The organism is Actinosynnema sp. NPDC091369 (assembly GCF_044757065.1).
Lineage (GTDB): Bacteria > Actinomycetota > Actinomycetes > Mycobacteriales > Pseudonocardiaceae > Actinosynnema.
In genome coordinates this window covers 56,493-114,163 of record NZ_JBIVUG010000005.1, presented here as the reverse complement: position 1 = coordinate 114,163, position 57,671 = coordinate 56,493, and the positions used below count along the sequence as shown (strand labels likewise).

Genomic DNA, 57,671 nt, shown 5'->3' with positions numbered 1-57,671 from the left:
GCGCGCGGCTGGCGTCGATCTGCTCGGGCGCGTTCGTCCTGGCGGCGACGGGGTTGCTGGACGGGTCGCGGGCGACGACGCACTGGGCGGCCGCCGCGGCGCTGGCCGCCCGGCACCCGGCGGTCGAGGTGGACCCGGGTGTGCTGTACGTGGACAACGGGCAGCTGCTGACCTCGGCGGGCGCGGCAGCCGGGTTGGACCTGTGCCTGCACCTGATCCGCCGCGACCACGGGTCGGCGGTGGCCGCCGACGCGGCGCGGCTGTCGGTGATGCCGCTGGAGCGGGAGGGCGGCCAAGCGCAGTTCGTCGTGCACGAGCAGCCGCCCGTGCCGCGCGGGTCGGTGCTGGAGCCCGTGCTGCGGTGGGTGGACGAGAACTGCGCGCGGGACCTCGGCCTGGAGGACATCGCGGCGCGCGCGGGCATGAGCACCCGCACGCTCAACCGCCGGTTCCGGGAGCAGACCGGCACCACGCCCCTGCGGTGGCTGCACCTCGCGCGGGTGCGGCGGGCGCAGCACCTGCTGGAGGCGACCGACCACCCGGTGGACCGGATCGCCGCGCAGGTGGGCTTCGGCTCGCCCACGGCGTTCCGGGACCGGTTCAAGCGGGTGGTCGGCACCACCCCGCACGCCTACCGCTCGGCGTTCCGCGCGCCGGCTCAGTCCACCCCGGCGTAGGAGTGCAGGCCGACCGCGACCAGGTTGACGAAGAAGAGGTTGAACAGCACCACGACCATGCCGACGACGTTGAGCCACGCCGAGCGGCGCCCGCGCCAGCCCGCGGTGGCGCGGGCGTGCAGGTAGGCGGCGTAGCAGACCCAGGACACGAAGGCGACGGTCTCCTTCGGGTCCCAGCCCCAGAACCGGCCCCACGCCTGCTCGGCCCACACCGCGCCGGTGACTATCGCGAACGTCAGGGTCAGGAACCCGACCGTGCCGGTGCGGTAGGCGATCCGGTCCAGGTGCTCGACCGGCGGCAGGCGGCGGCTCGGCGGACCCGCGCCCTTGCGGCGGAACTCGCCCGTGCTCGCCAGGTGCAGGGCGCTGACCACGCCGGAGAGCAGGAACACGCCGCTGGCCATGATCGCCGCGGCGACGTGGACGATGATCCAGTACGAGCGCAGCGACGGCACCAGGGGCGCGGCCTCGGCGTAGAGCCGGTTGCCCGCCAGGAACAGCAGCGACGCGATGGGCAGCAGCACGAACACCGACATGCGGCGCAGGTCGTGGCGGGACACCAGGTACACCCACGCCACGACGGCGACGAGCCCGACCGCCGACAGGTACTCGTACATGTTGCCCCACGGAACGCGACCGGTCGCGACACCGCGCAGCACCACCGATCCGAGGTGCAGCAGTCCGCCCAGGACGGTCAGCGCGACGCCGGAGCGCCCCAGCCGCACGGCGAACGCGGGCGGGCTCGCCGCGTGGCGGGTCAGGGCGTACTCGGCCGAGCACAGCAGGGCCGCGAGCATGTAGACGCCGAACGCGCTGGTGAACAGCCAGTCGCTGAGCAGCGCGGGCGTGGCGAGGCGGTCACCCATGGCCGGCCCACAGCTGGTCGAGCCGCAGGTTCATCACCGGCACGCTCAGGCAGGCGACGGTGAGAACGCCCGCGCCCCAGCGGGTCCGCTCGGCCACCGACCACACCGCGCCCAGCGGCAGCACGACCGCGACGCCGACCAGGTAGCCCACGAACGTGGCGCGGTCGAGGTCGCGGTCGGTGCCGAGCAGCGCGAAGACCCCGATCACGGCCTGCGCCAGCAGCCCCGCCTCCAGCAGCAGGACCGCGCCCGCCAGCCCGAGGGTCGGCTTGGTGCGCAAGGTGATCGGGTGGTCGAGCACCGCCAGCGCGAGCGCCCAGACCGCGGCGGCCACCGCGACGACCGTCAGCGCGGTCGTCAGGACTTGGATCATCGACACACCCCTCCGAGATGACTACTACGAAACGTAGCACTACACGTTGTAGTAGTAGCCGGAGAGGGTCACCGGACCAGGAAGCTCACCGGGATGCAGACCAGCACCAGGCCGCCGACCAGGGCGGACCAGCGCGCGAGGGCGGGCAGGGGCGGCAGGCCGGCCAGGCGGTCCAGCCGGGCCGCGACCGCGACGTCCGCCGCGCCCAGGGCTCCTTCAGGGGCGGGGGTCGAGCCGAACCGGCGCAGGGCCGCCGCGAGCGGCTGCGCGCCGTGGCGCAGGCTCGCGCTCTCGTCGGCCCGCATCTCCACCAGCAGCGCCACCGCCCGTGCCACCGACCGCGCCAGGCGCGCCTTCGGCAGCACCGCGCACAACGCGCTGAACGGCAGCAGCACCAGGTCGTGCCGCTCCCGGCCGTGCGCGTGCTCGTGCCCCAGCACGGCGTCCACCTGGTCGCGGGTCAACGCGGTCAGCGCGCCGGAGCTGAGCACGACCGCTGACCGCGCGCCGGGCACGCAGTAGGCGACCACGTGCGGGTGGTCGAGCACGAACGCGCCGGGCGCGGCGTCGTCGCGGCGGGCCACCAGCGCCAGCACGTCGCGGTGCCGCCGCCGCACCCGCAGCACCGAGCACCACGTCCACAGCAGACCGATCAGCAGGTCCGACGCGGACAGCAGCCCCAGCACGACCAGCACCGACGCGGGCGTCACCTCGCCGCGCACCGCGTCGTGCGCCCACCGCCCCAGCGCGACCGGGATCGGCGCGTCGTAGGGCGCGAGGCCGAGCGCGAGCAGCAGCCCCACCGCGGACAGCGCCCACGACAGGCCCAGCATCTGCCACAGCAGGATGCCGGTGCGCGGCGCGCGCCACACCCACCGGGCGCGGGCGAGCGGACCCGCCGCGGCCACGCACAGCACCAGCGTCGCCGCCAGGTGCAGCGCGGCGTTCACCGCTCGTCCAACGCCTGGCTCAACGCCTCCGCCTCGGGCGCGGTCATCGACTGCGCGAAGTGCGCCAGCGCGGTCTCCCGGTCGCCGGTCAAGGACAGCGCGTCGAGCATCAGCCGGGCCACGTACTGCTCGCGGCTGGCCACCGGCGCGTAGTACCAGGCCCGACCCTCGCCCGCCTCGCGGCGCACGAAACCCTTCTTGGTCAACCGGTTCAGCACCGTCATCACGGTGGTGTACGCGAGGTCGCGGTCGGCCAGCGCCCGGACCACGTCGCGCACCGCGACCGGCTCGCCGCGGTCCCACAGCACGTCCATCGCGGCCCGTTCCAACTCGCCCAGCCCGGTCACCGCCACCCTCCGCCCGTCACGCGCCGATCGTACGAGGCGCGACGGCGGCCGTGCTCACGTGCCGCTGATGTTGACCATCCAGGAGATGCCGAACCGGTCCTGGCACAGGCCGAACTCGTCGCCCCACATCTGCTTCTCCAGCGGCATGGCGACCGTGCCGCCGTCGGACAGCTTCGCGAAGTAGCCGCGCAGCTCGTCGGCGTCGTCGCCGCTGAGGCTGATGGTGACGTTGTCGCCGGGGTTGTGCGGCATGCCGGGCGGGGTGTCGGACGCCATCAGCGTGTAGCCGCTGTCCGTCTCGAGCTGGCCGTGCATGATCTTCTCGGCCTCGGGCGCGTCCGCCGCGCCGTACTCGCCGAAGGTGTTGAGCCGCAGGGTGCCGCCGAAGACGGACTCGTAGAACTCCATGGCCTCGCGCGCGTTTCCGGCGAAGCTGATGTAGGGGTTGAGCCGAGAGGTCACCACGTCCTCCTCGAGGTCGTACGGACGGGCCCATCCTGGCAGCCCGACCGCCCACCCGCAGCGGGAGCGACCGCGGCTAGGTGCCGGCTAGGTGACGTCCTGGACGTCGCCGGTGGTGGCCGAGCGGACCGGGCCGGTGGACAGGTCACCGGGCGGGATGCCCGGGTGGTGGCCGGTCCGCGCGCCGGGCGCGGGGGCGGAGGGGGCGAGGGAGAGGCGGGAGACGATCCGGTAGCGGTCGCCGCGGTACAGCGAGTGCACGTACTCGACCGGGCGGCCGGTGGTGTCGTTGGTGAGCCGTTCGAACAGCAGCGCGGGGGCGAAGACCGGCACGCCCAGCAGTGCGGACTCGGCGTCGTTGGTGACGGTGGGCTCGATGGACTGCACCGCGTCGCTGACGTGGACGCCGTGGTCGGCCAGCCGGTCGTAGAAGTTGCCCGACTCCATGTCCTCGACCGTGAGGTCGGGAGCCACGGCCACCGGCACGTGCAGGTACTCGATCGCCATCGGCGCGCCGTCGACCAGGCGCAGCCGGGCGATGTAGGTGATCTCGGCGGCGGGCGACACGCGCAGCCTGCGGCCGACCCGCGCGCCGGCCGGGACGCGGGCGTGCTCCAGCACCCGGCTGGTCCACGCGCCGCCCGCCTGCGGCAGGGTCATCGCCCGGTCGGCCGACACCAGCTCCTGGGTGATCTTGGCGGGCGCGACGAACGTGCCGCGGCCGTGCTGGCGCACCAGCAGCCCGGTGTTCACCAGTTCGTCCACCGCCGAGCGCAGCGTGGGCCGGGACACCTCCAACTGGCGGCACAGCACGCGCTCGGCCGGGATGGGCGCGCCCGGCGGTTGGGTCTCGATGAGTTCGAGCAGGTAGTCGCGCACCCGTTCGCGTTTGAGGATCGGTTCGGCCATGCCGCCTCGCTTCGTCTTGCCGGTCGCCGCCCAGTATGTCAGACCAGTGGTCAGGTCCGGTTGCTACAAGATCGAGAGCGCTCTCACCGCTGTGAACTGGGTGTTGACTGCCACATTGGTCTATGCCATCTTCGGACAGGCTCCACCGAGGTTTACCAATTGGTCAGCTGAGAGGTGAGACGTGCCGCACCGCCCCGTCGCCCTGGTCCTCGCGTCGTTGCTCGTCCTGTCCGCCTGCGGCTCCGACCCGGGCGCGTCCGGCGGCAAGCAGGACATCACCGTCTGGCTGATGAAGGACTCGGCCACCGACGACTTCGTCAGCCGCTTCGAGACCGAGTTCGAGCGCGACCACCCCGACCTCGACCTCGACATCCAGGTCCAGGAGTGGAACGGCATCACCCAGAAGGTCACCAGCGCGCTGGCCAGCACCGACCCGCCCGACGTCATCGAGGTCGGCAACACCCAGGTCGCCCAGTACGCCGCCAGCGACGGCGTCACCGACCTCACCGCCAAGGTCGCCGAACTCGGCGGCGACGACTGGATCCCCGGCCTGGCCGAACCCGGCGCCGTGGACGGCAAGCAGTTCGGCGTCCCGTTCTACGCCGCCAACCGGGTCGTCATCTACCGCAAGGACCTCTTCGCCGCCGCCGGCGTCACGCCACCCAAGACCCGCGACGAGTGGCTCACCGCCACCGCCGCCCTCGACCAGGGCGACACCCAGGGCATCTACCTGCCCGGCCAGAACTGGTACGTGCTGTCCGGGTTCATCTGGGACGAGGGCGGCGACCTCGCCCGCCCCGACGGCGACAGGTGGACCGGCTCCCTCAACACCCCCGAGGCGCTGGCCGGCGCGGACTTCTACGCACGCCTGCAAGCCCTCGGCGACGGCCCCAAGGACTCCGACGAGGCCAAGCCCCAGCAGACCGACGTCGTCGCCGCCGGGAAGGTCGCCCAGTTCATCGCCGTGCCCGGCGCCGCCAAGCTCGTCGCCAAGGCCAACCCCGACCTGGCCGACGAGCTCGGCTTCTTCCCCATCCCCGGCAAGACCGCCACCACCCCCGGCGCGGTGTTCACCGGCGGCTCCGACCTGATCATCCCGCTCGCCTCCACCCGCCAGGACGGCGCCTACGCCGTGGTCAAGGCCCTGGCCGGGGAGAAGTGGCAGGTCGAACTCGCCAAGGCGATGAACTACGTGCCCAACCGCACCTCCCTGGCCGGCGCCGTCGGCGACGACCCCGGCGCCGCCGCGATGGCCGCCGGAGCCGTCAACGGCCACGCAACCCCCAACTCGCCCAACTGGGCCGCGGTCGAGGCCCGCAACCCCATCAAAGAGTTCCTCACCGCCGTGCTGACCGGCGCCGACCCCGCCACGGCCGCCGCCGAAGCGGACCGGGTGATCACCCAGGCGCTCAACTCGGGCGCCTGACATGACCACGACGCTGACGCGGGCGGTCCCGCACCGCCCGCCGGCACCCCCTCCCCCACCACGCCGCCGCCGCACCTCCTGGTGGCCCTACCTGCTCATCGCGCCCACCGTGCTGGCCACCGCGTTCCTGCTGCTCTACCCGGTGGCGCGCAACCTGGTCATCTCGTTGCAGGAGTTCGGCCTGCCGCAACTCGTGCGCGGCGACGCGCGGTTCGTCGGCCTGGCCAACTACACGCGCGTGCTCACCGACCCCGAGTTCTGGTCGGTCCTGCGCCGCACGCTGCTGTTCACCGCGATCAACGTCGTGCTCATCATGGTGCTGTCCACGCTCGTCGCCCTGCTGCTGGTGCGCCTGGGCAGGTGGACCCGCCTGCTGGTGATGTCCGGCCTCGTGCTCGTCTGGGCCACCCCCGTCATCGCCGCCACCACCGTGTTCCAGTGGCTCTTCCAGTCCCGCCTCGGCGTGGTCAACTGGGCACTGGTCGCACTCGGCTTCGAGGGCTACCGCGACTACACCTGGTTCGCCGACGGACCCGCCACCTTCGCCATCCTCGTCACGCTCATCGTGTGGCAATCCGTGCCCTTCGCCGCGCTGTCCCTCTACGCGGCCATGGTCACCATCCCCTCCGAGCTCTACGAAGCCGCCCGCATCGACGGCGCCGGCGCCTGGCGCGTGTTCACCTCCATCACCTTCCCCGTCCTGCGCGCCATGTTCGGCCTCATCACCTGCCTCGAAGTCATCTGGGTCGCCAAAGCCTTCGTCCAGATCTGGGTCATCTCCCAAGGCGGACCCGGACGAGCCACCACCACCCTGCCCGTCTACGCCTTCCAGGTCGCCCAGTCCTTGCAGCGCTACGACCTCGGCGCGGCCGTCTCCACCCTCATGGTGCTGCTCCTCGTGCTCGCCCTGCTCGCCTACTTCCGGCAGCTCTACCGCCAGGAGGACGCCACGTGACCGGCCGCCTCCTGCGCGGCCTCGCCGCCGTCGTCGTGTTCGCGGTGTCGGTGTTCCCCGTCTACTGGATGGTGCTCACCGCCTTCAAACCCACCCGCGACATCCAAGCCGAAACCCCCACGTTCCTGCCCCTGTCGCTCACCTTCGACCACTTCACCACCGCCGTCTCCGCCGCCGGCTTCTGGTCGTTCTGGCGCAACAGCCTCCTCGTCGCCGGCGGCGCCGTCCTGCTCGCCCTCGTCGTCGCGCTCCTCGCCGCGTTCGCCGTCGCCCGGCTCCAGTGGACAGGCCGACGCGGCTTCATCCTCATGGTCTTCATCGCCCAGATGACACCGTGGGAAGCACTCCTCATCCCCGTCTACGTCATCGCCCGCGACACCGGCATGCTCGACACCCTCTGGATGCTCACCCTCGTCTACTTCATGATCACCCTGCCCTTCACCGTCGTCACCCTGCGCGGCTTCCTCGCCGCCATCCCCGTCGACCTCGAAGAAGCCGCCCTCGTCGACGGCTGCTCCCGCACCCAGGCGTTCCGCCGCGTCGTGCTCCCCCTGCTCGCACCCGGCCTCCTCGCGACCTCCCTGTTCGGCTTCATCACCGCCTGGAACGAGTTCGCCTTCGCCAACGTGCTCATCATCAAGAACCAGGACGACCGCACCCTGCCCGTGTGGCTCTCCTCCTTCAGCAACACCTTCGGCACCGACTGGGGCGCCACCATGGCCGCCTCCACCCTGTTCATGCTCCCCGTCCTGCTGGTGTTCCTCGTCCTCCAAGGCCGGGTCACCACCGGGATCGTCGGCGGCGCGGTCAAAGGCTGAGGAACGGAGTACACGTGATCGTGCCCCGACCCACCAGGCTCATCCGACGACACGGCCGCTTCACCCTCGACCACGACACCGCCATCCGCGCCACCCCCGGCGCGCACGGCGCCGCCCGACTCCTGCGCACCCTCCTGCGCCCCGCCACCGGACTGCCCCTGCCCCTGCACGAAGACGGCCGCATCGTCTTCGCCCTCGACGACCGCCTCGTCGGACTCGGCGACGAGGGCTACGCCCTCACCGTCAACGAACACGCCGTCGTCCTGCGCGCCGCCACCCGCCACGGACTCGCCCACGGCGTCCAGACCATCCGCCAACTCGTCACCCCGACCGCACTCGGCACCCGCCCCCCGTCCGCAGTGGACTGGGCACTGCCCGGCATCGACGTCCGCGACGCACCCCGACTCCCCTGGCGCGGCGTCCTCCTCGACGTCGCACGCCACTTCCACCCCACCACCGTCCTGCGCCGCTTCATCGACCTCATGGCCCTGCACAAGCTCAACGTCCTGCACCTGCACCTCACCGACGACCAGGGCTGGCGCATGCCCGTGCCCCGCCACCCCCGCCTCACCTCCATCGGCGCCTGGCGCACCGAAACCACCGGCGACGGCACCCCCCACGGCGGCTCCTACACCCCCGCCGAACTCACCGCCCTCGCCACCTACGCCGACGAACGCGGCATCCGCGTCGTCCCCGAGATCGAGATGCCCGGCCACGCCCGCGCCGCCCTCGCCGCCTACCCCCACCTCGGCAACTTCCCCCGACGACACCTGCCCGTCTGGACCCGCTGGGGCATCAGCCACGAGACCTTCGGCGTCCACGACTCCACCCTCGACTTCTGCCGCGACGTCGTCGACGCCGTGGTCGACACCTTCCCCGGCCGTCACATCCACCTCGGCGGCGACGAGTGCCCCACCACCGAATGGGAATCCAGCCCCAGCGCCCTCCGCCGCGTCCGCCGCGAACACCTCGCCGGACCACACGAACTGCACCGCTGGTTCCTGCGCACCATCGCCGACCACGTCACCCAACGCGGACGCGTGCCCGTGACCTGGGAACCCACCGGCGACCCCCGAACCATCGTCATGCCCTGGCGCGACGCCACCGACGCCCGCACCGCCCTCGACCTCGGCCACGACGTCGTCATGGCGCCACACCGCTCCACCTACCTCGACTACCCACAGACCCACGACCCCGACGAACCCCCCGGACAACCCGGCCTCGTCGTCACCGCCCACGACGTCTACCACCTCCCCCTCCCCGACGGCGTCCTCGGCGCCCAATGCGCCCTGTGGACCGAGTACGTCCCCACCGCGCACCACCTCGAACGCCTCGCCTACCCACGACTCGCCGCCCTCGCCGACACCCTCTGGACCCGACACCCCGACTGGACCGACTTCACCGAACGGATGCACGCGCACACCGGCCGCCTGAGCGCGCTCTCCGTACCCCTGAACGGAAAGGAGGACCACACCCGCTCCCCTGTCCCACCCTGCTGACTTGAGGAGAGAACGCAGTGCACGCACGCATGATCGCCGCGATCGGCGCCGCCGCGGTGTCCGTCGCCGCCCTGGTGGCCGCACCGATCGCCCTGGCCGCCGACGCGGTCACCGCCCAGTACCGCACCAGCGCCTCCGGCGCCACCACCGACCAGGTCGAACCCTGGCTCAAGCTCGTCAACACCGGCGGCACCACCGTGCCGCTCAGCGAACTCAAGGTCCGCTACTACTTCAAGAGCGAAACACCCGACGTCGGCTACCGCTACGCCTGCTCCTGGGCCGTGCGCGGCTGCGGCAACGTCACCGGCACCTTCGGCACCCTCACCGGCGGACCCGCCGACCGCTACCTCGAAGTCGGCTTCACCACCGGCGCGGGCTCCCTCGGCCCCGGCGCCGACACCGGCGACCTCCAACTCCGCTTCTACCGCGCCAACTGGGGCCAGATCACCCAGACCGACGACTACTCCTTCCGCGCCGCGAGCACCTACTCCGCCTGGTCACGCGTCACCGTCCACCGCGGCGCCACCCTCCTGTGGGGCACCCCGCCCGGCGGCACCGGCCCCACGACCACCACCACGACCACCACCACGACCACCACACCGCCCAACCCCAACGGCCCCGCTCTGTTCGACGACTTCAACTACACCAACTCCGCCGACACCCGCATCACCCAGCGCGGCTGGACCGTCCGCTCCGGCGGCGGCGGCCCCGGCGTCCCCGGCGCCGTCTGGGACCCCGCCCTCGTCACCTTCCCCACCGTGGACGGCCAGAAGTCCCTGCGCCTGGAATCGACCAACAACGGCTCCAGCGCACGCCAGACCGAGCTGTACCACCAGCGGAAGTTCTTCGAGGGCACCTACGCCGCCCGCGTGAAGTTCTCCGACGCCCCGACCTCCGGCCCCGACGGCGACCACGTGGTGCAGACGTTCTTCACCATCACGCCCCTCAACAGCAACATGGACCCGAACTACGGCGAACTCGACTTCGAGTACCTGCCCAACGGCGGCTGGGGCGAACCCGCCAACATCCTCTACGAGACCACCTGGGAGACCTACCAGAACGAACCCTGGATCGCCGACAACATCCACACCGAGCAGCGCCAGAGCTACGCCGGCTGGCACGACCTCGTCATCCAGGTCTCCGGCGGCCGGGTCAAGTACTTCGTGGACGGCACGCAGGTCGCCGACCACGGCGACAAGTACTACCCCGAGACCCCGATGTCGATCAACTTCAACCTCTGGTTCATCTCCGGCGGCCTCGTCGGCACCCCCGGTGACCGCGCCTACCAGCAGCACGTGGACTACGTCTACTTCGCCAAGGACCAGGTGCTCAGCCCCGCGCAGGTGCAGTCCCGCGTGACCGGCTACCGCTCCTCCGGCGTCGACCACGTCGACACCGTGCCCGCGAGCTAGTCCACCGCGGGGGTGCCGGGCGACGACCCGCCCGGCACCCCCGCGGGTCACACCGGCCCGAAACGCCCCCGATGACGGCCGAGGAACTCCCGCAGCGGAACACCCGGCCGACCCGTCAGCCGCTCCACCGTGTCGAACGTCGCCGCCACCTCCGGCAACGAACCCTCCCCCGTCCGCACGAACACGTTGCGCACGCAGTCCATGTACAGCGGATCCGCGCCCGCCGCCGTCACCGCCGCGAAGAACTCCGCCGGCTCACCCGACTCGTACCGCCACCCCCGCCCGGTCACCTCCGACAGCAACCCGGCGATCGCACCCACCGTCGCGACCTCCGTGCCCAACCCGTAGGCACGACCGCGGTGCTCCTCCGGCGACCGCAGCACCACCGCCGCCACCGCCCCGACGTCCGCCACGTCCACCCAACTCGTCGCCGCGTCCCCGATGTAGTGCCTGAGCACCCCCGCCCCCGCGTCACTCATCGCCGGCAGCAACAAGTTCTGCATGAACGACGTCGGGCGCAGGTGCGTGTACCCGACCCCGGAGCGCTCCAGGTACGCCTCCACCACCTGGTGCCAGCCGAAGTGCACGACCGTGCTGTCCGGCTCGGCGTGCGCACCGAGCCGCACGACGTGCTCGACGCCCGCCCGCCGGGCCGCGTCGACCACCGCCTTCCCCCGGCTCACCATCCGCACGTCGTACCCCGACGCCAGGAACACCCGCCGCACACCCTCCAGCGCCTCGACCACCGGCCCCAACCCGTGCCGCTCGGCCGAGTCCAGGTCGACGTGGCGCACCTCGATCCCCCGCTCCTCGAACGCCGCCGCGGCCTCGGGCCGGCGCACCGCCGCGATCAGGCGCAGCGCACCGTCGCGATGGTCGTCGAGCAACCGGTCGACCACCGCCCCTCCGGTGCTGCCGGTGGCTCCGAACACGAGCACCGTAGGTGCCGACATCGTGTGACCCCCTCTTGATAGACGGACCGATCGGTCCCGGACCGACCGGTCCGTCACTCTTCCGCCGATTCGGAGCGGCGTCAAGAGGACTGGACCGAACGGTCCGCTAAGGTGGCGACCGGAGGCAACGATGGCGCGTCAGCCCGCACCGGGCACCCGGGACCGCATCCTCGACACCGCGGCGCGACTGTTCACCGCGCACGGGGTGCGGGCGATCGGGATGCAGCGGATCATCGACGAGTGCGGCTGCGGCAAGAGCCTGCTGTACCGCGAGTTCCCCAGCAAGGACGACCTGGTCATCGCCCACCTCGCCCGGCTGCGCACCTCCTGGCGGGATCAGGTCGAGGCGGTGACCGCACCGCTCGCGGGCGACCCGGCGGCCCAGCTCGCCGCCGTCGCGGGACTGGCGGCCGACCAGGTCGCGGCGGCGGACTACCGCGGCTGCGCGTTCCGCAACTGCGTCACCGAGTTCCCCGACCACCCGGTGGGCCGGTTCGCCGGCGACCACCTGGCCGACGTGCGGGCCCACATCGGCGACCTGGTCCGGCAGCTCGGCGTCCCGCGGCCGGACGAGCTGACCGACCGGATCTGGCTCGTCGTCGAAGGGATGTACGCCAGTGCGGCCCATCCCGGTGGCGAACGGGCTCGTGACGTCGGGGTCGCCCTGGTCGTCGAGCTCGTCGGGAAGTCGTGAATCTTTTTCGATTTGCACTGAAGTCATCGAGGTGACTACGAGAGTTGTCGGCGCGGGCCGCGGTCGGATCGTGCCGAAGTCGCTGTCGCGCAGCCGGCGCGGAAAATGCGAAACTCTTCCGCCTATGCGGAAGATCACGGGCGGGGTCCGGGTCGGGTACGCGACCGGGTCGTTCGTCACCGGCGCGTTCGGCACCGTGCCCGGACTGCTGCTCCTGCCCTACCTGACCGACACCCTGGCCGTGCCCGCCGCCGTCGCCGGACTGCTGGTGCTCGTGCCGAAGGCGTGGGACGTGCTGTTCAACCCCGTGGCCGGCCGGATCAGCGACCGCGCCGGGGTGCGGCGGCCGTTCCTGCTGCGCGGCGGCCTGGTGACCGCCGCGCTGTTCGCGCTGCTGTTCGCCGGGCCGTTCACCGGTCCGGGCGCGGCCGTCTACGTGGCGCTGGTGTTCCTGGCGTGCGCCACGGCGTACGCGTTCTTCCAGGTCCCCTACGTGGCGATGGCCGCCGAGATCACCGAGGACTACGACGAGCGCACCCGCCTCATGGCGTGGCGGATGGCGTTCCTGGCGCTGGCGATCCTGGTCAGCGGCGCGGGCGCGCCGGCGGTGCGGGACGCGGTCGGCTACCCCGGGATGGGCGTCGCGGTCGCGGCGCTGATGGCGGTCGGCGCGGTGGCCACGGTCCTGGGCACCCGCGGCGCGCCGACGTCCCGGCGGGTCCCGGCGGCGGCCGGTGTGGGCGAGCTGGTCGCGGCGGTGCGCGGGTCACGGCCGTTCCGGCTGCTGCTGGCCGTGTTCGTGGTGCAGGCCGTGGGGCTGGGCACGATGCTGGCCGGCGTCGACTACTTCGCCCGGCTCGTGCTGGGCGAGCAGGGGTTGCAGACCGCGTTGTTCGCCGGGTTCGTCGGGCCCGCCCTGCTGGTGATGCCGCTGTGGCAACGCGTCGGGCGGCGGCACGGCAAGCGCGTCGGGCTCGTCGCGGCGTCGGTGCTGTTCGCGGTCGCGGTGGCCGGGCTGACCGCGGCCCAGGTGCTGCCGGTGGCGGTGGTGCTCGTGCTGATGGCCGTGGTCGGCGTCGGTTACGCCGGGATGCAGGTGTTCCCGCTGGCCATGCTGCCCGACGTGATCACCGCGGAGGAACGGCGGACCGGCGCGACCCGGGCGGGCCTGTTCTCCGGGGTGTGGACGGCCGGCGAGACGCTCGGGCTGGCGCTCGGCCCCGGCCTCTACGGCCTCGTGCTGGCCGCGGGCGGGTACGTCGCGAGCACCGACGGCTCGGCCGTGCAGTCCCCCGGCGCGGTGACGGCCGCGCTGCTCGGTTTCACCGCCATCCCGGCCGTGCTGGCGCTGGCGGCCCTGCCCCTGCTGCGTGAGGAGACCGCGTGACCGACGACGTCTTGGCCGAGCTGCGCGCGTTGCGTGCCGGTGACCTGCCCACCCACGGCGGGCGGACGCTGGCGTACGTGTACGACAGCGCGCTGCCGGGGCTGGACGAGCTGGCCGCGTCCGCCCACGCGCTGGCCTCTTCGGTGAACGGCCTCGACCCGACCGCGTTCCCGAGCCTGCTGCGGCTGGAGAACGACGTGGTGCGCACCGCCGCGCGGCTGCTGGGCGGCGGTGACGCGGCGGTCGGCACGGTGACGTCCGGCGGCACCGAGTCGTGCCTGCTGGCGGTGGTGGCCGCGCGGGACTCGCGGCCGGACGTGGCGCGACCCTCGATCGTGCTGCCGGAGACCGCGCACGCGGCGTTCCACAAGGCCGCGCACTACTTCGGCGTGCGGGTGGTCGCGGTGCCGGTCGACCCGGACACGTTCCGGGCCGACCCGGCGGCGATGGCGGCGGCGATCGACGACTCCACCGTGCTGGTGGTCGCGAGCGCGCCGTCCTACGCGCACGGCGTGGTCGACCCGGTCGCCGGGATCGCGGCCGCCGCCCTCGCCCGCGGCGTGCGCTGCCACGTGGACGCGTGCATCGGCGGGTGGGTGCTGCCGCACGCCCCGGACGTGCCGCCGTTCGACTTCTCCGTGCCGGGCGTCACCAGCATCTCGGTCGACCTGCACAAGTACGCGTACTGCCCGAAGGGGACGTCCGTGCTGTTGCACGCGTCGGCCGACCTGCGCCGGGCCCAGTACTTCGCGTCGGCCGCCTGGCCGGGCTACACGATGCTGAACTCCACCACCCAGTCCACCCGGTCGGGTGGGCCGCTGGCCGCCGCGTGGGCCGTGCTGCGGCACGTCGGGGACGACGGCTACCGCGCGCTCGCGTTGCAGGCGTTGGAGAGCACGCGGGTGCTGCGCGAGGGCATCGGCGAGATCGACGGGCTGCGGGTGCTGGGCACGCCGACCTCGACGCTGCTGGCGGTCACGGCGGCGCGGGACGACTTCGACGTGTTCACCGTGGCCGACGAGATGAAGGCGCGGAACTGGTACGTCCAGCCGCAGTTCGCCTACCGCTCCTCCCCCGCGAACCTGCACCTCACCGTCACGGCCGCGAACGCGGGGCACGAGTCGGAGCTGCTGACCGACCTGCGGGCGTCCGTCGAAGCCGCCGTCGAGGCCGGGCCGGTGCAGGTCGCACCGGAGGTGTCGGCGTTCATCGGCGGGCTGGAGCCCGACTCGCTCACGCCGGAGGAGTTCGCCGGGCTGCTCGCCGCGGCCGGCATGGGCGGCGGTGACGGCGGCGTGCTGCCCGAGCGGATGGCGACGGTGAACGCGCTGCTCGCCGCCGCCTCGCCCGCGTTGCGGGAACGGCTGCTGATCGAGTTCCTGGGCGCGCTGTACTCGTGACCGGCGGCGTTGGGCCGTGTGCGCGATCATCGTCGGCATGCACCTGGATCTGAGCGGGAAGACGGCGCTGGTCACCGGTTCCACGCAGGGCATCGGCGAGGCGATCGCGGCGGCGCTGGCGCGGGCGGGCGCGCGGACCGCGGTGAACGGGCGGCGGGCCGACGTGGTGGACGAGGCGGTGGCGCGGCTGCGGACCGTCGTGCCGGGCGCGGACGTGGTCGGCGCGACGGCGGACGTGTCGACGGCGGAGGGCGCGGCGGCGCTGGTCGCGGCCCTGCCCCGGGTGGACGTGCTGGTGAACAACGTCGGCGTGTTCGGCGCGCGACCCGCGCTGGAGATCAGCGACGACGAGTGGCGGCGGTACTTCGAGGTGAACGTGCTCGCGGCCGTCCGGCTGACCCGCGCCTACCTGCCGGGGATGCGGGAGCGCGGGTGGGGCCGGGTGCAGTACATCGCCAGCGACTCGGCCGTGGTGATCCCGGCGGAGATGATCCACTACGGCGTGTCCAAGACGGCGCTGCTGGGCGTGTCGCGGGGGTTCGCCAAGGAGGCGGCGGGCAGCGGCGTCACGGTGAGCTGCGTCATCGCGGGCCCCACCCACACCGGCGGCGTGGAGGACTTCGTCTACCAACTCGTGGACCGCTCGCTGCCGTGGGAGGAGGCGCAGCGGGAGTTCATGCGCGTGCACCGGCCGCAGTCCCTGCTGGGGCGGCTGATCGAGCCCGAGGAGATCGGCAACCTGGTGGTCTACCTGGCCTCGCCGCAAGCGTCGGCGACGACGGGCGCGGCGGTGCGGGTGGACGGCGGCTACGTCGACTCGATCCTCCCGTGACCCGGCCCGGTCGGAGCGGCCGAATTCGGAAGACGGGCCGCTCCGACGTGGGTGATCATCGTCGGCATGGTGGCGGACGAGAACGCGAGGCGCGGGCACCTCGGGGTCGACGACCTGCGCGGTGTGGCGCGGGAGGTGTTCGGGGCGCGGGAACCGGTGGCGGTCGAGCGGTTGCGGGGTGGGACGAAGAAGGGGGTCTACCGGCTGCGGTCGGCCGGCGGTGGCAGTGCGGTCGTCTACGTCTGGCACCCGGACGAGAACTTCTGGCCCGAGGCGCCCGGCACGGAGGACGAGTTGTTCCCGCACGCCTCAGGGTTCGGGTTGTTCGAGCGTGCGCACGACCGGCTCACGGCCGTCGGCGTTCGGGTTCCCCGGTTGCTGCTGCGCGCGCCCGGCGGCCCGCTGGGTGACGTGGCGGTGGTCGAGGACGTGCGCGGCGGGACGTTGGAGGAGTTGACGGCCCGCGACCCGCACCGCGCCGAACGGGTGCTCGCCCGGCTCGGGTCGGCGGTGCGCGCGCTGCACGCCCAGCCGGCCGACCCGGCGCTGCACGGCGTGGAGCACGTCGTGCTGCGCCGGGCGCTCGCCCACCTCGCCGAGTCCGCCGCCCGCGTCGACCGGATCGCCGACGTGCGCGAACGTCTGGCCGACCTGCTGCGGACGCGGCACGCCGCCGTCGTGCCGCGGTCGCGGTTCGGCCTGGTGCACGGCGAGCTGGGCCCCGACCACGTCCTGGTCGACGCCGACCGGGACGAGCCGGTGCTGATCGACATCGAGGGCGTGGTGCCGTTCGACGTCGAGTGGGAGCACGCCTTCCTCGAACTGCGCTTCGGCCCGCACTACCACCACTTCGCCGACCCGGACCTCGACCCGGCCCGGTTGGCGCTGTACCGCCTCGCCACCTACCTCTCGCTGGTGGCCGGTCCGCTGCGCCTGCTGGACGGCGACTTCCCCCACCGCGCCGGGATGCTGGAGATCGTCGAGCACAACGTGGCCCGCGCCCTGGCGCAGCTGCCGGGGCGGGGCTGAGGTGGGCGCGGCACGCCGCCGAGGTGCCGCGCCCACCTCCCGGGCCGGTCCGACCTGTGGGGTCAGTGGCCGACCTGGAACGTGGCGTCCGCGCGATCCGACGCCGTGCTGACCGGGTCGATGCGCAGGACGTAGTTGGCGTGCCTGATGTACCGGTCGGGGAAGTTGTGCGACCGGAACGACGTCCACGAGCTGTCGGCCAGGCCCGCGACGCGGTGGAACGTGGCGTCCGCGGCGAAGGTGGAGCTGCCGTCGTTCGCGGCCAGCGTGAGCGCGTAGTCCGCGTGCCGCAGGTAGCGGTCGGGGAAGTTGACCGAGCGGAACGACACCCCGGCCGACGACGCGAGGCCGGGCACGAGCTGCCACAGCGAGTCCTGGTAGGGGTCGAACGGGTACGGGTCGATGCGGCCCGCGTTGCTCGCGTGCCGGATCAGGTGGTCGGGGAAGTTGTAGGACTTGATCCGGTTCCAAGTGGGCGCGCCCCAGCGGGACAGCAGGTTGGCGTGCTCGGTCGCGGTGATGCCGCAGATCGTGGGGTGCTTGGCGTTGAGCGGCTGGGTGTACTGCGCCTTGGTCAGCGGCGTCCACGAGTTGCTGTTGATGTCACCGCTGCGCCACGCGTACAGCTCGCCGTTCACGGGGGAGAACGAGTCGCCCCACAGCCACCACTCGTTGCGGTTGTGCGCCTTCACCACGATGGGTGCTTCGATGCCACCGTTGACCACGCCGCTGGTGTACGTGCCGCGATCGAAGCTGCGCGGATTCAGCGTGGTGGACCGGGCACCGTAGAGACGACCGTCGGCGAAGCTCTTGTAGTACAGGTAGTTCATGCCGCTGCCGACGTGCATGGTCGCGTCGAGCACGTCGAAGCCGGGGTCGAAGAACAGCTGCGGAGCGCTGACGGTGACGAAGTCGGTGGTGTAGTTGACGTAGAAGGCGTCACGACCGCCGCTGTTGGCCGAGTAGAGGATGCCGTACTGGCCGCGTGAGGCGTCCCAGAACGCCTCCGGCGCCCACGTGTGCGTCGCCATCGAGTGCATCTTGAGCCGCCGGTACCCGGTGAACGAGCGCAGGTCGGCCGAGTCCCAGGCGTGGATGTACTGGTTCTGGCGGGTGAAGTCGGTGCCGGTGAGGTCCGTGGCCAGCACGACGAACCCGCCGTTCTGCTTGCGCATGATGAACGGGTCGCGCAGGCCGCCGGTGCCCGCGGTCGGGGTGGCGACCGGGTTGCCCTGGTTGAGCGGGGTCCAGGTGAGGCCGTCCGTGCTCACCGCCAGGTGCAGGGCGTACCGGTCTGCGACCTTGTTCGGCGACTCGGCGAAGTAGCCCATCACGTAGGCCGAGTCACCCGGCGCGGCGGCGGCCACCCCGGTCCGGGCCAGTGCGAGCGAAGCCAGTCCTCCGGCCAGCAATGTGCGTCGTTGCAACATGGTGCGACCTCTGTTCACGGGGAGGGGGTGGCCGGCGGCGGGAGACGGGCCGCCGGCCACCGGGTGGGGAGGACGGTCAGGAGGTGGGTTCGCCGCTGGGCGCGGGCAGGGTGGTGCCGAGGCGGACCGGGGTGCCGAAGTTCGGCGTGCCGTCGGAGTTCCAGGTGAACTTCTGCGCGCGGGTGGAGCGGTTCATGTCGCAGCCGCCGGAGGCCGAGTCGTTGGCGTGGTAGACGATCCAGTCCTCGGTGCCGTCGGGCGACTTGAAGAACCCGTTGTGGCCGGGGGCGTAGACGCCGTTGCCGTCGTTGCGCTGGAACACCGGGTTGGGCGACTTGGTCCAGTGGGCCCGGTTGAGCGGGTCGGTGCCGGTCAGCGTGAGCAGGCCGAGCTTGTAGTCCGGGCCCCAGCAGGCGCTGGCCGAGTACACGATCATCGTCTTCCCGTTGTGGTACAGCGGCTCGGCGCCCTCGTTGACCGGCGCGGTCTGCCGCTCCCACGACAGCGTCGGCTGGGAGATCGTGCGCCGCGAGCCGCTGAGCGTGTACGGGTTGGACATCGGCGTGATGGTCAGCGACTGGGTGCCGTCCATCGCGCTGCCCATCAGGTAGAGCTTGCCGTTGTGCTGGAGGATGCTCGGGTCCAGCTCCCAGGTGCTGCCCAGGTCGGCCTTGAAGCTGTAGGGGCCCATCGGATCGGTGCCCGAGGACTCCAGCACGTGCAGGCGCTGGGTCGGGTTGTAGTCGGACACGTTCTGCCCGGCCACGTAGTACAGGTACCAGCGGCCGTTGAGCAGGAAGAACTCGGGGGCCCACATGTTGCAGCAGCCGTTGGGCCTGCTCAGGTTGAACACGACCTGGTCGGCCGCGGTCGACAGCCCGGCCAGGGTCCGGGACCGGCGCATCGTGATGGTGGAGTTCCACGTCGTCGTGGCCAGGTAGTAGTACCCGTTGTAGTACTGCATCCACGGGTCCGGGCCGTTGCGCTTGATCGGGTTGGTGAACGTGCCCGGCGCGGACGCGCCCAGCTTCACCAGCTGCCACTGCTGGTTCGTGCCGCCGGTGTCGGGCCACTGGATCAGCTGCGCGCCGTCGGCGGTGGAGAAGTCCAGCACGTCCACGGCCTTGTTGCTGGCGCGGTTGACCAGCCGCACGTACCCGCCGGACGAGTCGGCCAGCCGGAACTGCTGGTTGGTGCCGTTGCGGTCGGTCCACTGCGTCAGCCCGGTGCGGTCGGCGGTGTCGGCGAAGTCGAGCACCTTGCCGCTGTGCCGCGACTTCAGCCGGTAGTAGCCGCCGCCGGAGTCCACGAACTGCCACTGCTGCCACGCGCCGTCGTTGCGCGTGTACTGGGAGATCCGCGCGCCGTCGTTGGTCGCCAGGTCGTACACGTCCAACGCCTTGCCGCTGTTGCGGTTCACCAGCACGTACGACGCGGCGGTGTCCACCACCGCGGCCGACGCCGTCGGCGGCAGGGCCGCGGTCACCGCGCCGAGAAGCGTGGTGACGGTGGCGAGGACGACGCCGCCGCGGCGCGCGCCCCGATAAGTCGATCTCATGGTTGCTCTCCCTGCGACGCTGCATGGACGAACACGGTCGGCCCGGGGCGTGGAAGCCGGGGCGGGCCGGTGGGACGACGTGGCGGCGGATCGCGGGTGCGGACGGACGGGATCACCGACCACCGCATCGCGGCTGTTAACGCTAACAGGACGATCGTCGACGGTTCAATAGCCGCATCGCTCCGACCTGCCCGCAACGCTCTGTGGTCGAACGCGATTCGACACGTTGCGCCGTTCGGCGGTGTCACACCCTTCTGTTAGCGATAACAAGTGTCGCGATTCCACCCGTGCCGAGAATTGGCTGACACCGACCTCGAGAATGCCTCCGGTAACCAGTCGGACACGGCGCGCGACGTTCCATAGGAAGGCCGAATCGTGCGCGCAACGCATAACTTATGACCGGTTCGACCGTTCAGTGGATTCCACATTCCGAGACGCGCCGCGTAACGTTGCGCGAACCGAACACCCGCCCACATCCGCCTAGGGCAGGAGATCACTGCATGACTGACAAGAACACCGATCACCCCCAATTCCTGGTCGTGGTGAACGACGAGGAGCAGTACTCGGTCTGGTTCGCCGACCGGGACCTCCCGCCGGGGTGGCGGGCCGAGGGAACGCGTGGCACCAGGGAAGACTGCCTGGCCCACATCGACCGGACGTGGACGGACATGCGACCCCGCAGCGTCCGCGAGCACCTCGCCGCGCACCGCGGCTGACGCTCCGCCCGAACTCGCCTCGCGCTTTACCGCACGTCCGCGCCAAATGCGGTCAACCCTGCCCTGAAATGGTCGCCGGGAATTCTTCCCGGTGGCCGGTTCGGTCGTGCGCGCCGGAAACACGTTCGTCGGGGAGGTTGTGTGCACACGGATTCTGCGCCGCGGCTCGCGCCGGCTCTGCCGTTGCAGAGCGGAATGATCGCGGCCGGGTTGCGCGACCCGTCGGCCGGGACGGACGTCATCCAGTGCGTGCAGCACTGGCCGCACGGGCTGGACACCGCCGCGTACCTGGCGGCGTGGCGGGCCGCGGTCGTGCGGCACCCGGTGCTGCGGACCCGCTTCGCCTGGCGCGCCGACGGCGGCATGGAGCAGTGGCCGGGGCCGGCCGACGACGTCCCGGTGCTGGTGGACGACTCGGTGGCGGACCTCGACGCGTTCCTGGCGGCCGACCGGCGGGCCGGGGTGGACCCGGTGGCAGCGCCGCCGCTGCGCGTCGTGGCCCTGCCCGGCGACGTGGTGGTGGCGACGTTCCACCACGCGATCCTCGACGGCCGGTCGCTGGCGATGCTGCTGGCCGAGATCGACGACGACTACGCGGCCCGGCGCACGGGCGGCGCGCTGGAGTTCGCGCCGCGGCCGGACTTCGCCGACTACGCCCGGTGGCACGACGCGCGGGTCGCGCCCGACCACCCGGGACGGCGGGCCGACGAGCGGTTCTGGGCCGCGGAGCTGGCGGGGTCGACCGAACCCGGTCCCCTGCCGCTGGAGCACGCCGGCCCGGACACGCCCGTCATGGCCACGGCCGCGCTCGACCTGTCGGACGCCGAGACCGAGGCGGTGCGGGAGCTGGCCGCACGGGCCGGCGTCACGGTGAACACGGTGGTGCTGGCCGCTTGGGGCCTGGTGACGACCGCGCACGCGCACGCCGACGAAGCCCTGTTCGGGGTGACCAGGGCGGCGCGGCACGGCACCGTCGAGGGCGCGCAGGAGATGCTGGGCCTGCTGCTGGCGACCGTGCCGCTGCGGCTGCCGGTGGACCGGGACGCGTCGGTGGCCGACTGGCTGCGGTCGGTGCGGGAGCGGTCCGTGCGGGCGCGCGACCATCAGTTGTGCCCGTTGCCGGCGATCCAGCGGGCGTCCGGGCACGACGTGCCGCTGATGCGCAGCCTCGTGCTGTTCGAGCACCGCGAGCTGGGCACGGTGCTGGCCGCCCGGCCGTCCGCGCCGCCGGGCAGGCGGGTCCGCATCCTGCGCACCCCGGGCTACCCGCTGACGCTGTACGCGTTCGCCGAGCCGCACCTGAGCTTCCAGCTCATCCACGACACCGGCCGGTTCCCGGCGTGGGCACCGGAGGCGGTGCTGGCGCAGGTCCGCGACCTGCTGGCGGGCATGGCCGAGGCGCCGGATCGGCCGGTGCGGGAGCTGGGCGGGCCGCGTGACCGCGCGCGGGTGCTGCGGGAGTGGAACGACACCGCGGTCGACTTCCCGGCGGACGCGACCGTGCCGGACCTGTTCGCCGAGCAGGTGCGGCTGCGGCCGGACGCGGACGCGGTGTTCGACGGCGAGCGGTGGCTGTCCTACGCCGAGCTGGACGAGCGGTCGAACCGGTTGGCGCACGTGCTGCTGGCGCGCGGCGCGCGGCCCGACCGGCCGGTGGCCCTCGCGCTGCCGCGCGGCGCGGACTTCGTGACCGCGGTGCTCGCCGTGCTGAAGACCGGTGCGGCCTACCTGCCGCTGGACCCGGGCAACCCCCCGGCGCGGGACGCGGTGGTACTGCGCGAGTCCGGCACCTCCCTGGTGGTGTCCGAACGGCCACGCGCGCTGCCGGACGGTGTGGTCCCGGTGGCGCTGGCCGAGTTGGACCTTTCAGAGCAGTCGCCGGTATCTCCCGCGGTCCGGGCGCATCCATTAAGCGTGGCCTACGTCAATTACACGTCCGGGTCGACCGGCACGCCCAAAGGCGTGGCCGTGCCGCACCGGGGTGTGGTCCGGCTGGTCACGCGTCCGACGTTCGCGCGGTTCGGACCGGGTGAGACGGTCCTGCACCTGTCCGCGACCGCGTTCGACCTGACCACGCTGGAGGTCTGGGGCGCGCTGCTGACCGGAGGCCGCGTGGTGGCCGCGCCGTCCGGCCCGCTCGACCCGGCCGTGCTGGCCGAGCTGCTCCGCGCGCACCGGGTGAGCGTGCTGTGGCTGACCGCCGGGCTGTTCCACCAGCTCGACCCGGCGCTGCTCGCCGACGTCGGGCAGCTGCTGGCGGGCGGTGACGTGCTGGCGCCGGACGCGGTGCGCGCGGCGTTGGCGGCACGCGGCGGCAAACCCGTGGTCAACGGGTACGGGCCGACGGAGAACACGACGTTCACCACGTGCCACGTCGTGCGGTCGGCCGCCGACGTGGGCGCGACCGTGCCGATCGGCACGCCGATCCAGCGGACCTCGGTGTACGTGCTGGACGAGGCGATGCGGCCGGTGCCGGTGGGCGTGCCCGGCGAGCTCTACACCGGTGGTGACGGGTTGGCGCGCGGGTACCTGGGCGCGCCGGGGTTGACGGCGTCGAAGTTCGTGCCGGACCCGTTCGCGCCGGATTCACCGGGAACTGTGCCGGGCGGGCGGCTGTACCGGACCGGCGACCTGGCCCGGTGGCGGCCGGACGGCGTGCTGGAGTTCCTGGGCCGCGCGGACCGGCAGGTGAAGGTGCGCGGGTTCCTGGTGGAGCCCGCCGAGGTCGAGGCGGTGCTGCGGGCGCACCCGGCGGTCGCCGCGGCGGCCGTGCTGCCGTCCGGCGACGACGACGCCCGGCACCTGGTGGCCTACGTCGTGCCGACCGGCTCGTTCGAGGTCGACGACGTGCGCGCGCACGTCGCGGAACGGCTGCCCGCCTACCTCTGCCCGGCGCGGTACGTGCCGCTGCCGGAGCTGCCGCTGAACCGCAGCGGCAAGGTGGACCGGGCGGCACTGCGGTCGGTCCGTGCCCCGGGCGCGCGGGGCACGGACCGGACCCGACCGTCGACCGCCGCCCAACGGCGGCTGGCGGCGTTGTGGCAGCACCTGCTGGGCGTGCCCGAGGTGTTCGCGGAGGACGACTTCTTCGCGGTGGGCGGCAACTCGCTCCTCGCGGTGCGGCTGGCGTTCCGGGTGCGCGAGGAGTTCGGGGTCGAGGTGCCGGTCGCCGACCTGCACCGGGCGCGGACGCTGGCGGCGTGCGCGGCGGTGCTGGACGCGGCGGTGTCGGACGCGGTGGCCGGCACGTCGCCGAGCCGCGCCCCGATCACCCGCCGGGACCGGTCGGCGTACGCGGTGCCCGCGCAGCGCACGTCGGCCCGACCGGTCGCGGACCACCTGGTGCTGCCGCGTGACGGCCACTGGGCGGCGTGGCGGTGGGTCGAGCTGCGCGCGCCGGGCTTCGGCGTCGAGCCGCTGCTGGCCGTGGCGAGCCCGGAGGCCGCGCGGGCCGCGGAGGCCGTGCTGGCGACCGAGGACGCGGTGGCCGAGGCGCGGTGGGCGGCCTTCCGCGTGCTGCGGGAGGTGGAGGACGAGGCGCGCGGTGAGCGGCGGTCCGCGTTGCGGCGGATCGGCCGACTGGTGCGCAAGGGGCGCTTCGCCGAGGCCCGGTCGGCGGTGGCCGCCCTGCCGGCGGCGGACCCGGTGACGGTCGCGCTGCCCATCCAGGACCCCGATCCGACCCCGCCCGTGCCCCTGGGTGCGACGGGGACCGACCCGGCGCCGCCCGTGGCCGAGTCGACGGCCTCGACAACCCTCGTGGCCGAGCCCGCGGTGGACTCCGTGCCGCAGGCGACACCCGACACCGGACCGGCCGCGGTGCTGGTCGTCGCGGCGGGAGCGGCGTCCGACCGGGAGGTCGACGCGGCGCTGGCGGCGGCGGCCGAGGCCGCGGCACGGCACGAGGCGGCGACCGCCGAGTACGAAACCCGGTTCGAAGCCGGACAGCGGGCCGCCGCCGAGGTGCTGCGGGTCGTCAGCGGCGACGCCAGGTTCCGCGAAGCCGTGGCCTGGCAGAACCCGCGCGCCCTCCAGACCGCCGTGGACGCGTTGCACCAGGCCCTGTCCGGCGAGCGCCCCACCACCCGCAACGTCGACTACCGCCGGTGGGAGCACACGGTCGTCAGCTACCTCCAGCGGTACTGCGCGAAGAACGACACCATCGGCTTCTTCGGGCCGGTCGGCTGGGCCCGGGTGGTGGACGACGCCCCCGCCGCGATCACCGCGCGGCCGGGGCCGGGCCTGGTCGACAAGCGCACCACCTACCTGGAGAACTGGGCCGTCCACCAGCTGGCCGAGGCGCTGACGACCGACGCCGTGCGGCCGTGGGCGGTGCCCCGGCGGATGCCGTTCCTCGACGTCGTGGGCGACACGCTGCACGTGCCGATGACCGACCCGGTCCGGCTGCCCGCGCCGGACGCGGCCGTGCTCGCCGCCTGCGACGGCCTGCGCCGCGCGCCCGAGATCGCGCGGGACCTCGACCGGCCCGTGGACGACGTGCTGGCCACCCTCGAACGGCTGCGGCAGGCCAAGCGGATCGCGTGGACGTTGGAGGTGCCGCCGGAGGCGTTGGTGCCGGAAACGGCGCTGCACGAGCAGATCGCGGCCATCGGCGACCCCGAAGCCCGCGCCGGCGCCGAACGGGCGCTGCGCGAGATCGAGCGGGGACGGGACGCGGTCGCCGCCGCCGTCGGCGACCCGGACCGGTTGGTCGGCGCGATCGGCGAGCTGCACGAGAAGTTCACCGCCATCACCGGCACGGCGGCCGTGCGTCGGCCCGGCCTGTTCTACGCCGGCCGGACCGTGGTGCACGAGGAGTGCCGGCGCGACCTCGACGTCACCCTCTCCCCCGCGCTGGTGGAAACGCTGTGGACGCCGTTGTCCCTGGTGCTGGAGGCCGCGCGGTGGTTCACCTCCGCCGGTTCCGCCCTGTACGGGCGGGCGTTGCGCGAGGTGTACCGGGAACGGGTGGCGGCCACCGGCTCGGACCGCGTGCGCCTGGCCGACTTCTGGCTGTGGGCCAACGACACGATCTTCCGCCTCGACGAACGGCTCATCGGCCGGCTGGTCCGGACCCTGCAGGACCGCTGGGCCAAGGCCCTCGGGCACGCGCCGGACGGCCGCGAGGCCCACTACCGGGTGGACGACGTGCGTGACGCCGTGCTCAAGGCGTTCGCCGCGCCCCGGCCCGGCTGGCGCGGCGCGGTCCAGCACAGCCCGGACGTCCTCATCGCGGCGCGGGACGAGGACGCGATCCGGGCGGGCGACTACCGGTGGGTGCTGGGCGAGGTGCACCCCGGCGTGAACACCATGCGGTCGGCGCTGTTCGTGTCCCAGCACCCGGACCCGGCCCAGCTGCGGGCGGCGATGCGGCACGACATGGCCGGGCCGCGGATCGTGCTGGCCACCACGCGCGAGGAGGGCGGCACGCCGCAGCGCCTCGCCGACGCGCTCGTCTCGCCGGACGACCTGAAGATCGTGTTCGGGCACGACGCGTGCGGGCCGGGGTTGCGCGACGCGGTGCCGGTCGGCGCGTGCGAGGTGACCGAGAGCGGCGGGCGGCTGGTGGCCCGCAGCCGGGACGGCCGGGTGGACGTCGACCTGGTCGACCTGCTCAACGAGCAGGTCATGGCGCAGTTGGTGCAGCACTTCCGGCTGCTGCCCGCGGGTGAGCACACGCCGCGGGTCAGCCTGGACCGGCTGGTGGTCGCCCGGGAGGGCTGGCGATTACCCGCCGCGAGGTCGGCGTTCGCGTTCGCCCCGGACGAGGCGACCCGCTTCCTGCGGGCGCAGGCGTGGCGACGCGAGCACGGCATGCCGAGGTTCCTGTTCGTGAAGAGCCCGGTGGAGCACAAGCCGTTCTACGTGGACCTGGCGAGCCAGCCGTCGGTCGAGCTGTTCGCGCACGCGGTGCGGGCGCTGGACCGCGAGAAGCCGGACGCGCCGCTGGGCGTGGGCGAGATGCTGCCCGGTCCCGACCAGCTGTGGTTGACCGACGCCGCGGGCGCTCGGCACACGGCGGAGTTCCGGGTGGTGGCGGTCGACCGGAGGGGTTGGCCGGAGGGTGTCGGTCCGAGGGGGGAGGGACCGCGGTGAACGCGGTGACGAGTCAGGACGAGGTGTTCCGGTTCCCGGCCTCGTCGGGGCAGCGCAGGTTGTGGTTGGTCGACCAGCTGCTGCCCGCGAGCCCGGTCTACAACATCGGCTGGCGGGTCGGGATCGACGGCCCGCTGGACGCCGAGGCGTTGCGGGTGGCGCTCAACGCGCTGGTCGCGCGGCACGAGGCGCTGCGGACGCGGTTCGCGGCCGAGGACGGCGTGCCGGTGCAGGTGGTGTCCGCGGCGTCGACCGTGCCGCTGGCGCGGCTGTCGGGTGACGTGGACGCGGTGGTGCGCGAGGAGGTCGGCCGGCCGTTCGACCTGCACGGCGGGCCGCTGCTGCGCGCCGGCCTGGTCGAGGTCGGCCCCGGCGAGCACGTGCTGGTCCTCGTGCTGCACCACACGATCGCGGACGGCTGGTCGTGCGCCGTGCTGTTCGACGAGCTGGCCCGGCTGTACGAGGCCGAGGTCACCGGTGCGCCGCACGGGCTGCCGGACCTGTTGGTGCAGTACCCGGACTACGCGGTGTGGCAGCGCGAGCAGGACGAGGGCGGCGCGTTCGCGGCCGACGCGGAGTTCTGGCGCGAGGCGCTGCACGGCGTGCCGACCGTGCTGTCGCTGCCGACCGACCGGGCCCGACCGGCGACGCCGACCGGGCGCGGCGCGGAGCTGCGGGCCGGGCTGGACGTGCCGGACGGGTCGTTCGCGCGGCTGCTGGCGGTGTTCCAGTGCGTGCTGCACCGGGTCACCGGGCAGGCGGACTTCCTGGTGGCCACGCCGGTCGCGGCCCGCACCCGGCCGGAGACCGAGGGCCTGGTCGGCTTCGTGGCCAACACGCTGCCGCTGCGGGCGAGGTTCGGCCCCGCGACCACGTTCGGCGAGGTGGTCGCGGCGGCAGAGGAGGCGACCGTGGCCGCGCTGGCCCACCAGGACCTGCCGTTCGAGCGGGTGGTGGACCTGGTCGCGCCGCAGCGGACGCTCGCGCACGCGCCGCTGGTGCAGGTGCTGTTCGCGGTCGAGCCGGTGCCGCCCGCGCGGTCCGCCGGTCCGATCACGCTCCGGCCGGAGCCGGTCGCCAACGGCGGGGCGAAGTTCGACCTGTCGCTGACCGTCGAACGGGCCGGTGAGCGGTGGTTCGCGCGGTGGCAGTACGACTCGGAGCTGTTCACGCCGGAGACGGTCGCCGCGCTGCACGCGGTGTTCGCCGCCGCCGTGCACGCCTCCCCCGCCGACCGGGTCGCCGAGCTGTGGCTCGGGGACCACGCGCCGCAGGAGGACGCCGTCGAGGTGCCCGCCGAGACCGCCGCCGACCTGGTGTTCGCCGCGCTGGCCGAGCACCCGGGCGCGGTGGCGGTCGAGGGCGCGCTGACGTGCGGCGAGCTGGACCGGGCGGCGAACCGCCTGGCGCACGTGCTGCTGGCCGCCGGCGCGCGGCCGGACCAGCCGGTGGCGCTGTGCCTGGACCGGGGCGCGCCGATGGTGGTCGGCATCCTGGCCGCGTGGCGGGCGGGCGCGGGCTACCTGCCCCTGGACCCGTCCTGGCCGACGGCCCGGCTCACCGCCATGGCCGAGGGCTCCGACGTGCCGGTGCTCGTCACCGACGGCGCGTCGCGCGCGGTCACGGGACCGCTGACCGGGCCCTGGACCGAGGTGGACCTGGACACCGTCGACCTCGACGGCCGCCCGGACACGCCTCCACCGGCCGCCCCGCAGCACCCCGGGATGCTGGCCTACGTCATCCACACCTCCGGGTCCACGGGCAAGCCGAAGGGCGTGCGGTGCACCCAGGGCGGGCTGGCCTCGTTGCTGCGCGCGATGGGCGAGCTGATGGAGCTGACGCCGGACGACCGGCTCGCGTCCATCACCACGCCCGCGTTCGACGTGTCCACGGTGGAGATGCTGGCACCACTGATCAGCGGTGCGACGCTCGTGGTGGTCCCGGCCGACGACGTGGCCGATGGCGCGCTGCTGCGGGCGCGCGTCGAGGAGACCCGGGCGACGGTCGTGCAGGGCGGTCCGGCGAGCTGGCGGATGATGGTCGCGGCCGGTGGCGTGCCCGCGCGGGTGCGGCTGCGGATCAGCGGCGGCGAGGCGATGACCCGCGACCTGGCCGACGATCTCCAGACCGACGGCGCGACCCTGATCGACGGCTACGGGCCGACCGAGACCACGGTCTACTCGGCGGCGGGAGCGGTGTCGCGCGCGCCGGACCCGGTGCGGCTCGGCCCGGCGGTGAAGGGCACCTCGCTGCACGTGCTGGACCCGGCGATGCGCCCGGTGCCACCGGGCGTGATCGGTGAGCTGCACATCGGCGGCGCGGGCGTGGCCCGCGGCTACCACGGGCAGCCCGGCCTGACCGCCGAGCGGTTCCGGCCGGACCCGTTCGGGCCGCCCGGCGGGCGCCTCTACGCCTCGGGCGACCTGGTCCGCCGGCACGCCGACGGCCGGCTGGAGTTCCTGGGCCGCGCCGACCGGCAGCTCAAGGTGCGCGGCTACCGCATCGAGCCGGGCGAGATCGAGGCCGTGCTCCGCGCCCACCCGGACGTGGCGCAGGCGGTCGTGGTCGCCTGGTCGGCGCACGCCGCCGACGTGCGGCTGGTGGCGTACGCGGTGCCCGCCGACCCCGGCCTGGGCGAGGACGAGCTGCGCCGCCGGGTGCGCCCGCACCTGGCCGCGAGCCTGCCCGACTACATGCTCCCGGCGGCGGTCGTGGTGCTGCCCGCGCTGCCCCGCACCGGCACCGGCAAGATCGACCGGGACGCGCTGCCCGATCCGGTGTGGACGACCGACGACGTCGAGCTGGTCGCACCGCGCGACGACGACGAGCGCCGGCTGGCGCAGATCTGGCGCGAGGTGCTGAGCATGCCCGCGGACGCGCCGCTGGGCGTGCACGACAACTTCTTCGCCCTGGGCGGCCACTCGCTGACCGCGACCCAGATGCTCGCCCGGGTCCGGGCCGCGCTGGACGTGGACCTGCCGCTGGCCGCGCTGTTCGCCGCGCCCACCATCGCGGAGCTGTCCGCGAACCTCGGCCGCGGCACGGGCGCGGCGGCCCGGGGACCGGTGCCGTTGCTGGACCAGCTGGACGAGCTGTCCGACGAGGAGATCGACCGCCTGCTCGGCGCCCTGGTCGACGAGGACGAGGCATGAGCCGGGAAGCGCTGGTCGTCGGCGCGGGGCTGGCCGGGTCCCTCACAGCCGTCTACCTGGCCCGCCGGGGGTTCCACGTGCGGGTGCTCGAACGGCGGGGCGACCCGCGGGCGCCGGGTGCGCGCGAGGAGGGCCGGTCGATCAACCTCGGCCTGTCGCAGCGCGGCATCGTGGCGTTGCGCGAGATCGGCCTGCTGGAGCGGTTGGCGCCGCTGACCGTGCCGATGCGGGGCCGGGTCGTGCACCTGCCGGACGGCACGCTGCGGTTCCAGCCCTACGGCGTGGCGGAGGACCAGATCCTGCACTCCGTGCTGCGGCACGACCTCAACGTGGCGCTGGTGGACGAGGCCGACCGGCTCGGCGTCGGGTTCTCCTGGGGCTGCCGGGTCACCGCCGTCGACCGGGACAAGCCCGCCGTCACCACCGACGAAGGGGCCGTGCACACGGCGGACCTCGTCGTCGGCGCGGACGGCGCGTTCTCCGCCGTGCGCACCCACCTGGGCCGCGGCCGGCGGATGGACCTGCACCAGGAGTTCCTGGAGTGGGGCTACAAGGAGCTGCTGATCGACGTCGGCGACGACGGCGAGCCGCGCACCGAGCTGCGGGCGCTGCACGTGTGGCCGGGCGACGAGGGCCTGATCGTGGCCCACCCGAACGTGGACGGCTCGCTCACCGCGACCGTGTTCCTGCCGTTCGACGGCGCGCACGGGTTCGCGGGGCTGACCGAGGCCGAGCGGGTGCGCACGTTCTTCGCCCGCCGGTTCCCGGACACGCTCGCGCTGATCCCGGACCTGGTGGAGCAGTTCCTGGCGCACCCGCCCGCGAGCCTGGTCACGGTGCGCACCGCGCCGTGGCACGTCACCGCGGACGAAGGTCGGGGCATCGTGCTGGTCGGCGACGCGGCGCACGCCGTGTACCCGTTCTTCGGGCAGGGCATGAACGCCGCGTTCGAGGACTGCTCGGTGCTCGACCGGTGCCTGGCCGCGCACCCGGACGACCTGCCGGCGGCGCTGGCGCGGTTCGAGGCCACCCGCCGGCCGCACACCGACGTGCTGGCCGAGTTGTCCAAGCGCAACTTCGTGGAGCTGCGCGACAAGGTGCGCTCGCCGCTGTTCACCGCGCGCAAGAAGGTCGACCTGGCGCTGCACCGGCTGTTCCCGAACACGTGGGTGCCGCTCTACACCCTCATCTCGCACACCACGGTCCCCTACGGCGAGGCGTTGACCCGGGCACGGCGGCAGGACCGCGTGCTCGGCGGCGTCACGGCCGCGGTGGCCGGTGCGGCGCTGGCGGGCCTGGTCCGCCGGTCCCGGAACAAAGGCAGGTGGAGTTGATGCTGATCCATCCGACCCACCGGGCCCACCCCCTGGTCGAGCCGGCGGACTTCGCCGCGCCTCGGCTGCCCGACGCGGTCGCGGCGCACGAGCTGCCGCTGCGGACGGTGTTCGAGTGGGCCGGTGAGTACCTGTGCGGACCGCACCCCGACCTGGGTCGTCGGGGCGCGGTGTGCCCGTTCACCGACACGTCCCTGCAACGGGGGCTGTTCTACCTGTCGGTGCACACCGGCACGCCCGAGCAGCCCGACGAGCTGGCCGCGCTGCTGCTGCACTACCGCGACTGGTTCACCGAGCTGGAGCCGATGCGGGGTCCGGGCGCGCAGTTCAAGACCATCGTGATCCTGTTCCCGGACCTGACCGAGTTCGGCGTGGTCGACCGGGCGCAGGAGCTGCTCAAGCCGCAGTACACGCGCGACGGGCTGATGCTGGGCGAGTTCCACCCCGGCCCGCCGCAGAAGGCCGGCCTGTGGAACCCGGGCTTCCGCCCGCTGCACAGCCCCGTGCCGCTGCTGGCGATCCGGCACATGGTGCCCACCGACTTCCCGTTCCTGCGGGACGACGACACCACTGTGGCCGCCTACCTCCAGCGCTTCGGCGACCGCGTGCCGACGCACCTGCGGGAGCACGTGCGCGCCGCGGCGGACCGGCTGACCAAGTCCGGGAGCGCGTCATGACCGAGTTGAAGGACACCGGCGCGTCGGCGTCGGCGTCGGCGTCGGCGTCGGCGCGCAAGCGGGAGCTGTTGGCACAACGGCTGCGCGCCCGTGCCGCCACGCCCACCGCTTACCCTTTGTCGTTCGGGCAGCAACGGCTGTGGTTCCTGGACAAGTTCTCCCCCGGCAGCGCCGTCTACAACGTGCCCGTCGCGTTGCGCCTGCGCGGACCGCTCGACCGGACCGCGTTGCAGCGCGCGCTGGACGTCCTGGTGGGCCGGCACGCGTCGCTGCGCACCACGTTCCCGGACTCGGGCGGTGAACCCGTGCAGCTGGTCGCGCCCACGGGCACCGCGACCCTCACCGCGTACGAGCTGCCCGACGGCGACCGTGACGGCGAGGCGCAGCGGTTCGCCGACGAGCGCGGCGGCGTCGGGTTCGACCTGCGACAGGGGCCGCTGTTCACCGCGAGCCTCGGCCGGTTCGCCGACGACGACCACGTCCTGGTGCTCAACCTGCACCACGTCATCGCCGACGCCTGGTCGCTGTCGGTGCTGCTGGGCGAGCTGGGGCAGGGCTACGACGCGGCGCTGGAGGGCCGTGACCCGGACCTGCCCGCGTTGCCGTTGCAGTACCCGGACTTCGCGGTGTGGCAGCGCGACCGGATGGTCGAGGTGACCGCCGGGCACCTCGACTTCTGGACGCGGCACCTCGCGGGCGCGCCGGAGCTGCTGACCCTGCCCACCGACCGGCCCCGTCCGCCGGTGGTCACCCACCGGGGCGCGCTGCGGTACGGCTACGTGCCGCTGAGGCCGCTGGAGGAGCTGGCCCGCGCGCACGGCGTCACCGTGTTCATGGTGCTGCTGGCCGCGTTCGCGGCCCGGCTCGGCCGGTTGGCCGGGCAGGACGAGGTGGTGGTCGGCACACCGGTCGCCGGGCGGTCCCACGCGGACCTGGAAGGTCTGATCGGGTTCTTCGTCAACACCCTCGCGCTGCGCACGCACGTGGGCGGCGACCCGACCTTCACCGAGCTGCTGGCCCGGACCCGGCAGGTCGCCGCGGCCGGTCTCGCGCACGCCGACCTGCCGTTCGAACGGCTGGTGGAGCACCTGAGCCCGCGGCGCAGCACCGGGCACGCGCCGATCTACCAGGCGCAGCTGATCTTCACCAACACCCCGCCGCTGGACATCGCGCTGACCGGGCTGGAGGTGACGCCGCTGGTGCCCGACCCGAAGGTGGCGAAGTTCGACCTGACGGTGGCCGCCGACCCGCAGGGCGACACGCTCGCCCTGGGCGTGGAGTACAACACCGACCTGTTCGACGACTCGACCATCGCCGGGTTCACCGACCGGCTGATCGCGCTGCTCCTCGCCGCCGCCGAGCACCCGGAGCGGCGGATCAGCGAGCTGGACGGGTTGACCGGCGTGCGGCGGTGGGAGGTGCTGGAGGGCTTCAACGCCACCGACCTGGAGCTGCCGCCCGCGCGCACCGCGCTGGACCTGGTCACCGGGCGCGGCACCGCGGTGTCCGGTGTGGACTCCGCGCTGTCGTACGCGGAGCTGGACACCCGGGCCGGGCAGGTCGCCGCGCTGCTGGAGGCGCACGGCGCGGGACCGGGGTCGACGGTGGCGTTGTGCCTGCCGCGCACCCCGGACCTGGTGGCCGCCGTGCTGGGCGTGTGGCGGGCGGGCGCGGCGTACGTGCCGCTGGACCCGGCCTGGCCGACGGACCGGTTGGCCGCGATGCTGGCCGACTCCGGCGCGGCGGTGCTGGTCGCGGACCGGGCGCTGCCGTTCGGCGGCACGGCGGTGGACCTCGCCGACGCCGACCGCTTCGAGCCGTCCACGCGACCGTGCCCCGCGTCGGGCGAGGACCTGGCGTACGTCATCTACACGTCCGGCTCGACGGGCACGCCCAAGGGCGTGGAGGTGCCGCACCGGGCCGTGGTGAACCTGCTGGTGTCGTTCCAGCGGCTGCTCGCGCTCGGCGAGGGCGACCGGCTGGCCGCCGTGACCACGCTGTCGTTCGACATCTCCGTGCTGGAACTGCTGCTGCCGCTGACCGCGGGCGCGGAAGTGCTGGTGGTGCCGTCGGAGGTGAGCGCGGACGGCGGCGCGTTGCGGGACCTGCTGGTGGAACGCCAGGTCACCGCGGTGCAGGCGACCCCGGCGACGTGGCGGCTGCTGCACGCGGCGGGCGGCGTGCCCGCCGGGGTGACCACCCGGATCTGCGGCGGCGAGGCGCTGCCCCGCGACCTGGCCGACGACCTGCTGGCCGACGACGCGGTGCTGTGGAACGCGTACGGGCCCACCGAGACCACGGTCTGGTCGTCCGCCGGGCTGGTCGAGCCCTCCCCCGCGCCGGTGGTCCTCGGTCCGCCGATCGGCAACACCCGGCTGTACGTGCTGGGTCCGGGGCTGGAGCCGGTGCCGCCGGGCGTGGTCGGCGAGCTGCACATCGGCGGCGCGGGCGTGGCCCGCGGCTACCACGACCGGCCGGCGCTGACCGCGAGCCGGTTCGTGCCGGACCCGTTCGCCGCGCGGCCCGGACGGCGGCTGTACGCGACGGGCGACCTGGTGCGGCACCGGGCGGACGGCACGCTGGAGTTCCTCGGCCGGGCCGACCACCAGGTGAAGGTGCGCGGGTTCCGGATCGAGCTCGGCGAGGTCGAGGCCGCGTTGCTGGACTCCGGCGAGGTGCGTGAGGCGGTCGTGCTGGCCGTCGACGAACGGCTGGTCGCGTACGTGGTGCCGGCGGACGTGCCGCGGGACGGGCTGTGGACCCGGCTGCGGGCCCGCCTCGCGGAACGGCTGCCGGACTACATGCTGCCCGCCGCGGCGGTGGTGCTGGACGCGTTTCCGTTGACGCCCAACGGCAAGACCGACCGCAAGGCGCTGCCGCCGCCGGTGTGGGACGTCGGGGGCGACCGGGTGCCACCCCGTGACGCGGTGGAAGAGGTGCTGGCGGGCATCTGGGCCGAGGTGCTGGGCGTGCCGGAGGTCGGCGTGCACGACGACTTCTTTGCGCTCGGCGGTCACTCGCTGCTCGCGGCGAAGGCGCTGGCCAGGGTGCGGGCGGCGTTCGCGGTGTCGGTGCCGATCGGCCGGATGTTCGCCGCGCCGACGGTCGCCGGCGTCGCCGCCGCGCTCGCCGCCCTGGACGACCCCGCGCGGGTGGCCGCCGTGGCCGAGCTGCGCCTGGAGCTGGCCGCGATGTCGGCCGAGGAGGTCGAGTCCATGCTCGGTGGTGAGCGGTGACCGCGCCCGGTCTGCGCCGGTTCGCCGTGGTGTGGGCCGGTCAGCTGGTGTCGGTGATCGGCTCCGCGCTGACCGCGTTCGTGCTGGGCGTGTGGGTGTACCTGGGCACGGGGTCGGTGACGACGTTCGTGCTGATCCAGTTCTGCGCCGTGGTGCCGGGCATCCTGCTCGCGCCGTACGCGGGCGCGGTGGCCGACCGGTACGACCGGCGGCGGATCATGCTGGTCGCGGACTCCGGCGCGGGCGTGGTCACGGCGCTGATGCTGGTGGCCGTCTCGACGGGCTCGCTGGCGGTGTGGCAGGTCTACGTCGCCACCGCGCTGACCGCGACGCTGAACTCGTTCCACATCATCGCCTACACGGCACTGGTGCCCGCGCTGGTGCCCAAGGAGCACCTGGGCCGGATCAACGGGCTGATGCAGGTGACGCAGGGCGTGCAGATCGCCGCGCCGCTGGTCGCGGGCGCGTTGCTGGCCTGGGTTGGGCTGCGGGGCGTGCTGCTGGTCGACCTCGTGTCGATGGTGTTCGCGGTCGGCGCGCTGCTGCTGGCCCGGCTGCCCGACGACGCCGTGCGGCCCGCGGGCGCCTCGGACGCCGAGCGCGAGGGCATCGGCGCCGGGTTGCGGTGGCTGCGCGGCGCGCCCGGGTTGTTCGCGCTGTGCGCGGTGTTCGGGGTGTGGAACTTCCTGTTCGCCATCGCGGGTGGGCTGGTGCAGCCGCTGATCCTGTCGTTCTCCAGCCCGGCGACGCTGGGCGTGCTCATGGCCGCGGGCGGCAGCGGGCTGTTCGTCGGCGGCCTGGTGATGGGCGTGTGGGGCGGGCCGCGTCGCCGGGTGCACGGCATCTACCTGGGCCTGGCCCTGGGCGGTGTGTTCCTGGTGCTGCACTCGCTCGCGCCGTCGCCGTGGCTGATCGGCGTCGCCGCGCCCGCGTTCCTGTTCACCCTGCCGTTGATCAACACGTGTTGCGTGACGTTGTTGCAGACCAAGGTCGACCCGGCGGTGCTGGGCCGGGTGCTGGCCGTGGTGCGGATGCTGAGCACCGCCGCGATGCCCGTCGCTTTCCTCCTGATCGGCCCGCTGACCGACGGCGTCGCCGAACCCCTGATGGCCGCCGACGGCCCGCTCGCCGGTGGTGTCGGCGCGCTGATCGGCACCGGTGAGGGCCGCGGCATCGCCCTGATCTTCCTCGTCGTCGGCGTGCTGATGCTCGCGCTGGCGGCCTACGCCTGGTCCCGGCCACGCCTGCGGACCGTGGACGACCTGCCCGACGCGGTGCCCGACGAGACGCCGTCACCTGAAAGGACCCGGGGATGACCGAGCTCTCCGACCACCGCGAACGACTCCTGGCCAAGCTGCTCGCCGAGCGCGGCCTGGCCGCCACGCCCCGCCAGGCCGTGCCGCGCCGACCCGCGGGCGCGGTCGTGCCGCTGTCGGGCAACCAGCGCGGCCTGTGGCTGACCGGGCGGCTCGGCCTCGACGCGGGCGCGTACGTCATGTTCGCCGCGCTGCGGGTCGCGGGCGAGGTCGACGAGGACCGGTTGCGCGCGGCCGTGCGGACCGTGATGGGGCGGCACGAGGCGTTGCGCACCCGGATCGTGGACGCCGACGGCGTGCCCGAGCAGCAGGTCGTCGACGACGCGCCCGCCGACGTGGCGTTCTCGGCCGTGGCCGACGAGGACGAGCTGACCGCGTTCCTGGTGTCCGAAGTGGACACGCCGTTCGACCTGGCCGTGGCGCCGCTGTTGCGCGTGCGGGTGGTGCGCATCGGGTCCGGTGGCACGGCCGTCGTGTTCAGCGCGCACCACATCGTGTGCGACGACCTGTCGCTCGGCGTGGTGGCGGGTGAGGTCGGCGACGTCTACGCGGGCGTGACGCCGGAGCCGGTCGGGGCGCAGTTCCCCGACTACGTGCACTGGCAGGCCGACCGGCTCGCCGACGGGGAGCGGCAGCGGCAGCTGGACCACTGGCACGACCGGCTGGCCGGTGCGCCGGACGTGCTGGACCTCGCCTCGGACCGGCCCCGCACGCCCCACCGCACCACCGCGGGCGGCAGCCACCGGTTCACCGTGCCCGCCGCGCTGGCCGGGAAGCTGGCCGAGGTGACCCGCGCGCACGGCTGCACCACGTTCGCCGGACTGCTGGCCGCGTTCGGCGTGCTGCTGTCGCGCCGGTCGGGCGCGGACGACCTGGTGATCGGCTCGCCGACCACGCACCGGCCGTTCCCCGAGCTGGAGGGCTCGGTCGGCATGTTCGTCACCACGACCGCGCTGCGGCTGGACCTGTCCGGCGACCCGACCGTGGCCGACCTGCTCGGCCGGGCGCGGGCCACCGCGATCGACGCGCTGGACCACGCCGAGGTCAGCTTCGACGAGGTCGCCGCCCGGGTCGCGCCCCGCCGCGACCTCGCCCACCACCCGGTGTTCCAGGTGATGCTGGTGCTCAACCGGGGCGGCGCCACCGGCTCCTGGGCGGGCATGGACGCGACCGAGCTGCCGATCGACCGCGGGACGAGCCGGTTCGACCTCACGCTGCACGTGCGCGAGACCGACGGCGCCTGGCCCGCCAACCTCGACTACAGCACCGACCTGTTCGACGCCGACACCGTGGCGCGGCTGGCCGACCACCTGCTCGCCGTGCTCGCCGCGCTCGTGGCCGACCCGTCCGCACGGCTGTCCGCGGTGGACACGACGACCCGCGCCGACCGCCTGGCCGCGGGTCGGCTGAACGGCGAGCCGCAGGACGCCCTGGACCCTGCGCTGTCGCTGCGCCACCCCAACGTGCTCGACCGGATCGCCGCGCAGGTCGCCGCCCACCCCGGCGCCACCGCCGTGCTGGACCTGGCCGACGGCCGCGAGGTGACGTTCGCGCAGCTCGACCGGCGGGCCAACCGGGTCGCGCACGTGCTGGCCGGGTGGGGCGTCGGCCCGGAGACACCGGTCGGGCTGGCGGTGAAGGCCGGGCCGGAGGCCCTGGTGGCGCTGCTGGCCGTGCTCAAGGCCGGTGGCGCGTACGTGCCGCTCGACCCGGCGCACCCGCCCGCCCGGCTCGCCGGGCTGCTCGCCGACTGCGGCGCGCCCGTGGTGATCACCACGCCGGCCGACCGCGACCGGTTCGGCGAGTTCCACGGCGCGGTGCTGGACACCAGCGACGACGCGTTCACCGGTGAGGCCGACGCGCCGCCCGCCGCGGACGTGCCCGACGACGGGCTGGCCTACATCGTCTACACGTCCGGGTCGACCGGCGTGCCCAAGGGCGTGCAGGTGCAGCACGACACGCTGGCGAACCTGACCGGCGCGTTCATCGACCTGCACGGCTTCGCGCCCGGTCAGCGCATCCTGATGATCCCGCCGCTGAGCTTCGACGCGTCGGTGGGCGACGTGTTCCCGGCGTGGTGCGCGGGCGCGGCGGTCGTCGTGCACCCCGAACCGGCCTCGATCGGCGGCGCGGACCTGCTCGGGCTGTGCGCCGACCACGCCGTCACCGCCGTGGACTCCCCCGCCGCGCTGTTCAAGCGCTGGGTCGCGGACCTGGCCGGTCTCGTGGTCGACCCGGGCCCGCTGACCGTGATGATGATCGGCGGCGAGGCCGTGCCGACGGCCGCGGTCGCGCAGTGGGCGGCGTCGACCGGCGGTCGGGTGGCGGTGGTCAACCACTACGGCCCGACCGAGACCACGGTCTGCGCCACGGCCTACCGCACGGTCGACGCGTCCGAGGTCGACCCGCGCGCGGTGACGCTGCCGATCGGACGGCCGCTGCCCGGCGTGCGGGCGTACGTGCTGGACACCCACTTGCGCACCACACCCGTGGGCGTGCCCGGCCAGTTGCACATCGGCGGGCTGGCCCCCGCGCGGGGCTACCGCAACGACCCGGAGCGCACGGCGTCGGTGTACCTGGCCGACCCGACGGTCCTGGGCCGCCGGATGTACGCCACCGGCGACCTGGTCCGCTTGCTGCCCGACGGCACGCTGGAGTTCCTGGGCCGGGTGGACGACCAGGTCAAGCTGCGCGGCCACCGGATCGAGCCGGGCGAGGTGCGGTCGGCGCTGCTCGCCCACCCGGCGGTCGCCGAGGCCGCGGTGGCGGTGCGCGGTGACCTCCTGGTGGCCTACGTGGTGCCGCGCGCGGAGGCCCCCGAGCTGGACGAGCTGCGGGCGTTCTGCGCGGGGCGGCTGCCGGACGCGATGCTGCCCGGCGCGGTCGTGGTGCTGGACGAGCTGCCGCTCACCCGGCACGGCAAGGTCGACGTCGCGGCGCTGCCCGACCCCGACCCGACGGCCCGGCTCACCCCGTACGAGCCGCCGCGCACGCCGGTCGAGCGCACGCTGGCCGAGGTGTGGGCCGAGGTGCTGGACGTGCCGCTGGTCGGCCGCCGGGACAGCTTCTTCGGCTTGGGCGGGCACTCCCTGATCGCGGCCGCGGTGCTGGCCAGGGTCCGGTCGCTGCTCGGCGTCACCGTGCCGCTGCGCGCCCTGTTCGCCACCGCCGACCTCGCCGAGCTGGCCGAGGTCGTCGAGCAGGCCGCCGCGTCGGACCACACCTTCGCCAAGCGGTACAAGTCCGGGCTGCCGTCCGTGCCGGAGATGCGGGCCGACGCCGTGCCGCCGGACGACATCCAGCCGCGGCACCCCGTGCGGACCGGACCGGCCGAGCGGGTGCTGCTGACCGGCGCGACCGGGTTCCTCGGCGCGCACCTGCTGGCCGAGCTGCTGTCCCGCACGGACGCCGAGGTGCACTGCCTGGTCCGGGCCGAGACGCCGGCCGTGGCGCTGGCCCGCGTCCGGGCCAACCTGCGGCGCGCGCACCTCGACGTGCCCGAGGAGCGGCTGGCGCGGGTGGTGCCGGTGGTCGGCGACATGTCCCAGCCGCTGCTCGGCCTGGCGGAGAAGGACTTCGACGCGCTGGCCGAGAGCATGGACGCGATCTACCACAACGGCGCGGTGATGAACTTCGTCCTCACCTACCAGTGGATGATGCCGCCGCACGTCGGCAGCACGGTCGACGTGCTGCGGCTGGCCACCCGGTACTCGACCAAGCCGCTGCACCTGATGTCGACGCTGGGCGTGTTCCTCGGCGTGAACTACGACAAGCGGCTCGTCACCGAGGCCGACCGGCCCGAGGACCCCACCGGCCTGGACACCGGCTACCACACCACCAAGTGGGTGGCCGACACGATGGGCGTGCTCGCGCGGGACCGCGGCGTGCCGGTGTCGATCCACCGGATCGCGGCGATCGTCGGCGACGTGCGCACCGGGACGGCGAAGACCGAGTCGTACCTGAGCCGGCAGATCGCGACCTGCGCGCACGCGGGCGCGGTGCCGCGGACGCCGGACGTGATCGACATGCTGCCGGTGGACCGGCTGGCGGGTGCGATCGCGGGCATCTCGACGCGGCCCTCGACGCTGGGCCGGGACTTCCACTACTACCGGGCGGACGGGTTCAGCTACGCCGACCTGGGCGAGGTGCTCACCGAGAAGGGCTACCCGACCCGGTTGCTGGAGTACGCCGACTGGCGGTCGTTGATGCTGGAGAGCCCGGACAGCGCGTTCGGCCCGCTGGCGTTCGGCCTGACCACCACCCACCGGGCGCACCCGGTGTTCGACTGCTCGGCCACGTGGGCCGCGGCGGCGTCGTGCGGGGTGGAGTTCCCGCCCGCCGACGCGGAGATGATCGCCCGCCACGTCGACTTCCTCGCCGCCGCGGGCGTGCTGCCGGAAAGGGCCTGACCATGCCACTGCACCTGGGACCGGACGACGGTCCGCCGTCGTTCCACGACATGCTCGCCACCGCGGGCTACCGCGCGGTCGCCGCGGGCCTGCGGCTGGGCGTGTTCGACGCGCTGGCCGACGGCCCGCGCCGGGCGGCGTCGCTGGCCGCGGAGATCGGCGCGGACCCGCGCGGCGCCGCGCTGCTGGCCGAGGCGCTGGTGGCGTTCGGGTACCTGACCGGCGGGCCGGACGGGTACGCCAACACCGACGAGACCGCGAAGTGGCTGACGGGCGGCGGGTACTCGGAGGTGGACAGGTTCTGGTCGGTGGTGCTGTTCGAGTCGTGGGAGGGCCTGGCGGAGTCGGTCCGCACCGGCAAGCCGGCCCTCGACTTCTACGGGTGGCTCGCCGAACGGCCGGAGGTGCTGCGCCGGTTCCAGCGCATGCTGGCCGGGCACGCCGACGCGATCGCGCCGGAGGTGGCGTCGATCGTGCCGGTCGGGTCGACGTTGCTGGACGTCGGTGGCGGGCACGCCAAGCACGCGATCCGGCTGTGCACGGCGCACCCGTCGCTGGAGGCGACCGTCATCGACCTGCCGGACGCGCTGGCGGTGGGCGCGGCGGCGGTCACCGACGCGGGCCTGTGCCGGCGGATCACGTTGCGGGCGGGCGACTACGACACGCTCGACCTGGGCTCGGACTACGACACCGTGCTGCTGTTCAACGTGGTGCACGGCCGGACGGCGGCGGCCAACCGGTCGTTGCTGGAGCGCGTCGCCGCGGCGCTGCGACCGGGCGGCGCGGTCGTCCTGCTGGAACACGACGAGCACTCCCCCGACCGCGCGTCCGACGCCTTCGCCCGCGTCTTCAGCCTCAACCTGTTCCACGGCCAGGGCGGCCAGGTCTACGGCACGGCCGAGATCACCACCTGGCTCACCTCCGCCGGCCTGACCTCACCGACCACCCACCCCCTGACCACCTCCCCCGGCCAGTCCCTCCTCGTCTCCCACAAACCCTGACCCGCCGGCCGAGCGCCCGGTACGGCGACACGAACACAGAAACCACGGCCTGTGCGACACTGCGTTCCGACCTGCGGAGATGCCGTCACCCAGCGTCGTACCGCCCAGGACGACCTGCGGACGTGTCCACGCCCCGGCGCACGGACTGAAGATCATGGGTCATGCCCCTCAACCCCGCACCGGTCTCCCGATACGGTCGGCGACGGATCCGGCTCCCGCCGTCCCGGCCACGTCGACGGGTCGGGAAGGTCTCGGCCTCGCCCGGATGCGGGCGTGTCCGCCCTCCCTCGTGAGTGGGTGAGGGCTACGGAGGGTGCTGTGGTCCGGAGGAAGCCGAACGGGGACGAACACCGCGGACGGTCGACGCGGCGGCCCCGATGGAGGTGGTGTGCCGCGGGGGCGACCGTCGCCGGTCTCCTGGCGCAGGTGGTCGCCGTGATCAACGGGATCAACGACCTGCTTCCCGGGTAGGTTCGAGCGGGGCGTGCCGCGAGGCGCGTCCCGCCTCGCCGTCGAGCACCACCGGTCCCGACGCTCACCTCGTGCCGGGCCCTCCCGTCGATCGCCGACGCCGGCCACTATGCGTTTACCGACCCCAGCCGGATCGCGCGGCCGAGGGCGGGCGTAGCGACCGCTCCGAGCACGACCACCCATCCGGCGAACAGCAGGGACGTCGCGCCCGGGGTGACCACGTCGAGCAGGACGCCCGCGGCGGCGGCGCCCACCGGTGTCGCCGCCCAGATCAGCAGGCTGAACCCGGTGCCGACGCGGCCGAGCAGGTGGTCGGGGGTGGCCTCCAGCTGGTAGCTCAGCGCGGCCACGCCGAAGCACGGCATCGACACCGTGAACAGCGCCAGCACGACGCCCACGGCGATCAGCCCGGTGGAGAACGCCAGCACGACCCACAGCGCGCCCTGGAACCACACCACGGACAGCAGCAGGCCGGTCAACCCGAGACGTGCCTTGAGCTTCGGCGCGATCACCGCGCCCACGACACCGCCGATGCCCAGGGCGGCGAACAACCCGCCGATCGCGGTCGGTGACGCGTCCCGCGCGGCCACGATGGCGACCAGCGCGACACCGGAGATCGCGACCTGCAACCCGGCCGCGGTCAGGGCGATCAGCCGCAACGGCCGGTGACCCCACAGCCACCGCACGCCCTCGGAGACCTCCCTGCGCAGACCGTCCCGCGCGGGCTCGGCGCGGGAATCGGCCCGGAAGTCGGTCCGCACCAGTGCCAGGCACAGCGCCGAAGCCAGGAACGACACCGCGTCCACCAGGAACGGCAGCCCGCGGCCCCACTGGAGCAGCGCGCCGCCGACCGGCCCGGCGAGCACCCCCGTGGCCGCCTGCGCGGTCTCCACGCCGGACACCGCGTCGGTCAGCCGGTCCTCGTCCACCACGTTCGGCAGCACGGCGTTCTCGGCGGCGGAGAAGAACACGTGCAGCACACCGCCGACGAACCCGGTGATGAACAGGTGCGCGGGCGTCAGCGCGGAGAACAGCACCGCCACCGGCACGGTCGCCATGGTGACCGCGCGGGCGAGGTCGCACCGCACCATCGTGCGCCTGCGGTCCCAGCGGTCCACCAGCGCCGGCGGGCAGGCCCAGCACCAGGTACGGCACCGCGCGCACGGCCGCCAACGCCCCCGCCGCGGTGGCCGAGCCGGTCAGCGCGAGCATCAGCACCGGGTAGGCGAGCTGCGAGACGCCGTTGCCGAACGAGGACAGCGTCTGGGCGGCCCACACCAGCCGGAAGTCGCGGACCCGCCAGACGCTCACGAGAACCGCTCCCACGCCGACTGCCTGCTCATGCCCAGCGCCGCGCCGATCCGCGCCCAGGTGACGCCGCGGCCGCGCAGTTCGGCGACCCGGTCCTTCAACCCGGTCTCGACCTGGCTCGCGGTGGCCGCGATGCGCGGCAGGTGGGCCAGCAACTCGTCGTCCGACATCGCCGACCACTCCGGGACGGTCACGTCGGAAATCCCGTCGTCGGCCTCCAGGATCGCCACGCACGCGGACACGCACCCGTCGCAGATGTAGATGCCCGGCCCACTGATGATCTTGCGCACGTCGACGGCGGCCTTGCCGCAGAACGAGCAGCCCGGTGGGTACGTCATCGGCCCTCCGCAGTTGTCAGGCAATGCCTGACAACCGTAGCGGTGATCACCGAATGCCATCGAATCGGCCTCGAACCTCCCGATTCGTCCGGTTCCGGGGGAGGATGCGCTCTTCGTTGGTCCGGGTTCGACGCGGGACTCAGCCGCAGGAACGCAGGTGATCGCCGTGGATTCCGCCCTGACGAGCGTCGGCCTCCCGGTCGCGCTGGCCGTGGTCATGTTCGGGCTCGGGCTGTCGTTGACCGTCGTCGACTTCGCCCGGATCGCGCGCGAGCCGCGGGCCGTGACGGTCGCGCTGGCCACCCAGCTGGTCCTGTTGCCGGTGGCGTGCTTCGGGCTCGTGGTCGCGTTGGGCCTGGACCCCGTGCTCGCGGTCGGCATGATGCTGCTCGCCGCGTCGCCCGGCGGCACCACCGCGAACCTGTTCAGCCACCTGTTCCGCGGTGACGTCGCGCTCAACATCACGCTGACCGCGGTGAACTCCGTGGTCGCGGTGATCACCCTGCCGCTGGTGGTGAACCTCGCCCTCGACCACTTCGGGCCGGTGGCCGGTGGCGCGGTCGGGCTGGAGTTCGGCAAGGTGGCGCAGGTGTTCGCGATCGTGCTCGTGCCGGTCGTGCTGGGCATGCTGGTGCGCCGCTGGTCGGCGGCGTTCGCCGAGCGCGCGGACAAGCCGGTGCGGATCTTCTCGGCGGTGGTGCTCGTGGCCGTGATCGCGGGCACGATCATCGCCGAGCGGGACGACGTCGGCGCGTACCTGGCCGACATCGGGCCGGCGGCCGCGCTGTTCTGCGCGGGCAGCCTGGCCGCGGGCTACCTGGTCCCCCGGCTGGCGAAGGTCGGCGAGCGGCAGGCCATCGCGTCGGCGTTCGAGGTGGGGGTGCACAACAGCACCCTGGCGATCACGGTCGCGGTGACCGTGCTCGGCAGCGAGCGGTTGGCCGTGCCGGCCGCCGTCTACGGGGTGGTCATGTTCCCGCTCGCCGCCGCGGCCGGGTTCCTGCTGTCCCGCACGCGGGCCGCGCGCGACACCGCGTTGGACTGAACACCGAGGCCGCGTACGCCGGACGGATCACGGCCGAGCCGATTTTTCGGGGTGACCGATAGGCCGCCCGGATGAGACCGACCGGTAGCCCGATCGTGGGCGGACAAAGCAGTGCGTGACAGACGTTCCCGTGTCACCCTTCCGTGCTCACCCAGAAGTGTCACGAAGGGAACGAAACGGGCTATGCGATTACTCCGCCGCGCACCACTCTCCCCGCGTTCGAGACGCGTGACCGCCGTGGCCGCCGCGACCCTCGTGGTCGCCGCCACCGCAGTGGCACTCCCCCCGACCGCTGCCGCCGCCGTGCCCGCCGGCTTCGCCGACACCCTCGCCATCGGCGGCCTCACCTCGCCCACCGCCGTCTCGTTCGCACCGGACGGCCGGGTGTTCATCGCCGAGAAGAGCGGCCTGGTCAAGGTCTTCGACTCGCTCGCCGACACCACCGCCACCGTGTTCGCCGACCTGCGCCCGCAGACGCAGGACTTCTGGGACCGCGGTCTGCTCGGACTGGCCGTGGACCCGCAGTTCCCGACCCGCCCGTACGTCTACGTCGCCTACACCTACGACGCCGTGCCCGGCGGCACGCACCCGCGCTGGGGCGACCAGTGCCCGACCCCACCCGGGGCGACCGACCAGGGCTGCGTGGTCACCGGCCGGGTCTCCAAGCTCACCATGGGCGCCGGCGGCACCATGACCGCCGAGCAGCCGCTGGTCACCGACTGGTGCCAGCAGTACCCGAGCCACTCCATCGGCACGGTCGTCTTCGGCCCCGACGGCGGCCTCTACGTCGGCGGCGGTGACGGCGCGAGCTTCAACTTCACCGACTACGGCCAGGTCGGCAACCCGTGCGCCGACCCGCCGTCGCCCGCGGGCACGAACCTCACCGCGCCCACCGCGCGCGGCGGCGCGCTGCGCTCCCAGTCGATCCGCCGCCCGGCGGGCGAGCCGGTCAGCCTCGACGGCTCGATCGTGCGCATCGACCCGGACACGGGCGCGGGCCTGGCCGGCAACCCGTTCGCGGGCCACGCCGACGCCAACGCCCGGCGCGTCATCGCCCACGGCCTGCGCAACCAGTTCCGCTTCGCCTTCCGGCCCGGCACCGAGGAGCTGTGGGCGGGCGACGTCGGCTGGAACACGTGGGAGGAGATCAACCGGATCGCCGACGTGAACGACGCGACGGCGGAGAACTTCGGCTGGCCCTGCTACGAGGGCTCCGCGCGCCAAGGTGGCTACGACGGCGCGAACCTGACCCTGTGCGAGTCGCTGTACACCGGCGCGGGCCAGACCACGCCGTACTACGCCTACAACCACTCGGCGAAGGTCGTGGCCACCGACCCGTGCCCGACGGGCGGTTCGTCGGTGTCCGGCATCGCGTTCGAGTCGACGAGCAACTACCCGCCCGCCTACGACGGCGCGCTGTTCTTCGCCGACAGCTCGCGCGGCTGCATCTGGGCCATGCAGACCACCGCGGGCCAGCCCGACCCGGCCAAGCTGGTGCCGTTCGTGACCGGCGTGAACGTCCCGGTCCAGATCACCACCGGTCCCGGCGGTGACCTGTTCTACATCGCGCTCGGCGCGGGCCAGCTGCGACGGGTCAGCTACCCGACCGGCAACCAGGCGCCGACCGCCGTCGCCACGGCCACGCCGCAGTCCGGGCCCGCGCCGCTGGCCGTGCAGTTCAGCGGCACGGGGTCCACCGACCCCGATCCCGGCGACACGCTCAGCTACGCGTGGGACCTCGACGGGGACGGCCAGTACGACGACTCGACCTCCGCCACCCCGACCCGCACGTACACCACGCAAGGCGCGGTGACGGTCCGGCTCAGGGCGACCGACCAGGCGGGCGCGAGCGGCACGACCTCGATCACCGTCACCGTCGGCACGCCCGTGGCCCAGGACCCCGTGCCGGTGATCGACACGCCGACCGCGCCGCTGAACTGGGTGGTGGGGCAGAACGTGCCGTTCTCCGGCCACGCCACCGACCCGCAGGACGGCGCGCTGCCCGCGTCCGCGCTGAGCTGGAAGCTGGGCATCCAGCACTGCGCGACCACCGGTTCGTGCCACGAGCACGTGGTGCAGACGTGGTCGGGCGTGGCGTCGGGCTCGTTCATCGCGCCGGACCACGAGTACCCGTCGCACCTGGAGCTCACGCTGACGGCGACGGACTCGTCCGGCCGGGTCAAGAGCACCACGACGAGGCTTGACCCGCAGACGGTGGCGCTGACGTTCACGTCGAGCCCGAGCGGTCTCCAGCTCAGCGTCGGCGGCACGGCGCAGACCACGCCGTTCACCCGCACGGTGATCGTGGGCTCGAACAACTCGATCAGCGCGCCGAGCCCGCAGGGCGGCGCGCTGGTGTTCCGCTACGGGTACAGCAGCTGGTCCGACGGCGGGGCGCAGACGCACAACGTCACCGCGCCCGCGACCGCCACGACGTACCAGGCGAACTACACGCTGTGCCTGTGCTGACGTGAGCGACCGGCCGCGGACGGGTGTCCGCGGCCGGTCGTCGTCGGGTCAGGCGATGGTCGCGGGGAACCTGTCCCACACCCGGTGGGTGCCGAGCAGCGTCTGCACCTCGCCGAACACGTCCGCCGGGGTCTCGCCGACCACGATGCCCAGGTCACCGGCCGAGCACCCGGCCTCGACCAGCGCGGCCTCGCCGTTGCCCCACGCGCCGATCACCTTGGCGTGCCGGTAGCACTCCTGGACCATCAGCACCACGCGCGGGTCGACTGCCGTGGCGGGCGCGCCGGCCTTGTCGTCCCGGGCGGGGATCGCGTCCGGGGCGGGCGGCGGCGCGGCGGCCAGCAGCAGCGCGTCGAACTCGATCGAGCGGGCGGTCAGGAACGTCCGCTGCGCCACCAGGCCCTCGTCCAGCTGACCGCCGCGCGCGGCGATGATCAACGGCACCATGCCGCCGGCGGTGATCGTCTGGCGCAGGGTGTGCAGGCCGTCCAGGCTCGCCGGGTCGTCGGCGTCCACGACGATGCCGATCATCCGGCCGTCCGGCGGCCACACCTGCCCGATCTGGGACACCGCCGGGCTGGGGGTGACCTCGGCGGCGGGCTCGGTCGCCTCCGGCGCGGGCAACCCGAGACCGGCGGCCACCTGCGCGCACAGCTCGGCGTCCACGTTGGCGAGCACGCGCAGCTCGCGTTCCTTGACGGCCTGCTCGTAGCACTTGCCCAGCTCGAACGTGAAGGCCCGGACCAGGTGCTCCTTCTCCACCGGGCTCAGGCTGCGGTAGAACATCCGCGGCTGGCTGTAGTGGTCGGCGAACGACGCGGGCGCGCGGCGCTCCTTCACCGCCTCCGCGACCGGCGTCGGGAACTCCACGAACGCGCCCGTCTCCAGCCCCGCCATGAACGGGCAGCCGCCGTCCAGGGTGTTCGGCTTGTACGGCGCCACGCCGCTGTGCACGGCGTGCTGGTGGAAGCCGTCGCGCAGCATGTCGTTGACCGGGGCGTGCGGCCGGTTGATCGGGATCTGGTTGAAGTTCGGGCCGCCGAGCCTGCTCAGCTGCGTGTCGATGTAGGAGAACAGGCGGGCGTGCAGCAGCGGGTCGTCGGTCACGTCGATGCCCGGCGGCAGGTGGCCGACGTGGAAGGCGACCTGCTCGGTCTCGGCGAAGAAGTTGGTGGTGTTGCGGTTGAGGGTGAGCATGCCGATCGGCTGCACCGGGGCCAGCTCCTCCGGCACGAGCTTGGTCGAGTCGAGCAGGTCGATGCCCTCGAAGGTCTGCTCCGGGGTGTCCGGGAAGACCTGGATGCCCAGCTCCCACTGCGGGTAGGCGCCGGACTCGATGGCGTCGAACAGGTCGCGCCGGTGGAAGTCCGGGTCGACGCCCGCGATCAGCTGCGCCTCCTCCCACAGCAGGGAGTGCACGCCCAGCTTGGGCTTCCAGTGGAACTTCGCCAGCGACGTCTGGCCCTCGGCGTTGACCAGGCGGAACGTGTGGACGCCGAAGCCCTCCATCATCCGGTAGGAGCGCGGCACGGCCCGATCGGACATGTGCCACATGACGTGGTGGGTGGCCTCGGTGTGCGTGGAGACGAAGTCCCAGAACGTGTCGTGCGCGCTCTGGGCCTGCGGGATCTCCCGGTCCGGGTGCGGCTTGGCGGCGTGGATGATGTCGGGGAACTTGATGCCGTCCTGGATGAAGAACACCGGGATGTTGTTGGCCACCAGGTCGAAGGTGCCCTCGGACGTGTAGAACTTCGTGGCGAACCCGCGGGTGTCACGGACCGTGTCGGCGGAGCCGCGAGATCCCACGACCGTGGAGAACCGGGTGAACACCGGGGTGGTCACGCCTTCCGCCAGGAACCCGGCTTTGCACACGTTCGTGGCGTTGCCGTAGCCCACGAAGACGCCGTGGACGCCCGCGCCCCGCGCGTGCACCACCCGCTCGGGGATGCGTTCGTGGTCGAAGTGGGTGATCTTCTCGCGCAGGTGGTGGTCCTGGAGCAGTGTCGGCCCGCGCGCGCCCGCCTTGAGGGAGTGGTCGGCGTCGTACAGGCGGGTGCCGGTCGACGTGGTCAGGTACTCCCCCTGCTGCTCCCGCACGTCGGCCGCGGCGCCGGTCTCCGCGCCGGTCGCGGTCCGCGTCTGGGGGGAGGTCTGGTCCGGCTTGCGCGGCAGCGGCCCCTGCGGCTCGCTCGGCGGGTCCAGCGGGGGCGGCGCGCTGCCCGGCGTGCCCGGCACCGGCGGCGTGACCAGGTCGGCGACCTTCTCCACGGCCTTGTCCAGGGCTTCCTTCACGACCTTGGCCGGTTTGAACGCGTCCACGTGCTCCTCCTCGTCGGCAGTCTTCCGCCGACTACCCGCCGTGGAGCGACCTACACCCGGTAACGCACGCTCGTTTCAGAGGGCGACGAGACCCGCGTTGGTCGGCTGGAACCCGCAGCTGTCGAAGTAGAACGCCTTGAGGTGGTCGTCGAAGTCGACGTGCAGCCACTCGCACCCGGCGGCGCGCGCGGCGTCCACGGCGGTGGCGACGAGGTGACGTCCGACACCTCGTCGGCGTTCGGCGGCGGTGACGAGGGTGTCGAGGAGGAAGGCGTGGATCGCGCCGTCCCAGGCGACGTTGACGAACCCGACGAGGGCGTCGCCGCGGCGTGCGGTCACCCAGCCGAGGCTGTGGCTTGTCACCTGGCCCCACCAGTCGTCGGCCAGGGGCGCGTGGTCGAAGCCTTCCGCGTGCAGGGCGTTGACCTCGGGGTTCTCGAAGTGGCCGCGCCACTCGTAGCTGATCATCCGGTGCAGCGTACGGAGCGGGCGGCCGTGGGCCGAGGGAGTGATCACTCCACGGCGGGGCTCGGCGGGCCGCACGATGTGTGAACCACGACCCGTTCGCTGTTCGTGCCGCCGTTGGTGCTGCCGACGATCAGTCCGCCTGCACATGCGGCGGTCGAGCGCGGCTTGACCGTGGTGTCCGACGTGTCGGCCGTTCCGGACGGGGCGGTGCACTACTACAGCGGGCCGTTGTTCGCCGATCGGGTGGCCGATGGCCTGGGACTCGGGGCTGCCCGTTCCGGTGTTCGCCAAGCCGCCGGCCGACAAGAGCTTCACGGCACGCGTGTACAGGGACGGTGGTGAGCTGCCCGTCGACCTGCCGGACGGGACGGCGGTGCTGGTGGGCGAGGTGGTCGCGTTCGCCGCCGCGTTGCCCGGGTTGCCGGGTGCGGTCGTGGTGGACGTGGGGCTGGCCGGACCGCCCGACGAACCGCGGGCGTCGCTCGTGGCGGTTGAGGGGGACATGGCCTGCGTGCGGCCCCATCGGACCCCGGTCTGACACCGAAATCCGGACCGTGAGCCGATCCGCAACCCGGCCGTCCCCGGCATCGTCTCCCCCATGACCTACACCTTCCCCGGCCGGTGGATCGGCGCCGGCACCCTGATCCTCGCTCCGCTCCTGCTGCTCGCGGGCCTCCTGCTGCGCTGGCCGTTCCACTACTTCTTCCCCCAGCAGCTGGCGGCCGTGGCCGAGCGACCCGGTTTGATGAGCGCCGCGCACGCGTTGACGATCGCCGGCACCGTCCTGCTGGCACCGGCCGTGATCGCGCTGGCCCACCACATCGGACAGACCCGGCCGGTTGCGGCGAGCTGGGGCGCGTCACTGGTCCTGGTGGGCTTGTTCGAACGGACGTTCCACGCGGGCATCGACCAAGCCGCGCACAACCTGGTGCGCCACGAGGGCCCGACCACCGCGACCGACCTGATCGCCCAGTCCTACCAGGACCTGCACCTGTTCAGCTTCCTCTCGTTCACCATCCTCCTCGGCTGGCCGGTCCTGGCCTTCGCCGCCTACCGAAGCCGCACCCTGGGCCCGTTCCGCGCCCTCGCCCTCGCCACCACGTGCCTGCTCCCGTTGGGCGTCCTGAAGGGCACCGAACTCACTTCCGTGATCGCCGCAGTCGGCTTGTGCGCCGCCTTCGTGCCCACCGGCCTGCAACAGCTGCTGACGGGCCCGAGACCGACCCGGAAGTCGGTCCTCCTCACCTTGAGCATCGCCCCGGCTCTCGGCGCACTCGCCTACGCCAGCACCCTGGGCTGACTTCCCCCACAGCTCTCTGAGCCGACCACACCCGATCAACACCCTGAGCCGACCACACCCGATCAACACCCTGAGCCGACCACGCCCAAGCAACGCTCAGCCCGGTGAACGCATCCGAAACCCGTTATCCGCAACCTCACCACCTGGGGTCCTCCGATGAACACCCGCCCGCGCCCACGGCTGACCTCACCCACCGGTAACCCGTCGTCCGCGAAGTCCCGCCAACCCGATGTCCGAGAAGCACACCGCCCAGTGACCGGACAACGACTGTCCGAGCCGCAGTGACACGGTGCCGCCTGCCGTTCCGTTCCGGGGTGGGCGTGGCCGGGCTGGTAGGCGCGAACTGCTCGATCGCGGTCGAGTGGGTGGTGGTCTGGGGCGGGATCAGGGAGCCAACCACGAACAGCGCGCCTCCAAGCCGACAGCCATCCGAGGCGAGGGCTGTGTCCGTGCCGTCCCACAGTCGGATCACCGGGACCAAGCGGTTCGAGGTGGTCGTCCACGGTGTCGACCTGAAACGATCTGCACCAGGGTTCAGTCGTGGTGGCTGTGAGGTTGGTCTTCGGCGTCCGCAGGTGCCACGTGCCCGATGACGCACACCGCCGGTGGGTCGAGGGCGAGTACTTCGGTTCGGAGGTGGACGTAGCCGGCGGCGGTGAGCAGCGCAGCCGGATCCTGGCCGGCCGCGGCGGATGTGGCGGCGACGGCGCCCGGGCACCGGGGTTGGGACACCAGGGCGAGGCGTCCGCCGGGCCGCAACGCCCGGGCCAGTTCGCGCAGTCGAGTGGCTGGGTCGGGCCACATGCCGACGGTGTTGACCGCCAGAGCGGCGTCGAAAGACCCGTCGCCGATCGACAGGCCCTCGACCGACCCGTGCACCAGGCGCACTCGTCCGGCCCGGATGGCGAGCCGGTTGCGGCGGCGCGCTTGGCTGACCATCACGGCCGAGTGGTCGACGCCGACGACGTTGTCCATCGGTGAACTGTCCGAACGCACCGGCGTCCCGACGAGCGCGCTCCGCTACTACGGCGAACTCGGCCTGGTGCGGCCGACCGCACGGGTGGCGGGACGGCGGCGCTATGCCGCGTCGGCGGTCAGCGAGGTCGACGTGGTCCTCTTCCTCCGCGAGATCGGGTTCACGCTGGCGGAGATCGGGCACTTCCTCACGGGTGAGCGGCAGGACCGGCGCGACCTGATGGATCGCAAGATGCTCGAGCCGGCCGAGCAGCAGCACCGCATCGAGGTGGCCCGCACCGCCCTCGACCACGGTCGGCGCTGCCCCGCCGACGATCCGGTGAGGTGCTCGCGGTTCTTGTCGAGCGGCGGCGCGGCCTCTCGCTGGAGGAAAGCCACGCGCGAGCGCACTGACGGCACTCACAGGGCAGCACTCGGAGGGCGGCTCAGAGGGCGGCGAAACGGCGGCGGTTGGTCCGGGTGCGGGTGGCGAGGGCTTCGGCCAGGGTGGCGCAGGGGGTGATCTCCTGGTCCAGGCCGCTGATCTCGAACGGGCGGAGCACGTGGCGGTTGGCGGCGACCACCCGCAGCGGCACGCCGGCCTCCAGCGCCGCCAGGTGGCCGCGGTGGAGTTCGTTCAGGCCGGCGGCGGCGAGGAAGTCGACGTCGCTGAGGTCCACTACGACCGGGGCCGGTGGGGTCGCGAGGGCCAGGCCGACCGAGATCTCGTGCCGCAGTTCGCGGACGGTCATCGCGTCCACTTCACCGGCGACACGCACCACGACGGCATAGCCGTGCACTTGCCGATCCACCCTGAACGGGTGACCGAACGGTTCCGTCATCACGGTCCGCAGCCTCCTCAGGGTCGAAGAAGGCAGTGGCTGCTGGCTCAACCCGCTGCGTCGTACCCCGACGGTACCCCCGAACGCCGAAACCCGCAGCTCACCGCCCCTTGATCACCTCGCCGAAGCACGCACACCGGCGAACAACGCCACCGGCCACCCCTTCGGCCGCACGGGAACGCGCCGGACGTTCGCGAAGTCCGAGAACAAGTCGCGTTCGAGCCGCGCGAAGCGGAAGTCGTACACCAGCAGCACGCCGCCGGGACGCAGCACGCGCCGCAGCTCGGCCACCGCCCGACGCCGGTCCGGCCACTCGTGCATGCTCAACGTCGACACCACCACGTCGACGCTGTCGTTCCGCTGCGGCAACGCCGTCACGTCCGCGACCTGGAACGTGACCCGCGACGCCCGACGTGCCGCGGCGGCGCGGGCGATGGCCACCATGTCGGCGGACAGGTCGACACCGCAGAGCACCAGGTCCGCACGACGGGCCGCCAGCTCGTGCACCAGCCGCCCGGGGCCGGTGCTGACGTCGAGCACGACCGCCTCGGGCTCGGCGACCTCCGCCACGTCGGCGACCACCCGTCGGTGGAAACCGCCCAGCAGCCGCGTGGCCCGGCGGTCGTAGGAGGCGCTGCGCTCGCGGTCGAAGTAGGTGGTGGACACGTCTGCTCCTCAGCGGTGGTTGACAACACCGCCGACTGTGCAACTTCATGTCGACATGAAGTCAAGCGAGGGGCTGTCGATCGGCGCGGTGGCCGAGCGGTTCGGGCTGGCCACCCACGTGCTGCGGCACTGGGAGGACGTGGGCCTGCTCGACCCGGAGCGCCGGGCGAACGGCCGGCGGCGGTACGGGCGCGCGGACGAGGCGCGGATCGCGATGATCCTGCTCGCCAAGGACGCCGGGCTCGGGCTCGACCACATCCGGCTGCTGTTCGCCGCCACCGCCGACCGCCCGGCCCGGCGCGCCCTCTACCGCGAGCACCACGACCGGTTGGCCGAGCGGATCGCCTCGCTCCAGGCGTCACTGGCGGTGCTGGAGCACGCGATGGGCTGCGAAGCCGAGGACATCACCGCGTGCCCCGACTTCCAGGCCGAGGTCGCCGCCCGCATCCCCGACTGACCGGATACCGCGGACGGCGTATCCGACAATGGGCCCATGGCGCACATCGGCAGCGTGGTCCTGAGAGTCTCGGACGTCCGCCGCGCGGCGGAGTTCTGGTCCGCGACCCTCGGCTACGACCTGGTCAACGACCCGATCGGCGACGAGAGCCCGGTGCTCGCGCCGAAGGACGGCGGCGGGCCGCCCCTCACGCTGGACGAGTCCGACCGGACCCACCTCGACCTGCACGTCGCCGACCGGGCCGAGCTGGAGGCCGAGGTCGAGCGGCTGGTCGGCCTCGGTGCCGAACGCGTCCCGTGGGACTACCCGCCGGACGCGAACTTCGTCGTCCTGGCCGACACCGAGGGCAACCTGTTCTGCGTGGTCGACGCCGGCCGGGACTGACCTCCGGGTCACTCGTCCGTCGTCAGCCCTTCGAAGTACGCCTTCTGCGACGGGTAGTAGTCGTCGAAGGCGGGCAGCGCCGCACCCGACCGGGAGGCGATCAGCATGTCGAGGTAGTACTCCCACCCCGGCCCGATCTCGCCGATGCCCTCCTCCGTCGACAGGTGGTGCACCAGCCGCAGCTCGGTCACGCCGTCCACTTCGGACAGCAGCAGCTCCGTCCGCCACGTGCCGGCCTCGTCCACCATGGACAGCGCCAGCCGGCGGGGCGGGTCGCAGGCGTCGATGCGGACCTCCACCCACGGCCCCTGCTCCTCGAACACCATCTGCACCTTCACAGTGCGCCCCGGCCCGGCCTCGCCCTCCCACGGGCCGAACCACCGGGCGGTGCGCTCCGGCTCGGTCAGGCTCGCCCACACGTCGTCGGCGAGCGCGCGGAACGTCCGGGTGATCACCAGGTCGCTGCCCTTGTCGGTGCGGAACAGGCGACCGGTGGGGGTCGGGGTCATGCGGTGTTCTCCTTGACGTCGGTGTTGGGGAGGGGGAGGGAGTCGGGGCGGCGTTCCCGCCGGGTGCGGTAGACCTCGGTCTCCAGAGCGTCGAGGCGGTGCGCCAAGCCGGACACCAGGTCCGGTGCGGCGGGCTGCTCGAACGACGCCAGCCACCGCGCGAGCGGCGTCAACCGGGAGGCGTCGAGCACGTAGAACCGCTGCCTGCCCACGAGCTCGTCGCGCACCAGCCCGCTCTCGCGCAGCACCCGCAGGTGCCGGCTCACCGCAGGACGGCTGATCGCGAACCGCTCGGCGATCTGCCCGGCCGACAGCCGCGCGTCGGCGCGCAGCATCTCCAGGATCTCCCGCCGCACGGGATCGGCGATCGCCCCCGCCACCTCGTCCACCCCGAAAGCGTAACCACTGGGTTACACGTTAGGCAATGCCCTCCAGGAACGCGATCAACGCCCGCCGGTACGGCTCGACCGTGGCCAGGTCGGCGTACTCGTCCGGCCCGTGCTGGCCGTCGCCGCCCACGCCGAAGATCACCGCGTCGATGCCGCGCTGGAAGTAGAACCGCGAGTCGGCCGCGCCGTGCTTGCGCAGCAGGTCGCCCGAGAACCCCTGCGCACGGGCGGCGCGCTGCAACGCCGCCAGGTCGGGGCCGTCCGGGTCGGCCCGGTGCGGCGGCTCGAAGTGGTCGACGGCGGCCGTGACGCCGGGCAGGCACAACGCGGTGAAGTGCGCGGCGACCTCCTCCCTGGTGCGGCCGGTGAAGTCGGCGTCCTCGGGTGGGAACCGGACGTCCAGCCACGCGGTCGCGTCAGCGGGCACCTGGTTGAGCGCCTGGTTCCCGGACGTGATCCGGGCGACGTTCACCGTGGTGCGCCACTCCTCCCCCGCCGCCAACGGGTACGCGGCCAGCACGCGGTCCACCGCGCGCATCACCTTCAGCACCGCGTTGTCGCCGAGCCACTGGTACGCGCTGTGCGCCGCCCGCCCGACCGCGTTCAGCCGCACGGTGATCAACCCCTTCGACTCCGCGACGACCCGCAGCGCGCTGTGCTCCCCGATCACCACGAACGACGCCGTCACACCCTGCTCCAACTGGTGCAGCGTGCCGTCACGCCCGCCGACTTCCTCGTCGGTGACCAGTTGCAGCCCGATCGGGTACGGCAGCCGCGCGGCCGTCTCCCGGAACACCGAGGCCAGCACCACCGCGGACAGCTTCATGTCCTGCGCACCGCGCGCGATGAGCCGGTCACCGTCGCGGCGCGGCCGGAACTGCTCGTCCGAACCCGGAACCACGTCCAGGTGGGCGTTGAAGAGCACCCGGAAGTGCGGTCGGTCCGCGCCGAGGTGGACGAGGGCGCTCGGCTTGCCGTTCGCTTCGAACCGCTCCACGGTGAACTCCGGCCCGACGAGGTCGAGCACGAACTCCAGCGCCCGGTGCAGGTCGTGGGGCCGGTCGGCGGTCGAGCGGATGCCGAGCAGCTCCTCGGCCGGTGGCAGCAGGTCCATTCCCGGTAACAGCTCCATCCCGCCATCGTGCCCACCGGCGCGGCTCACGGCGCGTCCGGGATCGCCTGCTCCGCGCCCTCCACCGCGGCCGGGCAGCGCGGCCGGGCGCGCAGCTCCACGACCGCCACCACCAGCGCCAGCGACACGGCCACCACCGCGCCGGCCAGCGCGACCGACACCGCCACCGGGAAGTCCCGCCCGGTCGAGCTCAGCACGAGGTAGAACACGCCGGTCAACGCCGCCGTGCCGATCGCCGAGCCGATGCGCTGCCCCGTCTGCAACGCCCCGCCAGCCGCACCGGCCATCGCCACCGGCACGTGCCGCAGCGTCAGCGTGGTGTTCGGCGCGATCACCCACCCGCCGCCGACGCCCGCCACCAGCAACGCGGGTGCGACGGCCCACCCGGCCACGTGCGGCGGCGCGAACCGCAGCACCACCGTCGCGACCGCGAGACCGGCAACCACCAGCGTCAACCCGGTCACGGTCAGCTTGCGGCCCCACTTCTCCACCAGCCGCCCGCCGATCACCGCGGACGCCGCCGACCCGACCGCGAACGGCGTCACGGCCAGCCCCGACTGCAACGGCGTGTAGCCGAGCCCGGTCTGGAAGTACAGCGCGAACACCAGCCAGATGCCCGCGAACCCGACGAAGTAGACCGTCCCGAGCAACGCGCCCGTGCCGTAGCCGGGCGTGCCGGTGAACAGGGCGATGGCCAGCAACG

Annotated in this window: 47 protein-coding genes (2 of these 47 cut by a window edge); 27 read left to right on the top strand and 20 right to left on the bottom strand. The window is 73.2% G+C overall.

Translation table 11 applies throughout. From position 1 onward, the window contains the following. Positions 1 to 677, top strand: partial view of a GlxA family transcriptional regulator gene (locus ACIQMJ_RS20430; RefSeq protein WP_499762571.1) — the 3' portion only. 286 nt of this gene lie to the left of the window's left edge; only the last 677 of its 963 coding nucleotides appear in the window; its start codon lies beyond the left edge, outside the window; it ends in the stop codon at positions 675 to 677. Here ACIQMJ_RS20430 and ccsB read toward each other — a convergent pair. From ccsB to ACIQMJ_RS20400, 6 genes are all read right to left on the bottom strand, one after another. Next, positions 659 to 1,543, bottom strand: a complete 885-nt coding sequence (gene ccsB / locus ACIQMJ_RS20425) for a c-type cytochrome biogenesis protein CcsB (RefSeq protein ID WP_499762570.1) — start codon at positions 1,541 to 1,543, stop codon at positions 659 to 661. The two genes, ACIQMJ_RS20430 and ccsB, sit on opposite strands and share 19 nt — an antisense overlap. After that, positions 1,536 to 1,916, bottom strand: coding sequence for a hypothetical protein (locus tag ACIQMJ_RS20420; protein WP_499762569.1), 381 nt, complete (start codon positions 1,914 to 1,916; stop codon positions 1,536 to 1,538). The genes ccsB and ACIQMJ_RS20420 overlap by 8 nt, the downstream gene beginning before the upstream one ends. A gap of 68 nt (positions 1,917 to 1,984) precedes the next feature. Then, positions 1,985 to 2,866: a M56 family metallopeptidase gene (locus tag ACIQMJ_RS20415; protein WP_499762568.1), complete on the bottom strand. Its 882-nt coding sequence runs from the start codon at positions 2,864 to 2,866 to the stop codon at positions 1,985 to 1,987. Beyond that, positions 2,863 to 3,180, bottom strand: coding sequence for a BlaI/MecI/CopY family transcriptional regulator (locus ACIQMJ_RS20410; protein ID WP_387493237.1), 318 nt, complete (start codon positions 3,178 to 3,180; stop codon positions 2,863 to 2,865). Before ACIQMJ_RS20410 ends, ACIQMJ_RS20415 begins: the two co-directional genes overlap by 4 nt. 87 nt (positions 3,181 to 3,267) lie before the next feature. Continuing rightward, a complete protein-coding gene (locus ACIQMJ_RS20405) occupies positions 3,268 to 3,675 on the bottom strand; it encodes a VOC family protein (RefSeq protein ID WP_499762567.1) in 408 nt (135 codons plus the stop codon). Between the two features lie 87 nt (positions 3,676 to 3,762). Beyond that, on the bottom strand, positions 3,763 to 4,584 hold the full coding sequence (locus ACIQMJ_RS20400; RefSeq protein WP_499762566.1) for a GntR family transcriptional regulator: 822 nt from the start codon (positions 4,582 to 4,584) through the stop codon (positions 3,763 to 3,765). A gap of 181 nt (positions 4,585 to 4,765) precedes the next feature. Here ACIQMJ_RS20400 and ACIQMJ_RS20395 point away from each other — a divergent pair, with 181 nt between their 5' ends. From ACIQMJ_RS20395 to ACIQMJ_RS20375, 5 genes are read left to right on the top strand one after another with little or no spacing between them, the layout of a single operon-like run. After that, on the top strand, positions 4,766 to 6,010 hold the full coding sequence (locus ACIQMJ_RS20395) for an extracellular solute-binding protein (RefSeq protein WP_499762565.1): 1,245 nt from the start codon (positions 4,766 to 4,768) through the stop codon (positions 6,008 to 6,010). A gap of 1 nt (position 6,011) precedes the next feature. Continuing rightward, entirely contained in the window at positions 6,012 to 6,965 is a 954-nt protein-coding gene (locus ACIQMJ_RS20390; protein ID WP_499762564.1) for a carbohydrate ABC transporter permease, read from the top strand. Beyond that, entirely contained in the window at positions 6,962 to 7,783 is an 822-nt protein-coding gene (locus ACIQMJ_RS20385; protein ID WP_499762563.1) for a carbohydrate ABC transporter permease, read from the top strand. Before ACIQMJ_RS20390 ends, ACIQMJ_RS20385 begins: the two co-directional genes overlap by 4 nt. Before the next feature lie 14 nt (positions 7,784 to 7,797). Continuing rightward, complete coding sequence (locus ACIQMJ_RS20380) at positions 7,798 to 9,282, top strand: beta-N-acetylhexosaminidase (RefSeq protein ID WP_499762562.1); 1,485 nt, start codon at positions 7,798 to 7,800, stop codon at positions 9,280 to 9,282. Between the two features lie 17 nt (positions 9,283 to 9,299). Then, a complete protein-coding gene (locus ACIQMJ_RS20375) occupies positions 9,300 to 10,694 on the top strand; it encodes a cellulose binding domain-containing protein (RefSeq protein ID WP_499762561.1) in 1,395 nt (464 codons plus the stop codon). A 47-nt stretch (positions 10,695 to 10,741) separates the two neighbouring features. Here ACIQMJ_RS20375 and ACIQMJ_RS20370 read toward each other — a convergent pair whose 3' ends face one another. Beyond that, on the bottom strand, positions 10,742 to 11,632 hold the full coding sequence (locus ACIQMJ_RS20370; RefSeq protein ID WP_499762560.1) for an NmrA family NAD(P)-binding protein: 891 nt from the start codon (positions 11,630 to 11,632) through the stop codon (positions 10,742 to 10,744). A gap of 145 nt (positions 11,633 to 11,777) precedes the next feature. On the opposite strand from ACIQMJ_RS20370, the gene ACIQMJ_RS20365 reads away from it, so the two are divergent. The 5 genes from ACIQMJ_RS20365 (at position 11,778) to ACIQMJ_RS20345 (ending at position 16,989) form a co-directional block, all read left to right on the top strand. After that, entirely contained in the window at positions 11,778 to 12,341 is a 564-nt protein-coding gene (locus ACIQMJ_RS20365) for a TetR/AcrR family transcriptional regulator (RefSeq protein ID WP_499762559.1), read from the top strand. Between the two features lie 124 nt (positions 12,342 to 12,465). Then, positions 12,466 to 13,728, top strand: coding sequence for an MFS transporter (locus ACIQMJ_RS20360; protein ID WP_499762558.1), 1,263 nt, complete (start codon positions 12,466 to 12,468; stop codon positions 13,726 to 13,728). After that, positions 13,725 to 15,128 (top strand): pyridoxal phosphate-dependent decarboxylase family protein, encoded by a 1,404-nt coding sequence (locus ACIQMJ_RS20355; protein WP_499762557.1) that lies wholly within the window; start codon positions 13,725 to 13,727, stop codon positions 15,126 to 15,128. The genes ACIQMJ_RS20360 and ACIQMJ_RS20355 overlap by 4 nt, the downstream gene beginning before the upstream one ends. Before the next feature lie 37 nt (positions 15,129 to 15,165). Then, on the top strand, positions 15,166 to 15,960 hold the full coding sequence (locus ACIQMJ_RS20350; RefSeq protein WP_499762556.1) for an SDR family NAD(P)-dependent oxidoreductase: 795 nt from the start codon (positions 15,166 to 15,168) through the stop codon (positions 15,958 to 15,960). A gap of 66 nt (positions 15,961 to 16,026) precedes the next feature. Next, entirely contained in the window at positions 16,027 to 16,989 is a 963-nt protein-coding gene (locus ACIQMJ_RS20345) for a phosphotransferase family protein (RefSeq protein WP_499762555.1), read from the top strand. Positions 16,990 to 17,051: 62 nt separating this feature from the next. Here the strand turns inward: ACIQMJ_RS20345 and ACIQMJ_RS20340 are convergent, their stop codons facing one another. Continuing rightward, positions 17,052 to 18,419: a glycoside hydrolase family 43 protein gene (locus ACIQMJ_RS20340; RefSeq protein ID WP_499762554.1), complete on the bottom strand. Its 1,368-nt coding sequence runs from the start codon at positions 18,417 to 18,419 to the stop codon at positions 17,052 to 17,054. Positions 18,420 to 18,495: 76 nt separating this feature from the next. Continuing rightward, entirely contained in the window at positions 18,496 to 19,977 is a 1,482-nt protein-coding gene (locus ACIQMJ_RS20335) for a family 43 glycosylhydrolase (RefSeq protein ID WP_499762553.1), read from the bottom strand. 500 nt (positions 19,978 to 20,477) lie between these two features. On the opposite strand from ACIQMJ_RS20335, the gene ACIQMJ_RS20330 reads away from it, so the two are divergent. The 9 genes from ACIQMJ_RS20330 to ACIQMJ_RS20290 all read left to right on the top strand — a co-directional run bounded on the left by ACIQMJ_RS20330 (position 20,478) and on the right by ACIQMJ_RS20290 (position 41,914). Then, positions 20,478 to 20,693 carry an MbtH family protein gene (locus tag ACIQMJ_RS20330; RefSeq protein WP_499762552.1) on the top strand — a complete coding sequence of 72 codons (216 nt, stop codon included), beginning with the start codon at positions 20,478 to 20,480 and terminating at the stop codon, positions 20,691 to 20,693. A 141-nt stretch (positions 20,694 to 20,834) separates the two neighbouring features. Beyond that, entirely contained in the window at positions 20,835 to 26,789 is a 5,955-nt protein-coding gene (locus ACIQMJ_RS20325; protein ID WP_499762551.1) for an amino acid adenylation domain-containing protein, read from the top strand. Positions 26,790 to 26,794: 5 nt separating this feature from the next. Next, a complete protein-coding gene (locus tag ACIQMJ_RS20320; protein WP_499762550.1) occupies positions 26,795 to 29,941 on the top strand; it encodes an amino acid adenylation domain-containing protein in 3,147 nt (1,048 codons plus the stop codon). After that, entirely contained in the window at positions 29,938 to 31,275 is a 1,338-nt protein-coding gene (locus ACIQMJ_RS20315; protein ID WP_499762549.1) for an FAD-dependent oxidoreductase, read from the top strand. The genes ACIQMJ_RS20320 and ACIQMJ_RS20315 overlap by 4 nt, the downstream gene beginning before the upstream one ends. Continuing rightward, complete coding sequence (locus tag ACIQMJ_RS20310; RefSeq protein WP_499762548.1) at positions 31,275 to 31,952, top strand: DUF6875 domain-containing protein; 678 nt, start codon at positions 31,275 to 31,277, stop codon at positions 31,950 to 31,952. The genes ACIQMJ_RS20315 and ACIQMJ_RS20310 overlap by 1 nt, the downstream gene beginning before the upstream one ends. Continuing rightward, on the top strand, positions 31,949 to 35,188 hold the full coding sequence (locus tag ACIQMJ_RS20305) for an amino acid adenylation domain-containing protein (RefSeq protein ID WP_499762547.1): 3,240 nt from the start codon (positions 31,949 to 31,951) through the stop codon (positions 35,186 to 35,188). Before ACIQMJ_RS20310 ends, ACIQMJ_RS20305 begins: the two co-directional genes overlap by 4 nt. Beyond that, entirely contained in the window at positions 35,185 to 36,504 is a 1,320-nt protein-coding gene (locus ACIQMJ_RS20300) for an MFS transporter (protein ID WP_499762546.1), read from the top strand. Before ACIQMJ_RS20305 ends, ACIQMJ_RS20300 begins: the two co-directional genes overlap by 4 nt. Next, positions 36,501 to 40,913 (top strand): non-ribosomal peptide synthetase family protein, encoded by a 4,413-nt coding sequence (locus ACIQMJ_RS20295; RefSeq protein ID WP_499762545.1) that lies wholly within the window; start codon positions 36,501 to 36,503, stop codon positions 40,911 to 40,913. Before ACIQMJ_RS20300 ends, ACIQMJ_RS20295 begins: the two co-directional genes overlap by 4 nt. A gap of 2 nt (positions 40,914 to 40,915) precedes the next feature. After that, on the top strand, positions 40,916 to 41,914 hold the full coding sequence (locus ACIQMJ_RS20290; RefSeq protein ID WP_499762544.1) for a methyltransferase: 999 nt from the start codon (positions 40,916 to 40,918) through the stop codon (positions 41,912 to 41,914). A 578-nt stretch (positions 41,915 to 42,492) separates the two neighbouring features. On the opposite strand, the gene ACIQMJ_RS20285 is transcribed toward ACIQMJ_RS20290, so the two are convergent. Further along, positions 42,493 to 43,503, bottom strand: a complete 1,011-nt coding sequence (locus tag ACIQMJ_RS20285; protein ID WP_499762543.1) for an MFS transporter — start codon at positions 43,501 to 43,503, stop codon at positions 42,493 to 42,495. Positions 43,504 to 43,692: 189 nt separating this feature from the next. Beyond that, a complete protein-coding gene (locus ACIQMJ_RS20280; protein WP_499762542.1) occupies positions 43,693 to 44,034 on the bottom strand; it encodes a ClpX C4-type zinc finger protein in 342 nt (113 codons plus the stop codon). A 166-nt stretch (positions 44,035 to 44,200) separates the two neighbouring features. Between ACIQMJ_RS20280 and ACIQMJ_RS20275 the strand changes: the two genes are divergently transcribed. Together ACIQMJ_RS20275 and ACIQMJ_RS20270 are read left to right on the top strand one after the other, a co-directional pair. Then, positions 44,201 to 45,079: a bile acid:sodium symporter family protein gene (locus tag ACIQMJ_RS20275; RefSeq protein ID WP_499762541.1), complete on the top strand. Its 879-nt coding sequence runs from the start codon at positions 44,201 to 44,203 to the stop codon at positions 45,077 to 45,079. 183 nt (positions 45,080 to 45,262) lie between these two features. Beyond that, positions 45,263 to 47,548, top strand: a complete 2,286-nt coding sequence (locus ACIQMJ_RS20270; protein ID WP_499762540.1) for a PQQ-dependent sugar dehydrogenase — start codon at positions 45,263 to 45,265, stop codon at positions 47,546 to 47,548. 48 nt (positions 47,549 to 47,596) lie between these two features. Here the strand turns inward: ACIQMJ_RS20270 and ACIQMJ_RS20265 are convergent, their stop codons facing one another. Both ACIQMJ_RS20265 and ACIQMJ_RS20260 read right to left on the bottom strand, forming a co-directional pair. Next, complete coding sequence (locus ACIQMJ_RS20265) at positions 47,597 to 49,867, bottom strand: catalase (RefSeq protein ID WP_499762539.1); 2,271 nt, start codon at positions 49,865 to 49,867, stop codon at positions 47,597 to 47,599. Between the two features lie 75 nt (positions 49,868 to 49,942). Next, on the bottom strand, positions 49,943 to 50,335 hold the full coding sequence (locus ACIQMJ_RS20260; RefSeq protein ID WP_499762538.1) for a GNAT family N-acetyltransferase: 393 nt from the start codon (positions 50,333 to 50,335) through the stop codon (positions 49,943 to 49,945). Positions 50,336 to 50,585: 250 nt separating this feature from the next. On the opposite strand from ACIQMJ_RS20260, the gene ACIQMJ_RS20255 reads away from it, so the two are divergent. Beyond that, positions 50,586 to 50,873 (top strand): hypothetical protein, encoded by a 288-nt coding sequence (locus ACIQMJ_RS20255; protein WP_499762537.1) that lies wholly within the window; start codon positions 50,586 to 50,588, stop codon positions 50,871 to 50,873. 60 nt (positions 50,874 to 50,933) lie between these two features. Further along, entirely contained in the window at positions 50,934 to 51,635 is a 702-nt protein-coding gene (locus tag ACIQMJ_RS20250; protein ID WP_499762536.1) for a hypothetical protein, read from the top strand. Between the two features lie 534 nt (positions 51,636 to 52,169). Here the strand turns inward: ACIQMJ_RS20250 and ACIQMJ_RS20245 are convergent. After that, a complete protein-coding gene (locus ACIQMJ_RS20245; protein ID WP_499762535.1) occupies positions 52,170 to 52,610 on the bottom strand; it encodes a class I SAM-dependent methyltransferase in 441 nt (146 codons plus the stop codon). On the opposite strand from ACIQMJ_RS20245, the gene ACIQMJ_RS20240 reads away from it, so the two are divergent. After that, positions 52,537 to 53,112, top strand: coding sequence for a MerR family transcriptional regulator (locus ACIQMJ_RS20240; protein WP_499762534.1), 576 nt, complete (start codon positions 52,537 to 52,539; stop codon positions 53,110 to 53,112). The two genes, ACIQMJ_RS20245 and ACIQMJ_RS20240, sit on opposite strands and share 74 nt — an antisense overlap. Here the strand turns inward: ACIQMJ_RS20240 and ACIQMJ_RS20235 are convergent. Next, entirely contained in the window at positions 53,036 to 53,431 is a 396-nt protein-coding gene (locus ACIQMJ_RS20235) for an STAS domain-containing protein (RefSeq protein WP_499762533.1), read from the bottom strand. The genes ACIQMJ_RS20240 and ACIQMJ_RS20235 overlap by 77 nt on opposite strands. Before the next feature lie 114 nt (positions 53,432 to 53,545). Continuing rightward, the gene (locus ACIQMJ_RS20230; protein ID WP_499762532.1) at positions 53,546 to 54,097 is read right to left on the bottom strand and encodes a class I SAM-dependent methyltransferase; all 552 of its coding nucleotides are present in this window, start codon (positions 54,095 to 54,097) and stop codon (positions 53,546 to 53,548) included. 55 nt (positions 54,098 to 54,152) lie between these two features. Between ACIQMJ_RS20230 and ACIQMJ_RS20225 the strand changes: the two genes are divergently transcribed. Both ACIQMJ_RS20225 and ACIQMJ_RS20220 read left to right on the top strand, forming a co-directional pair. Beyond that, positions 54,153 to 54,554, top strand: coding sequence for a MerR family transcriptional regulator (locus ACIQMJ_RS20225; RefSeq protein WP_499762531.1), 402 nt, complete (start codon positions 54,153 to 54,155; stop codon positions 54,552 to 54,554). A 36-nt stretch (positions 54,555 to 54,590) separates the two neighbouring features. Further along, entirely contained in the window at positions 54,591 to 54,938 is a 348-nt protein-coding gene (locus ACIQMJ_RS20220) for a VOC family protein (RefSeq protein WP_499762530.1), read from the top strand. Between the two features lie 8 nt (positions 54,939 to 54,946). Here the strand turns inward: ACIQMJ_RS20220 and ACIQMJ_RS20215 are convergent, their stop codons facing one another. The 4 genes in view from ACIQMJ_RS20215 to ACIQMJ_RS20200 are tightly spaced (at most 28 nt apart) and all read right to left on the bottom strand, a layout consistent with a single transcriptional unit that may run on beyond the window. Further along, on the bottom strand, positions 54,947 to 55,447 hold the full coding sequence (locus ACIQMJ_RS20215; RefSeq protein WP_499762529.1) for an SRPBCC family protein: 501 nt from the start codon (positions 55,445 to 55,447) through the stop codon (positions 54,947 to 54,949). Further along, positions 55,444 to 55,836, bottom strand: a complete 393-nt coding sequence (locus tag ACIQMJ_RS20210) for a metalloregulator ArsR/SmtB family transcription factor (protein WP_499762528.1) — start codon at positions 55,834 to 55,836, stop codon at positions 55,444 to 55,446. Before ACIQMJ_RS20210 ends, ACIQMJ_RS20215 begins: the two co-directional genes overlap by 4 nt. Positions 55,837 to 55,864: 28 nt before the next feature. Next, positions 55,865 to 56,968, bottom strand: coding sequence for a M20 family metallopeptidase (locus ACIQMJ_RS20205; protein WP_499762527.1), 1,104 nt, complete (start codon positions 56,966 to 56,968; stop codon positions 55,865 to 55,867). A gap of 26 nt (positions 56,969 to 56,994) precedes the next feature. Further along, positions 56,995 to 57,671 carry the 3' end of an MFS transporter gene (locus ACIQMJ_RS20200; RefSeq protein ID WP_499762526.1) on the bottom strand. The gene runs 781 nt beyond the window's last position, so the window shows 677 of its 1,458 coding nt (coding positions 782-1,458); the start codon falls outside the window, past its right edge; its stop codon occupies positions 56,995 to 56,997.

Coding starts and splice junctions, on each gene's coding strand:
- ACIQMJ_RS20205 (WP_499762527.1), bottom strand. CDS start 56,968: ATGGAGCTGTTACCGGGAATGGACCTGCTGCCACCGGCCGAGGAGCTG.
- ACIQMJ_RS20245 (WP_499762535.1), bottom strand. CDS start 52,610: ATGGACAACGTCGTCGGCGTCGACCACTCGGCCGTGATGGTCAGCCAA.
- ACIQMJ_RS20400 (WP_499762566.1), bottom strand. CDS start 4,584: ATGGCCGAACCGATCCTCAAACGCGAACGGGTGCGCGACTACCTGCTC.
- ACIQMJ_RS20225 (WP_499762531.1), top strand. CDS start 54,153: ATGAAGTCAAGCGAGGGGCTGTCGATCGGCGCGGTGGCCGAGCGGTTC.
- ACIQMJ_RS20235 (WP_499762533.1), bottom strand. CDS start 53,431: ATGACGGAACCGTTCGGTCACCCGTTCAGGGTGGATCGGCAAGTGCAC.
- ACIQMJ_RS20290 (WP_499762544.1), top strand. CDS start 40,916: ATGCCACTGCACCTGGGACCGGACGACGGTCCGCCGTCGTTCCACGAC.
- ACIQMJ_RS20270 (WP_499762540.1), top strand. CDS start 45,263: ATGCGATTACTCCGCCGCGCACCACTCTCCCCGCGTTCGAGACGCGTG.
- ACIQMJ_RS20215 (WP_499762529.1), bottom strand. CDS start 55,447: ATGACCCCGACCCCCACCGGTCGCCTGTTCCGCACCGACAAGGGCAGC.
- ACIQMJ_RS20360 (WP_499762558.1), top strand. CDS start 12,466: ATGCGGAAGATCACGGGCGGGGTCCGGGTCGGGTACGCGACCGGGTCG.
- ACIQMJ_RS20410 (WP_387493237.1), bottom strand. CDS start 3,180: ATGGACGTGCTGTGGGACCGCGGCGAGCCGGTCGCGGTGCGCGACGTG.
- ACIQMJ_RS20350 (WP_499762556.1), top strand. CDS start 15,166: ATGCACCTGGATCTGAGCGGGAAGACGGCGCTGGTCACCGGTTCCACG.
- ACIQMJ_RS20295 (WP_499762545.1), top strand. CDS start 36,501: ATGACCGAGCTCTCCGACCACCGCGAACGACTCCTGGCCAAGCTGCTC.
- ACIQMJ_RS20315 (WP_499762549.1), top strand. CDS start 29,938: ATGAGCCGGGAAGCGCTGGTCGTCGGCGCGGGGCTGGCCGGGTCCCTC.
- ACIQMJ_RS20340 (WP_499762554.1), bottom strand. CDS start 18,419: ATGTTGCAACGACGCACATTGCTGGCCGGAGGACTGGCTTCGCTCGCA.
- ACIQMJ_RS20255 (WP_499762537.1), top strand. CDS start 50,586: ATGGCCTGGGACTCGGGGCTGCCCGTTCCGGTGTTCGCCAAGCCGCCG.
- ACIQMJ_RS20260 (WP_499762538.1), bottom strand. CDS start 50,335: ATGATCAGCTACGAGTGGCGCGGCCACTTCGAGAACCCCGAGGTCAAC.
- ACIQMJ_RS20240 (WP_499762534.1), top strand. CDS start 52,537: ATGGCGAGCCGGTTGCGGCGGCGCGCTTGGCTGACCATCACGGCCGAG.
- ACIQMJ_RS20390 (WP_499762564.1), top strand. CDS start 6,012: ATGACCACGACGCTGACGCGGGCGGTCCCGCACCGCCCGCCGGCACCC.
- ACIQMJ_RS20220 (WP_499762530.1), top strand. CDS start 54,591: ATGGCGCACATCGGCAGCGTGGTCCTGAGAGTCTCGGACGTCCGCCGC.
- ACIQMJ_RS20345 (WP_499762555.1), top strand. CDS start 16,027: ATGGTGGCGGACGAGAACGCGAGGCGCGGGCACCTCGGGGTCGACGAC.
- ACIQMJ_RS20330 (WP_499762552.1), top strand. CDS start 20,478: ATGACTGACAAGAACACCGATCACCCCCAATTCCTGGTCGTGGTGAAC.
- ACIQMJ_RS20310 (WP_499762548.1), top strand. CDS start 31,275: ATGCTGATCCATCCGACCCACCGGGCCCACCCCCTGGTCGAGCCGGCG.
- ACIQMJ_RS20250 (WP_499762536.1), top strand. CDS start 50,934: ATGACCTACACCTTCCCCGGCCGGTGGATCGGCGCCGGCACCCTGATC.
- ccsB (WP_499762570.1), bottom strand. CDS start 1,543: ATGGGTGACCGCCTCGCCACGCCCGCGCTGCTCAGCGACTGGCTGTTC.
- ACIQMJ_RS20365 (WP_499762559.1), top strand. CDS start 11,778: ATGGCGCGTCAGCCCGCACCGGGCACCCGGGACCGCATCCTCGACACC.
- ACIQMJ_RS20335 (WP_499762553.1), bottom strand. CDS start 19,977: ATGAGATCGACTTATCGGGGCGCGCGCCGCGGCGGCGTCGTCCTCGCC.
- ACIQMJ_RS20280 (WP_499762542.1), bottom strand. CDS start 44,034: ATGACGTACCCACCGGGCTGCTCGTTCTGCGGCAAGGCCGCCGTCGAC.
- ACIQMJ_RS20420 (WP_499762569.1), bottom strand. CDS start 1,916: ATGATCCAAGTCCTGACGACCGCGCTGACGGTCGTCGCGGTGGCCGCC.
- ACIQMJ_RS20305 (WP_499762547.1), top strand. CDS start 31,949: ATGACCGAGTTGAAGGACACCGGCGCGTCGGCGTCGGCGTCGGCGTCG.